This window comes from Rhodomicrobium sp. R_RK_3 (assembly GCF_002198715.1).
Classification (GTDB): Bacteria; Pseudomonadota; Alphaproteobacteria; order Rhizobiales; family Rhodomicrobiaceae; genus R-RK-3.
Window position 1 is genome coordinate 55791 of sequence record NZ_MWLK01000015.1, and the last position, 57522, is coordinate 113312.

47 protein-coding genes and 7 pseudogenes (1 of these 54 cut by a window edge) are annotated in these 57522 nt (G+C 62.7%); 25 read left to right on the forward strand and 29 right to left on the reverse strand.

The annotated features are described in order from the left end of the window. From trbF to traG, 9 genes are all read right to left on the reverse strand, one after another. Nucleotides 1–624 carry the 5' portion of a conjugal transfer protein TrbF gene (trbF, locus tag BLEFHOIH_RS07085; RefSeq protein ID WP_088343838.1) on the reverse strand. Its footprint begins 69 nt before the window's first position, so 624 of the gene's 693 nt are visible here — the first part of the coding sequence; its start codon is at nt 622–624; its stop codon lies off the left edge, out of view. Between the two features lie 9 nt (nt 625–633). Further along, complete coding sequence (gene trbL / locus BLEFHOIH_RS07090) at nt 634–1902, reverse strand: P-type conjugative transfer protein TrbL (protein WP_088343840.1); 1269 nt, start codon at nt 1900–1902, stop codon at nt 634–636. Nucleotides 1903–1914: 12 nt separating this feature from the next. Further along, nucleotides 1915–2640: a P-type conjugative transfer protein TrbJ gene (trbJ, locus tag BLEFHOIH_RS07095; protein ID WP_088343842.1), complete on the reverse strand. Its 726-nt coding sequence runs from the start codon at nt 2638–2640 to the stop codon at nt 1915–1917. 32 nt (nt 2641–2672) lie between these two features. Beyond that, the gene (gene trbE / locus BLEFHOIH_RS07100) at nt 2673–5237 is read right to left on the reverse strand and encodes a conjugal transfer protein TrbE (RefSeq protein ID WP_088343844.1); all 2565 of its coding nucleotides are present in this window, start codon (nt 5235–5237) and stop codon (nt 2673–2675) included. Beyond that, complete coding sequence (locus tag BLEFHOIH_RS07105; RefSeq protein WP_088343846.1) at nt 5231–5503, reverse strand: VirB3 family type IV secretion system protein; 273 nt, start codon at nt 5501–5503, stop codon at nt 5231–5233. Before BLEFHOIH_RS07105 ends, trbE begins: the two co-directional genes overlap by 7 nt. A 10-nt stretch (nt 5504–5513) precedes the next feature. Continuing rightward, nucleotides 5514–5867 (reverse strand): TrbC/VirB2 family protein, encoded by a 354-nt coding sequence (locus BLEFHOIH_RS07110; protein WP_088343848.1) that lies wholly within the window; start codon nt 5865–5867, stop codon nt 5514–5516. A 234-nt stretch (nt 5868–6101) separates the two neighbouring features. Continuing rightward, the gene (gene trbB, locus BLEFHOIH_RS07115; RefSeq protein WP_088344302.1) at nt 6102–7016 is read right to left on the reverse strand and encodes a P-type conjugative transfer ATPase TrbB; all 915 of its coding nucleotides are present in this window, start codon (nt 7014–7016) and stop codon (nt 6102–6104) included. A gap of 35 nt (nt 7017–7051) precedes the next feature. Next, nucleotides 7052–7564, reverse strand: a complete 513-nt coding sequence (locus BLEFHOIH_RS07120; protein WP_088343850.1) for a CopG family transcriptional regulator — start codon at nt 7562–7564, stop codon at nt 7052–7054. Beyond that, nucleotides 7561–9276, reverse strand: coding sequence for an IncP-type conjugal transfer protein TraG (gene traG / locus BLEFHOIH_RS07125; protein WP_348626036.1), 1716 nt, complete (start codon nt 9274–9276; stop codon nt 7561–7563). Before traG ends, BLEFHOIH_RS07120 begins: the two co-directional genes overlap by 4 nt. Nucleotides 9277–9284: 8 nt before the next feature. Between traG and BLEFHOIH_RS26150 the strand changes: the two genes are divergently transcribed. From BLEFHOIH_RS26150 to BLEFHOIH_RS07165, 9 genes and pseudogenes are all read left to right on the forward strand, one after another. After that, nucleotides 9285–9590, forward strand: coding sequence for a hypothetical protein (locus BLEFHOIH_RS26150; RefSeq protein WP_125461617.1), 306 nt, complete (start codon nt 9285–9287; stop codon nt 9588–9590). Between the two features lie 413 nt (nt 9591–10003). Then, on the forward strand, nt 10004–10855 hold the full coding sequence (locus BLEFHOIH_RS07130) for a metalloregulator ArsR/SmtB family transcription factor (RefSeq protein WP_088343854.1): 852 nt from the start codon (nt 10004–10006) through the stop codon (nt 10853–10855). Between the two features lie 38 nt (nt 10856–10893). After that, a complete protein-coding gene (locus BLEFHOIH_RS07135) occupies nt 10894–11937 on the forward strand; it encodes an ArsJ-associated glyceraldehyde-3-phosphate dehydrogenase (RefSeq protein ID WP_088343856.1) in 1044 nt (347 codons plus the stop codon). After that, nucleotides 11937–13229: an organoarsenical effux MFS transporter ArsJ gene (arsJ, locus tag BLEFHOIH_RS07140; RefSeq protein WP_088343858.1), complete on the forward strand. Its 1293-nt coding sequence runs from the start codon at nt 11937–11939 to the stop codon at nt 13227–13229. Before BLEFHOIH_RS07135 ends, arsJ begins: the two co-directional genes overlap by 1 nt. Next, nucleotides 13160–13542: pseudogene (locus tag BLEFHOIH_RS27495) on the forward strand (ATP-binding cassette domain-containing protein); the annotation flags it as partial. The gene arsJ and the pseudogene BLEFHOIH_RS27495, both read left to right, overlap by 70 nt. Nucleotides 13543–13547: 5 nt before the next feature. Next, nucleotides 13548–13879, forward strand: a pseudogene (locus BLEFHOIH_RS07150) (permease); the annotation flags it as partial. 17 nt (nt 13880–13896) lie between these two features. After that, a complete protein-coding gene (locus tag BLEFHOIH_RS07155; protein WP_088344304.1) occupies nt 13897–14133 on the forward strand; it encodes a thioredoxin family protein in 237 nt (78 codons plus the stop codon). Further along, nucleotides 14133–14542: pseudogene (locus BLEFHOIH_RS07160) on the forward strand (OsmC family protein). Before BLEFHOIH_RS07155 ends, BLEFHOIH_RS07160 begins: the two are co-directional and overlap by 1 nt. Nucleotides 14543–14647: 105 nt before the next feature. Further along, nucleotides 14648–17107, forward strand: coding sequence for a heavy metal translocating P-type ATPase (locus BLEFHOIH_RS07165; protein ID WP_088343860.1), 2460 nt, complete (start codon nt 14648–14650; stop codon nt 17105–17107). Nucleotides 17108–17229: 122 nt separating this feature from the next. Here the strand turns inward: BLEFHOIH_RS07165 and phoB are convergent, their stop codons facing one another. The 6 genes from phoB to BLEFHOIH_RS07195 form a co-directional block, all read right to left on the reverse strand. Beyond that, entirely contained in the window at nt 17230–17934 is a 705-nt protein-coding gene (gene phoB, locus BLEFHOIH_RS07170; protein ID WP_088343862.1) for a phosphate regulon transcriptional regulator PhoB, read from the reverse strand. 25 nt (nt 17935–17959) lie between these two features. After that, nucleotides 17960–18679 carry a phosphate signaling complex protein PhoU gene (gene phoU / locus BLEFHOIH_RS07175; RefSeq protein WP_088343864.1) on the reverse strand — a complete coding sequence of 240 codons (720 nt, stop codon included), beginning with the start codon at nt 18677–18679 and terminating at the stop codon, nt 17960–17962. A gap of 34 nt (nt 18680–18713) precedes the next feature. After that, nucleotides 18714–19496, reverse strand: coding sequence for a phosphate ABC transporter ATP-binding protein PstB (gene pstB, locus BLEFHOIH_RS07180; protein WP_245296919.1), 783 nt, complete (start codon nt 19494–19496; stop codon nt 18714–18716). A 98-nt stretch (nt 19497–19594) separates the two neighbouring features. Continuing rightward, nucleotides 19595–21244: a phosphate ABC transporter permease PstA gene (pstA, locus tag BLEFHOIH_RS07185; RefSeq protein ID WP_170937042.1), complete on the reverse strand. Its 1650-nt coding sequence runs from the start codon at nt 21242–21244 to the stop codon at nt 19595–19597. Between the two features lie 7 nt (nt 21245–21251). Further along, on the reverse strand, nt 21252–22631 hold the full coding sequence (gene pstC, locus BLEFHOIH_RS07190) for a phosphate ABC transporter permease subunit PstC (protein ID WP_088343870.1): 1380 nt from the start codon (nt 22629–22631) through the stop codon (nt 21252–21254). 83 nt (nt 22632–22714) lie between these two features. Continuing rightward, nucleotides 22715–23776 carry a substrate-binding domain-containing protein gene (locus tag BLEFHOIH_RS07195; RefSeq protein WP_088343872.1) on the reverse strand — a complete coding sequence of 354 codons (1062 nt, stop codon included), beginning with the start codon at nt 23774–23776 and terminating at the stop codon, nt 22715–22717. A gap of 120 nt (nt 23777–23896) precedes the next feature. On the opposite strand from BLEFHOIH_RS07195, the gene BLEFHOIH_RS07200 reads away from it, so the two are divergent. The 5 genes and pseudogenes from BLEFHOIH_RS07200 to BLEFHOIH_RS07220 all read left to right on the forward strand — a co-directional run bounded on the left by BLEFHOIH_RS07200 (nt 23897) and on the right by BLEFHOIH_RS07220 (nt 28615). Then, nucleotides 23897–24262: a metalloregulator ArsR/SmtB family transcription factor gene (locus BLEFHOIH_RS07200; RefSeq protein ID WP_348626031.1), complete on the forward strand. Its 366-nt coding sequence runs from the start codon at nt 23897–23899 to the stop codon at nt 24260–24262. Between the two features lie 115 nt (nt 24263–24377). Continuing rightward, a pseudogene (locus tag BLEFHOIH_RS07205) lies at nt 24378–24767 on the forward strand (arsenical-resistance protein); the annotation flags it as partial. Between the two features lie 180 nt (nt 24768–24947). Beyond that, nucleotides 24948–25850 carry a PhnD/SsuA/transferrin family substrate-binding protein gene (locus BLEFHOIH_RS07210; protein WP_088343874.1) on the forward strand — a complete coding sequence of 301 codons (903 nt, stop codon included), beginning with the start codon at nt 24948–24950 and terminating at the stop codon, nt 25848–25850. A gap of 4 nt (nt 25851–25854) precedes the next feature. Beyond that, nucleotides 25855–27309 carry a HAMP domain-containing sensor histidine kinase gene (locus BLEFHOIH_RS07215; RefSeq protein WP_170937043.1) on the forward strand — a complete coding sequence of 485 codons (1455 nt, stop codon included), beginning with the start codon at nt 25855–25857 and terminating at the stop codon, nt 27307–27309. Further along, complete coding sequence (locus tag BLEFHOIH_RS07220; protein WP_088343878.1) at nt 27299–28615, forward strand: sigma-54 dependent transcriptional regulator; 1317 nt, start codon at nt 27299–27301, stop codon at nt 28613–28615. Before BLEFHOIH_RS07215 ends, BLEFHOIH_RS07220 begins: the two co-directional genes overlap by 11 nt. Before the next feature lie 74 nt (nt 28616–28689). Here the strand turns inward: BLEFHOIH_RS07220 and BLEFHOIH_RS07225 are convergent, their stop codons facing one another. Continuing rightward, entirely contained in the window at nt 28690–29304 is a 615-nt protein-coding gene (locus BLEFHOIH_RS07225; protein WP_088343880.1) for a hypothetical protein, read from the reverse strand. Continuing rightward, entirely contained in the window at nt 29304–30404 is a 1101-nt protein-coding gene (locus BLEFHOIH_RS07230; protein ID WP_125461618.1) for a hypothetical protein, read from the reverse strand. The genes BLEFHOIH_RS07225 and BLEFHOIH_RS07230 overlap by 1 nt, the downstream gene beginning before the upstream one ends. 387 nt (nt 30405–30791) lie before the next feature. On the opposite strand from BLEFHOIH_RS07230, the gene BLEFHOIH_RS07235 reads away from it, so the two are divergent. Both BLEFHOIH_RS07235 and BLEFHOIH_RS07240 read left to right on the forward strand, forming a co-directional pair. Further along, on the forward strand, nt 30792–31316 hold the full coding sequence (locus tag BLEFHOIH_RS07235) for an arsenate reductase (azurin) small subunit (RefSeq protein ID WP_088343884.1): 525 nt from the start codon (nt 30792–30794) through the stop codon (nt 31314–31316). A 13-nt stretch (nt 31317–31329) separates the two neighbouring features. Then, nucleotides 31330–33789: an arsenate reductase (azurin) large subunit gene (locus BLEFHOIH_RS07240; RefSeq protein WP_088343886.1), complete on the forward strand. Its 2460-nt coding sequence runs from the start codon at nt 31330–31332 to the stop codon at nt 33787–33789. Between the two features lie 46 nt (nt 33790–33835). Here the strand turns inward: BLEFHOIH_RS07240 and arsH are convergent, their stop codons facing one another. Continuing rightward, on the reverse strand, nt 33836–34594 hold the full coding sequence (gene arsH, locus BLEFHOIH_RS07245; protein WP_245296903.1) for an arsenical resistance protein ArsH: 759 nt from the start codon (nt 34592–34594) through the stop codon (nt 33836–33838). Continuing rightward, entirely contained in the window at nt 34551–34973 is a 423-nt protein-coding gene (gene arsC, locus BLEFHOIH_RS07250; RefSeq protein ID WP_088344308.1) for an arsenate reductase (glutaredoxin), read from the reverse strand. The genes arsH and arsC overlap by 44 nt, the downstream gene beginning before the upstream one ends. A gap of 79 nt (nt 34974–35052) precedes the next feature. Here arsC and BLEFHOIH_RS07255 point away from each other — a divergent pair, with 79 nt between their 5' ends. Genes BLEFHOIH_RS07255 through BLEFHOIH_RS07265 form a run of 3 tightly spaced genes read left to right on the forward strand, consistent with a single transcriptional unit; the run spans nt 35053 to nt 38143 of the window. Then, nucleotides 35053–35478, forward strand: coding sequence for a PadR family transcriptional regulator (locus BLEFHOIH_RS07255; protein ID WP_088344310.1), 426 nt, complete (start codon nt 35053–35055; stop codon nt 35476–35478). Nucleotides 35479–35537: 59 nt separating this feature from the next. Then, a complete protein-coding gene (locus tag BLEFHOIH_RS07260) occupies nt 35538–36884 on the forward strand; it encodes an NAD(P)-binding protein (protein WP_088343890.1) in 1347 nt (448 codons plus the stop codon). Next, complete coding sequence (locus tag BLEFHOIH_RS07265) at nt 36881–38143, forward strand: MFS transporter (RefSeq protein ID WP_348626032.1); 1263 nt, start codon at nt 36881–36883, stop codon at nt 38141–38143. Before BLEFHOIH_RS07260 ends, BLEFHOIH_RS07265 begins: the two co-directional genes overlap by 4 nt. An 81-nt stretch (nt 38144–38224) precedes the next feature. On the opposite strand, the pseudogene BLEFHOIH_RS07270 reads toward BLEFHOIH_RS07265, so the two are convergent. The 6 genes and pseudogenes from BLEFHOIH_RS07270 to BLEFHOIH_RS07295 form a co-directional block, all read right to left on the reverse strand. Continuing rightward, nucleotides 38225–38542, reverse strand: a pseudogene (locus BLEFHOIH_RS07270) (YnfA family protein). Nucleotides 38543–38700: 158 nt separating this feature from the next. Beyond that, on the reverse strand, nt 38701–39939 hold the full coding sequence (locus BLEFHOIH_RS07275) for a DUF3363 domain-containing protein (protein ID WP_088343892.1): 1239 nt from the start codon (nt 39937–39939) through the stop codon (nt 38701–38703). Nucleotides 39940–40481: 542 nt separating this feature from the next. Next, nucleotides 40482–40808 (reverse strand): hypothetical protein, encoded by a 327-nt coding sequence (locus BLEFHOIH_RS07280; RefSeq protein ID WP_088360655.1) that lies wholly within the window; start codon nt 40806–40808, stop codon nt 40482–40484. A gap of 1599 nt (nt 40809–42407) precedes the next feature. Beyond that, nucleotides 42408–42950: pseudogene (locus BLEFHOIH_RS27195) on the reverse strand (methylase); the annotation flags it as partial. A gap of 196 nt (nt 42951–43146) precedes the next feature. Next, the gene (locus tag BLEFHOIH_RS07290) at nt 43147–43530 is read right to left on the reverse strand and encodes a hypothetical protein (RefSeq protein ID WP_088343898.1); all 384 of its coding nucleotides are present in this window, start codon (nt 43528–43530) and stop codon (nt 43147–43149) included. Nucleotides 43531–43606: 76 nt separating this feature from the next. Beyond that, nucleotides 43607–45685, reverse strand: coding sequence for a ParB/RepB/Spo0J family partition protein (locus tag BLEFHOIH_RS07295; protein ID WP_088343900.1), 2079 nt, complete (start codon nt 45683–45685; stop codon nt 43607–43609). A 242-nt stretch (nt 45686–45927) separates the two neighbouring features. Here BLEFHOIH_RS07295 and BLEFHOIH_RS07300 point away from each other — a divergent pair, with 242 nt between their 5' ends. Then, the gene (locus BLEFHOIH_RS07300; RefSeq protein WP_125461620.1) at nt 45928–46332 is read left to right on the forward strand and encodes a hypothetical protein; all 405 of its coding nucleotides are present in this window, start codon (nt 45928–45930) and stop codon (nt 46330–46332) included. 27 nt (nt 46333–46359) lie between these two features. Here BLEFHOIH_RS07300 and BLEFHOIH_RS07305 read toward each other — a convergent pair whose 3' ends face one another. From BLEFHOIH_RS07305 to BLEFHOIH_RS27200, 4 genes and pseudogenes are all read right to left on the reverse strand, one after another. Continuing rightward, nucleotides 46360–46833: a S26 family signal peptidase gene (locus tag BLEFHOIH_RS07305; RefSeq protein ID WP_088343904.1), complete on the reverse strand. Its 474-nt coding sequence runs from the start codon at nt 46831–46833 to the stop codon at nt 46360–46362. A 23-nt stretch (nt 46834–46856) separates the two neighbouring features. Next, a complete protein-coding gene (locus BLEFHOIH_RS07310; RefSeq protein ID WP_088343906.1) occupies nt 46857–47066 on the reverse strand; it encodes a helix-turn-helix domain-containing protein in 210 nt (69 codons plus the stop codon). An 80-nt stretch (nt 47067–47146) separates the two neighbouring features. Continuing rightward, nucleotides 47147–47986 (reverse strand): DUF2285 domain-containing protein, encoded by an 840-nt coding sequence (locus BLEFHOIH_RS07315; protein ID WP_088343908.1) that lies wholly within the window; start codon nt 47984–47986, stop codon nt 47147–47149. 233 nt (nt 47987–48219) lie between these two features. Further along, nucleotides 48220–48399 (reverse strand): annotated as a pseudogene (locus tag BLEFHOIH_RS27200) (VapC toxin family PIN domain ribonuclease); the annotation flags it as partial. Nucleotides 48400–48742: 343 nt separating this feature from the next. Between BLEFHOIH_RS27200 and BLEFHOIH_RS07325 the strand changes: the two are divergent. The 5 genes from BLEFHOIH_RS07325 to BLEFHOIH_RS07340 all read left to right on the forward strand — a co-directional run bounded on the left by BLEFHOIH_RS07325 (nt 48743) and on the right by BLEFHOIH_RS07340 (nt 57328). After that, nucleotides 48743–49756: an ATP-binding protein gene (locus BLEFHOIH_RS07325; protein WP_088343910.1), complete on the forward strand. Its 1014-nt coding sequence runs from the start codon at nt 48743–48745 to the stop codon at nt 49754–49756. A gap of 68 nt (nt 49757–49824) precedes the next feature. Continuing rightward, nucleotides 49825–52431 carry a S8 family peptidase gene (locus tag BLEFHOIH_RS07330; RefSeq protein WP_088343912.1) on the forward strand — a complete coding sequence of 869 codons (2607 nt, stop codon included), beginning with the start codon at nt 49825–49827 and terminating at the stop codon, nt 52429–52431. 660 nt (nt 52432–53091) lie between these two features. After that, on the forward strand, nt 53092–55467 hold the full coding sequence (locus BLEFHOIH_RS07335; protein WP_125461621.1) for a P-loop NTPase fold protein: 2376 nt from the start codon (nt 53092–53094) through the stop codon (nt 55465–55467). Nucleotides 55468–55780: 313 nt separating this feature from the next. Beyond that, complete coding sequence (locus BLEFHOIH_RS26155; protein WP_125461622.1) at nt 55781–56308, forward strand: hypothetical protein; 528 nt, start codon at nt 55781–55783, stop codon at nt 56306–56308. A gap of 276 nt (nt 56309–56584) precedes the next feature. Beyond that, nucleotides 56585–57328, forward strand: coding sequence for a hypothetical protein (locus tag BLEFHOIH_RS07340; protein WP_088343916.1), 744 nt, complete (start codon nt 56585–56587; stop codon nt 57326–57328). The last annotated feature ends 194 nt before the right edge of the window (nt 57329–57522 follow it).

The following is a 57522-nucleotide window of genomic DNA, read 5'->3' on the forward strand; positions in this document are numbered from 1 at the left end:
CAGCCTCGCCTCATCGCGGGGGGCCGCGATCATCATCGTGAACAGGCCGGTGAAGCGCTTGGTGGCGACAAGCGCGCCGCCTTCAAAGCTCTGCTCCTGCCAGCGCAGCTGGAAGGACGATGGCGAGGCCCTGACCGCGCTCGTCACATCGACAGCGATGGTTCCCCGCCCAAGACGGGCAAAGGGATCATTGCCGCGGGCATAGTCGTTCAGCGTCACCGCCGCTTCCGCCGTGACGTAGTCATAGGCGTTCAGCCAATTCTGCCGGACGATCACCGCATCGCTGGAGAGGCCGCGCACCTGTTCGACGAAGCGGGCAAGATGATAGGCGATCTGCGCATCCCTCGGCTCATAGGCGCGTGAGGCGGGATTGATCTGGCGGACGCTGCCGCTGGCTTCGATTTCAACCACATAGGGCACCACCAATCCGCTTTGGGCGTACCAGGCAAAAGCGCCTGCAAGGCCGATGGAGAGGCCTAAAGACCCAAAGGCCATCAGCCGCCAATTCCTGGCTTGCGCCCGCGCCGAACCAAGCCGTTCATCCCAGACCTGCGCCGCCTTTTGGTAGGGCGTGACGGGCGGCGGCGTACGGCCATAGCGCATGCTTCCCCGTTTGAAGACCATGAGCGGCTCCTATTTCTCTTGTAAGTTTGGACCTTGGCCCTGGGCCGGCCGATCGCCGGACGAGATGGATTGCGCGGCGATGAAGCCTGTGGCCCGCAGGCGGTTCGCCCGGGACATGCTCCGCGCCCAGCCGGGTGCGCCGCCTTGGCCGTCGCCGCCGGGGGCAGACCCGTTACCCCCATGTCTCGACGTCGCGCGCAGGCCATAGGCCGAGCCTTGCGCGTAGGCGTCGGCGATCGGGCTCGACATGGCGGATGCGGCACGCCGGATAGGCTCGCCGATCGCCGCCTGCGCCATCCCCCGTACCCCGCCTTGCTCGTAGGAGGTGGAGGCGGCGCCAGACATTGCGGCCGCCGCCCGAACGGCGCCGCCACCGATGGCGCCTGCTGTTCGTGCCGCACCCGAGGCCAAAGCCGCCGCACCGATGCCCGCTGCTGCGACACCCATCGTAGTCGCGACCGCCGATCCCGCACCCAATTGCGGTGCTCCCGAAATCAAGCCTGCTGCAAGGGCGGGAACGAAGATCGCCAGTCCGAAGACTGCGATCGCCCCCAGAATGGCGGAGGCGGCGTGATTGAGCGTCGCCTCGCCGGTCAACGGCTGAACGAGCGTGCCGAAGACGGAGGAGCCAATACCGATGACGATGGCGAGCACCATCAGCTTGATGCCGGACGAAAGCACATTGCCAAGCACGCGCTCGGCAAGGAACGAGGTTCGCCCGAACAGAGCGAATGGCACCAGCAGGAAACCAGCCAACGTCGTCAGCTTGAATTCGATGATGGCGATGAAGAGCTGTACGGCGAGGACGAAGAAGGCGAGGAGCACGATGCCCCAGGCGAGCATCAGGACGATAATGGTAACGAAGTTTTCGAAGAAGCTGGTCAGGCCGACCAGCTCCCCGGCCTTCTGCAAGAGAGGGTGCGCCGCCTTGAAACCGGTATCGGCGACAAAGCCGGGGCGCATTAAATCGTTAGCTGACATCGACGCGCCGGACGCCTTCAGGCCCAAGCCGCCGAAGGAGCGGAAGACGATGTCGGCGAGATCCTTCCAGTTGTTCAGCAGGAAGGCAAAAAAGCCGACATACAAAACCTTGCGGACGAGCTGGGCGGGGATGTTGTCGTCATTGCCCCAGGCCCAGAACAGCCCCGCAAGCGTAATGTCGATGGCAACCAGCACGCTCGTGAGATACGCCACATCGCCTGAGACCAGCCCGAAGCCGCTGTCGATATAGCGCGAGAAGGTCTCAGTGAAGCGGTCGATGATGGCGAGATCGTCCATGACGGCGTCTTCCTACGGGTGGGCCGCGTAAGCGCTGCCCGAGCCGAGAAAGCTTCTCAGCCGGACACGGGCTTCTTCTTCGGCGGCGAGGCGTCGCGCCCGGTCGGCGGTCTCGCCGCGGGATTGCGCTGCCAGCAACGCTTGCAGTTGCAGTTGTTGCTTGAGGGTGAGGCCTTGCAGCTCATTGCCCGCCTGCGCGGCTTCGAGCGCTCCGGGCGCGGCCCTCGAGCGGGCAAGCAGCGCGGTGAGCGTCTCGGTATCCGCCGCCAATCCATCCGCCGTGGCCGCCTCCAAGAGGCCCGATCGCTTGACGCTTTCGAGCGTTTCGCTCCAGCGCGCCTTGGTTTGCTGGATGGATGTTTCGGCCGACAGATCCGCGAACTCTGTTGGATAGAGCTTGGCAAACGAGGTTTCGGTATCCTGCAGTTTCAGAGCGATGGCGCTTCCGCTGTGGAGCGCGCCGGTGATCTGTGACAGCTGTTGCTGGAGCTGCGGCGCGATCGTTTGGCCGCTGGAGGCAAGGTTCTGATCCATGCGCTTCAGCATGTCGATCTGGTTCTGGATTGCCTTGACCTGGTTGTTGATCTGCTGCAGGGCGCGCAGCGTGGCGATGTAGTTCTGCTTGTAGTTCCAGGGGTCATAAACGATGTCGGCATTTGCGTTTTTGTGGAAGCAGCCAAGGAATGCGGAGGCCAGAACGAAGGCAAAGAACACCCGATGCACGAAATGGCGTGCCATGAGCTTTCTCCAGAATTGGTGAGAGTTGGGGTTTAGGCGCGGAACGGCGACAGGCGGGCGACCAACTCCGCTTCGAGGACAGGATCCGGGATGAGTTCTTCCTCGTCGTCCTCGTCCTCATGCGGATGAGGTGACATTGCCGCTGCCGCGGGCGCTCCGGCGCCGCCATCGCCGGTGTTCGATGTCTTCGCCACCTGATCCAAGAGCTCGGCGGCCCAGCCAAGCCCTTTGGCCCTCAGAAATTCTGCTGGGAAGCGATGCCTGGGATGATTGGCGGATGTCTCCTGCACCAGCTTCAGATCCGCCGGCGAGGATGCGCCGCATAGGCTCAGCGCGATGGAGCCAAGGCCGAGCTCGAACAGCCGGTTGCCGCGCGCCGATTGGAGGTAGTAATCGCGCTTGGGCGCGGCCTGGGCGATAATCTCGACCTGCCGGGAATTCAGACCGAAGCGTCTATAGATCGCCGCCGATTGGGGTTCTTGCGCCCGAGAATTGGGCAGGAAAATCCGGGTCATGCAGCTTTCGATGATGGCGGGCGCGATTTTGGAGTTTTCGATATCGGCGAGCGACTGCGTCGCAAACACCACCGCGACGTTCTTCTTGCGCAAGGTCTTGAGCCAGGCGCGAATCGTCTCGGCGAGCAGCGGGTGATCGAGGAACAGCCAGGCCTCATCGAGAATGAGGAGTGTCGGCGATCCGTCGAACCGCGCCTCCAGCCGGTGGAACAGATAGGACAGAACCGGAGCGACGAGCCCCTTATGCCGCATCAACTCTTCCAGCTCGATATGCAGCACGGCGGCGTCAGCGATCGTCTCCTGCGTGCCGTCGAGCAATCGTCCGAAGGCGCCATCCAACGTGTATGGGTTCAGCGCCTGCGTCAGCGCCGCCGATTGAACGAGCACAGCCAATCCGGTCAGCGTGCGCTCCTCTGGAGGCGCGGAGGCCAGACTTTCCAACGCCGTCCAAACCGCCTCGCGCACCTCCGGATCGACGCGCATTCCGTCCTGGGCAAGGAGGGCGCAGACCCATTCGAGCCCGAAAGCACGAATCTCCAGCTTGTCCACATGGCGCAAGGGTTGCAGCGTCAGGTTCCCGTCCAGGGACAGATCGATCGCTTCACCGCCCATGGCAAGACAGGCAGCTTTGGCGGATTTGCCCTTGTCGAAGACGATCACTTTTGCGCCGATGAAACGCCGGAACTGCAAGGCCAAAAGGGCGAGCAGTACCGACTTGCCGGCGCCGGTCGGACCGACCACCAAGCTGTGGCCGACATCGCCGACATGCAGATCGAGGCGGAACGGAGTGGAGCCTCGCGTTCTGGTCATCATCAAGGGCGGGGCGTTGAGATGCCCATTGCGATCCGGGCCGGCCCAGACGGCGGAGACCGGCATCATATGAGCCAGATTGAGCGTGTGCACCAAGGGCTGGCGGATATTGGCGTAAGGGTTTCCGGGCAAGCTGCCGAGCCAGGCCTCGACCGCGTTCAGGCTCTCGCGGATGGTCACGAACCCACGCGCATTGACGATGCGTTCGATAGCGATCAGCTTGTCCTCGACCTTGCGCTCCGAGGCGTCGCGCACCACGATGGTGGTCGTCACATAACCGAAGGTGACGTCATCCGAGCCCAGTTCTTGCAAAGCCTCGTCGGCGTCTGCGGCCTTGTTGCCGGCATCGGTATCGATGAGCGCGCTTTCGCGGGCAAACATGACCTCGCGCACGACGGCCATCACCGATTTGCGCTTGGCGAACCATTGCCGGCGGAGTTTGCCAAGCTCGCGTTCCGCCTCGCGCTTGTCGAGCGGGATGAAGCGTGTCACCCAGCGATAGGAAAAGCCGAGATCGTTCAGGGTATCGAGCATTCCGGGCGAGGTGCTGTTCGGGAAGCCGAGCACGGTCAGCACCCGCAAATGCTGGTCGCCGAGCCTAGGCGAGACGCCTCCCGTCAAGGGACTATCGCAAAGGATGGCATCGAGATAAGCAGGCACATCAGGCGCTGCCACCCTCATGCGTTTCGCAGAGACTGTGTTGTGCAGATAGGTGAGGAGCTCTGTGTCGCGTAGCGGCACCAGTTCGGGCAGGATGTTGGCAAGCAGCGCCAGTGCCCGGTCGGTTTCGGAGATGAAGCCGTCGAGATGGGCACGCGGATCGAGGAGGGGCGCCTGGCCACCGTCGCGTTCGTAGAGCAGGCCTTCGGTCTTCGCCGCGGCGTCGGCAGGCGGCAAGTACAGGAGACTGAGATAATACCTGCTCTCGAAATGGCTGAGTTCGGCCTCGAAGCCCGCTTTGCGTTCCTCATCCACCAGCCAGGAGACGGGATCGGCAAAGCAACCGCCGGGATAGGATTGGGCCGGAATGCGCTCGGCCTCGAAAAACATGGCCCAGCGCGATCCGAAGCGTTTGAGCACGTTGTTCAATCGCGCCGTGATTGAGACCAGTTCGGCGTCGGTGGCGCTATCGAGATCGGGGCCGCGATAGCTGGCGGCGCGCAGGAAGCTGCCATCCTTATTGAGGATGACACCGGGCGCCACCAAGCAGGCCCAGGGCAGATAATCGGCAAGGCTGACGGATTTCTTGCGGTATTCGGCGAGGTTCAGCATGAGAGATACCCCTTATGGCGGGAATGCCGGGACAGAACTGCGAAGAAGGCGGGGTCTTTGCGGGTGAGCCAGACGGCTAGCGCGTGGCCCAGGAGCCAGATGAGGAGACCGGCGAGCCAAAGCCTGAGGCCGAGGCCAATGGCGGCCGCCAGCGTGCCGTTCACAATGGCAAAGCCGCGCGGGGCGCCGCCAAGCAGCACGGGCTCGGTCAGTGCCCGATGCAGCGGCACTTCGAAGCCGGGAGAGATCGATGGGAGATGATCCATGGATGGCGCCTCAGTCGATGACCGCGCCGCCGGCGAAGGCGAAGAAGGACAGGAAGAAGGATGTCGCAGCAAACGCGATGGTCAGGCCAAAGACGACCTGCACGAGCCGCCGAAAGCCGCCCGACATGTCGCCGAAGGCGAGGCTGAGGCCGGTGCCGATGATGACGATCACCGCCACCATCTTGGCGACCGGCCCCTCGATCGAATCCAGGATTTTCTGGAGCGGCGCCTCCCACGGCATGCCGGATCCGGCACCGTAGGCGGGCGAGGCCGAGAGGAGTGCCAGGGCCATTGCGGCCAACGACAGGCGGGCCGGCAATGATGGCCGAAACCGTTCCAATGGAGCAAAAATTGCGGAGAGCATGACTTGATTTCCCTCAAGATGATGAGGCCCAAGCATGCGTGGGGCAGCGAAAAATCCCTATGAGGGAAGCCGAGAAATGCCGTGAATGCGTGGGCAAATGCCGGACAAACGGGGAGTGAACGGCCGCAGGCGCTCGGCGCCGGGCAGGCCGGGTTGATAATACTGGGCGGGATCTTGGTGGCGTTGAACGCTAAGGTCCCGCCGGATAGGAAATGACCTATTGGTCAACGCAGTTTAGGCGCTCAGGGCCTTCAGTCGATAACCGCCGGACGGATCGATTCCATCGACCGCAAGCAGTTCAGTGACCCGGCGCTCCTCGCCCCGCCCTTGCAGGTAGACGATCAAATCGACCGTCTCGGCGATCAGGGATTTTGGAACGATCGCCACCGCTTCCTGGATCAATTGCTCAAGCCGTGCCAAGGCAGCGGTCGCCGAATTGGCATGCACCGTAGCGATGCCGCCCGGATGCCCAGTGTTCCAGGCTTTCAGCATGTCGAGCGCTTCTCCGCCCCTCACCTCGCCAATGATAATGCGGTCGGGGCGCAAACGCAGCGTTGACCGCACGAGGTCGGAAAGGGAGACGACGCCAGATTTGGTCTTGAGGGCGATGCAATCCTCGGCCTCGCAGCGCAGTTCGCGTGTGTCTTCCAGAATAATCACGCGCTCGCCCATGGTGGCGATCTCGGCGAGCAGTGCATTGGCAAGCGTTGTCTTGCCCGATGAGGTGCCGCCGGCAATGAGGATATTCCGGCGGTCCGTCACGGCCTGCCGGAGCGCCTGGGCCTGATCCTCGGTCATCATGCTTTTGCTGACGTAGTCGCTGAGCCTGAAAATTATTCCGGCAGGCTTTCGGATCGAAAAGCATGGCGCGGTTGCGATGGGCGGCAAAAGCCCCTCAAAGCGCTCGCGGGTTTCCGGCAATTCCGCTGAGACGATTGGCGACCAGGCATGAGCTTCGCTCCGTGCATGGGCGGCGACAATGCGGATGATGCGTTCGGTGTCAGCCGCGCCCAGGACATGACCGGAAAAGCTGCGGCCCCGGCCGGCCCGATCGACCCACAATTTTCCGTCGGGATTGACCATGATTTCGATGGTGCTTGGATCTTGAAGCGCCTGTCCAATGGCTCGGCCAAAAGCCGTCGCCAACATCTGACGCCGGCGGCTATCGGCTTCTTCCTTGCCCGTCACTCGTCTCGCACCCCGCCGTCCCGATCGTCATCCGGCTCATCATTATCGACGATTTCGCCCGGCTCGCCGGCTTCGCCTAAGGCTTCGGCGAAGAGCTCGGGCTTTTCAGTGACGATGGTTTCGAGCACCTGGGAAATCAGCCGCTGATCAGAGGCAAGACGCCTGCCAACCTGGGCAACGAAGCGGTGAAAGCGGTCGCGGCCGAGGATTTTTGCTTCCTCCTGCTCGCTCTCGGGCACGGGCGGCGTCACAATGAGAAAATAGCGCACGAACAGCCCGAGCGTTTCGGTGACGATGGCGAGATCGCGTTGTAAGCCGCCGAGCGTCTTGGAATGGCTGTTCAGCCGCCTGACGATCACGGGCTCGAGGGCGTTTTCGGGCTTTGGCGAGAGGAACGCCTTGATCGCCTCATCGGCGATCCCCGAGCGCGAGGCTCCGTGTTGGCTGCACGCCTGCCGCAAAAGCCGTGACGCCTCCGGCGACAGATAGAACGAAAAACGCGCCTTCATGATTTGTCATCCATGGAGCGGGTTGGGTGAAGCGCTGGCCTTGCGTCCAGGTCGAAATCATCGTCGCGAGCGGCATCCAACAGACTGAGCTGTTTGCTCTGTACCGTGGGCGACTTCGCTGACCTTTTCGGCTTGCCGATTGAGACGATATTCGAGCCGGGCTCGGGATCGAGCCTCGCATCATAGGTCGCGCAACACCCCTCCCAATCATGGGGCGCCCGTGGAGGCGCATCGGCATAGGCGCCCTCAGTCAGCACCGGCGCGGCAAGGCATCGTTCTTGAAAATTCAGGTCCTCGAAATAACGAAGCTTGGTCGCCTTGATCGGCGGACAGCCGGAGGTCATGATCAGCGCTTGGTCTTTGGGAAGCTGCAGGATCTCACCCGGCGTCAGCAATGGTCGCGGTGTCTCCTGCTCCGAGACCGAGGAATGGGTGAACCAAAAGGCGGAACGGCTGCCGGTAAGCCCACGCACGGCCCGCAGCTCGGTTGCCGTGCCAAGCGCCTCTGAAAGCCTCTTGGCGGTGCGCTCGTCGTTGGGTGCGAACACGATGCGAATATGACAGTTGTCGAGAATGGCGTTGTTAATGCCATAGGCTTTGTCGATCTGATTGAGCGACTGCGCAATTAGACAGGCGCGGATATTGTAGCCCGCTAGAAATGCCAGCGCGCCTTCGAAAAAATCGAGACGGCCCAGGGCTGGAAACTCGTCGAGCATGAGCAGCATGGGACGCCGTTTCGCGATCTCTGCGGGGTCGAGGCTTTCGGTCAGGCGCCTGACAATCTGGTTCAGAATCAGACGGACCAGCGGCCGGGTGCGCGACAGGTCGGATGGCGGGATGACGAGGTAAAGCGATAGCGGCTGTTTCGCTGTGACCAGATCCATGATCCGCCAATCGGACCGGCTGGTGACTTCGGCGACCAGCGGATCGCGATACAGCGTCAGCAGGCTGACCGCCGTCGAGACGACGCCCGAGCGTTCATTCTCGGCCTTGTTCAGCAGATCGCGGGCGGCGGCTGCCACTATGGGATGGACTTTCGGCGTCGTGCCGTCGCCGAGATGGTTGGTCGCCAGCATGACTTTCAGCAGCGCTTCTATGGGGCGAGCAGGATCCGCGATCAGCCTTGCCACCTGCGCGAGCGTCTTTTCCCTCTCGGCGTAGAGCACATGAAGGATCAAGCCCGTAAGAAAGGCGTGCGCAGTTTTCTCCCAATGGGAGCGCTGATCGAGGGCGCCTTCGGGATCGACGAGGATGTCCGCGATGTTTTGCACATCCCGCACCTCGTTGGCGCCGCGCCTGACCTCCAAAAGCGGATTGTAATGGGCGGATCTGACATCCGCCGGATTGAAAGACAGGCAATGGGAAAACCGGGACCGCCAGCCTGCCGTCACCTGCCAATTCTCGCCCTTGATATCGTGGATGATCGCAGGGCCAGTCCAGGAGAGCAGCGTCGGCACCACAACGCCTACGCCTTTTCCCGAGCGCGTCGGCGCCACCATCAGCACATGCTCAGGCCCGTCATGGCGGAGATAGCAGCCGTTGGTTTGCGCCAGCACCATGCCCCGGTTTGCGAAAAAATCAGCTTCGGAAATCGCTGTTGTATCCGCCCATCGAGCCGAGCCGAATGTCGAGCGAGCTTTTTTAGAAGGGCGAGCAAAAAGCATGTGGAGGTCGAGCTCTCGATGAGCCGCTATCTTCGCAGCCTCTGCAATTAGAGCCTATGGGCAAACCCGAGAAAAAGCGGGAAGTGATTGTCAGCATTCGAAAAACAACGGCGGCTGCGCCGTACGCGCAGGAAATCCCGACCCGACCCGAAACGCCTATCTCTGGGAAGCGCGGCGGGACATGGACCACATCGAAAAAATCGCGGTACGCCATGGATCTAACAGACCATGCGGTCGCCGACATCCTCTGGGAGCAGCAGAAGAAACTGCGCGAGCTCAAGCTCCTATTTCAGACGGGTCAATTTCGCGCGCGACGGCGCCCGCGAGAGAAGCGCAGAAGAGTTCTATATCGGCGTTCCTGATTTTCGCGGCAAAACGGCGAAGCGCACGCTGTCCCATGACTGGCGCGCGCCGATCTCGTCCATGTTCTACGACTATAGATCGGCGCGGCGCGGTATCAGGCTCCGGCGGGCGAGGTGCGGCGCCGGCTCGACCTGAAACGCCAGTAATCCAAGCGCGACTCATCGATCATCGACGCCTCGTGATTCTGGCAGCGCGTGAACCTGACCAGTCTTGGGCGAAGGCGTGAAGTCTTGTCCAAGAGCGGGATGCCGGAAATCGGCCTGTTCGGTTCGATTGAAGCGCGATGCGGAAACGGAACGCGGGAGCCTGGTGGCGTTGCGGGCAATCGGCGTTGCGCAGCCGCAGCATATGCTCCGGGGCGATCGCGCAAACCTGTCACACGCCTGTCATACGCTTCGACTATTCCATAACCATGGAAGGAAACCACGCGGCGGCAGGCTTCGGCATGCTGGCACAAGAGACACGTCTTAATCTCGTCAGGCTGCTCTCCAGCCATGGCGCGTCGGGAATGGCCGCAGGCGGGATCGCGCGGGCGCTGGACATCGCGCCCTCCACGCTCTCATTCCATCTCACGGCCCTGGAAAACGCCGGTCTGGTCCAGTCGACCCGGCAAGGCCGCCAGATCGTCTATGCCGTCCGCTTCGCCGCGCTGCGCGAGCTGATTTGCTATCTGACCGAGACCTGTTGCGCCGGGCGGCCGGAGCTTTGCGGTGATATCGCAAGACTTCTTCCCAACTATATCGATGAGGAGACGACCATGGTTGCAGCGTTTAACGTCCTGTTCATCTGCACCCGCAATTCGGCCCGCTCGATCATGGCGGAGGCCATTCTCGAAAGGGTCGGGCGCGGAAAATTCAAGGCGTATTCGGCGGGATCGACCCCGGCCGCCGCGCCGATGCCCGAGGTTCTCGACCGGCTGGTGATGATGGGCCACGACGTTTCGGGGCTGCGTCCGAAGTCCTGGCACGAGTTCACCGGTCCAAATGCCCCGCGCATGGATTTCGTGCTGACCCTGTGCGATCCCGGCGACGAGGAAGTCTGTCCCGATCTCGGCGACAAGCCTGTCACGGCGACCTGGCCGTTTCCCGATCCCGCCAAGTTCACCGGCTCCACCGCCGAGCGGCTGGTCCTCCTCAATGAGCTGTACGGCATGATCCGCCGCCGCCTCGAAGCCTTCACGGGTTTGCCTTTCGCCACCCTGGATCGCATCGCAATGAAGGCTCGCCTCGATGAGATGGGCGAGAGCTCGCCCGTCTCCCGCTGATCGGGGATGGTCATCTAACCAAGGATACACCCGGCAAAATGCGCATTGGCATCAATGGAATGGGCCGCATGGGGCGGCTGTCGCTGAGGGCCGCGCTCGGCGGGGTCGAGCGCACGCCCGGCGATCCGCGCGCGGCCAACCGCCTCGATATCGTGCATGTCAACGAAGTAAAGGGCGGCGCGGCGGCCACCGCCCACCTCCTCGAATTCGACAGCATGCATGGCCGCTGGCGGACCGGCTTCGAGGTTCCCGGCGATGACGCCATCATCGTCGGCGGAAAGCGGATAAGCTTCTCGGAGGGCAAGACCCCGGCCGATGTGCCATGGGGGGACCTAGGCTGCGACATCGTGCTGGAATGCACGGGTAAATTCCTCACGCCCGCCGCCCTGGAGGTCTATTTCGCGCGCGGCGTGAGGCGCGTCATCGTCGCCGCGCCGGTTAAGGATGCGGCGGCGCTTAACATCGTCGTCGGCGTCAACGACCATCTCTACGATCCGGACCGGCACCGGCTGCTGACGGCGGCCTCCTGCACGACCAACTGCCTCGCGCCGGTGGTGAAGGTGATCCACGAATCCATCGGCATCCGACACGGCCAGATCACCACCATCCACGACCCCACCAATACCAATGTGGTGGTCGACGCCCCGCATAAGGACCTGCGCCGCGCCCGCTCGGCCATGCTGTCGCTGCAACCGACCACGACCGGCAGCGCCACCGCCATCGCTCTGATCTACCCGGAGCTAAAGGGCAAGCTGAACGGCCACGCGGTGCGCGCGCCGGTGCTGAACGCCAGTCTGACCGACTGCGTGTTCGAGCTGAACCGGCAGACGACGGAGGCGGAGGTCAATGCGCTGTTCGCGGCGGCGGCCAAGGGCGCCCTGGGCGGCATTCTCGGCTATGAGACCCGGCCGCTCGTCTCGGCCGATTACTGCAACGACAGCCGCAGCTCCATCGTCGATGCGCCTAGCACCATGGTGACGGACGGCACGCTGCTGAAGGTCTACGCATGGTACGACAACGAGATCGGCTATGTCTGCCGTATGGTCGATCTGGCCAATATCGTCATCGGGAAGGGCGCGTGATGTCCGCCGCCTTGCGCAACTATCTCATCGTCACCGCCTCCTATTGGGGCTTCACGCTGATTGATGGCGCGTTGCGTATGCTTGTGCTGTTCCACTTCTTCAGGCTCGGCTATTCGCCGTTCACGCTGGCCTTCCTGTTCCTGCTTTACGAGCTGGCTGGCATTCTGGCCAACCTGGTCGGCGGCTGGCTGGCGGTGCGCTTCGGCATTCCGCGCATGCTGGCCATCGGCCAGGCGCTGCAGATCGCTGGCCTTCTCATGCTGTCCGCGCTTGATCCCGGCTGGACGGCGGCCACGTCGGTCGCCTGGGTGGTGGGCGCGCAAGGCATTGCCGGACTTGCCAAGGACATTACCAAGACGGCCTCGAAATCGGCGATCAAGGCCACCTCGCAGGCCGGCGCGGGGCAGCTCTTTGCCTGGGTGGCGTGGTTCACCGGCTCCAAGAACGCGATGAAGGGCGTCGGCTTCTTCCTGGGCGGTTTCCTCCTGGAGGCGATGGGCTTCCGCGGCGCGCTGTGGCTGATGGCCGGGCTGCTCGCGCTGGTGTTCGTCGCCGGGCTGGCCTTGCTGCCGAGCGACCTAGGCAAGGCCAAAGCCTCGAAATCGGTGCGCGAACTGTTCGCCAAGTCGAGTGGCGTCAACCTGCTGGCCGCCGCGCGGATCTTCCTGTTCGGTGCCCGCGATGTCTGGTTCGTGGTCGGTCTCCCGGTCTATCTCTACGCGGCCGGCTGGACCTTCGTGCAGGCCGGAGCATTTCTTGCCGCCTGGACCATCGCCTATGGCGGCGTGCAGGCCATCGCTCCCCGCCTCGTCGCCCGTAGCGAGGATGGCCTCAGCCGCGAGGTGCCTGCGGCGCGCTTCTGGTCGCTGATACTGGTCGGCATTCCGCTGTCGCTGGCGCTCGTTTTGTCGCTCGGGCAGTTTCCCCGGCCCGATCTCATACTGGTTGCTGGCCTGGCGCTGTTCGGCGTGCCGTTCGCGGTGAATTCCTCGCTGCACTCCTATCTCATCCTGGCCTATGCCGGCTCGGAGAAGGCCGCCGAGGATGTGGGATTCTATTACGCTGCCAACGCCTCCGGCCGGCTGATGGGTATCCTCTTGTCGGGCGTGCTCTACCAGCTTGGCGGCATGACCGCCTGCCTGCTCGGCTCGGCGGCCATGCTCGGCGTCTGCTGGCTGATCACGCTGCTGCTGCCGACCGGGCGCGACGAGGCAGTGGGCGCTACAAGACGGGAGACGCCGCCCTCAACGGCGTCTCCCTCGAAATCTCGGCCGGTGAGATCATCGGCCTAATCGGCCCCTCAGGAGCCGGCAAATCCACCCTGATCCGATACGTCAACCGGCTGGTCGAGCCGACCTCGGGCCACGTCGATCTCGGCAACCAGGAGATCACGGCGCTCGGCTCCGGGGGGCTGCGCCGCGCGCGCCGCAGGATCGGCATGATCTTCCAGGAGTTCGCATTGATCGAGCGGCTCATGGTCATGGAGAACGAGTTGTCGAGACGCCTCGGCTATACGGGCCTCTGGCAGAGCTGGCTCCGCCGGTTTCCAAGGCCGACATCGACAGGGCCATCGGCCTTCTGGAGCGGGTCGGGATCGGCGATCACGCGGCGGCGCCTTCATTCACGGCTACGCGCCCGCGGACCTGCTCGCCTCGATCATGGGCAAGGATGCCTGGTGGTGTCGGTTCCAGCCGCCGTCATCTTCGGCATCCCGATGTATTCGAACGCGGCAGGGATCATTCCCGTCGTCGAAGCATTACTTGGCAAGGGTGCGGCGCTTGGCACCGTGCTGGCCTTCATGATGAGCGTGATCGCCCTGTCGCTGCCGGAAATGATCATCCTGCGCAAGGTTCTGAGCTTAAAGCTGATCGCCGTCTTCGCAGGCGTCGTCGCCACCGGAATTCTGGCCGTCGGCTTGCTCTTCAACGCGCTCTTCACATGACTCCAAGGATCACGATCATGAAAAACATCAAAGTGCTCGGCCCCGGCCGCAAGCGCTGCCAGGCGACCGAGGATATGGTCAAAGCCGAAGCCGCGCGGCTTGGCGTCGACGTCGCGGTCGAAAAGGTCATGGACTACGCCGCCATTGCCGGATACGGCATCGTGTCGACGCCGGGCATCGTCATCGACGGCAAAGTGGTCCATGCTGGCTGTCTTCCAAAAGCGGAGGATCTGGCGAAATGGCTGGCGGCGTAATGCTTGAATACCGGGTCGAGGCCCGGCGGATCGATGCGCATGGCAGCGCCGCGACGACAAAGGCGGCGGAGATCATGCTCGATACTGATCTTGCCGGCCGGGCCGACGCCTTCAATCCGGCCGAGTTGCTGCTGGCGGCGGTCGCCGCCTGCATGATCAAGGGCATCGAGCGGGTGACGCCGATGAGATGATCCGGTTCGATCTGCGCGGGGTCGAGGTCAAGCTGCACGGCGTCCGGCAGGATAGCCCGCCCAAAATGGTCGCGATCGACTACGAGCTGATCGTCGATACCGACGAGACCGATCAGCGGCTCGACCTCCTGCACACGAACGTTCGCAAGTACGGGACCATCTCGAACACGGTCGCCGAGGCCACCAAACTCGAGGGCACGATCCGGAGAAAGGGGTGAGCCGCCCCGCACCTCCTCCCGCATCGGCCCAGGGCACTGTTCGGTGGGGTATCTTGCCGTCGCCTTCCCGCCATTCGCGCCAGCAGATGAAAGACCGGGTGCCTTTTGGATACGACAGTCGCGAACACCCTTCGATTGGACCTGCCGCTTCTCCTCCCGGATGCGCCAGGTGAGGCCGACGCCTGTGTGGGGCGCCTGATTGACGATCTGAAGGGCCGTGACGGGATCCTCCAGGTCCATGTGTTATCGGCGTCAGATAATCAGCCGGCCGAGCTGTGCATCCACTATGCCCCCAATGTGCTCAGTCTCGTCAGAATCAGGCAGATCGCCGAGGCGGCCGGTGCCCGCGTGACCGAGCGCTTCGGGCATGTGCTGTGGGAAGCGGATGGGCTGCAAAATGAGCGGCGCGCCCGCACGGTCACCGAATATTTGCAGCGCATGCCGGGTGTCATGGAAGCCGTTGCGGCCGTGGCTGGACCGGTGCGTATCGAGTTCGACCGCAGTTTGACCACGGAGCAGGCCCTCCGTGATGAGCTTGCAACGTTGGGCGTTGTCGTGCGCGCTCCCCGACAAGCAGAGCCTCCGGCACATGGCGAGGAAGCCGGCGCGCATGAGCACGAGCACGGCGGCTTGTTTGGCGAAAACAGCGAACTGATCTTCGCCGTCCTCTGCGGCGTCCTGCTTGCCGCAGGCTTCTTCAGCACGTTTGTGCCCAGCGCACCGGCGTGGGTTTCGCTCGGCTTCTATATGGGCGCCTATGGCTTTGGCGGCTTCTACGCGCTGCGGGAGGCGGTAGACAGCCTTCGCCTCGGCAGGCTCGAGATCGATGTGCTGATGCTGGTCGCCGCCGGCGGCGCGGCGGTGCTCGGCGGCTGGGCCGAAGGCGCGCTCCTGCTGTTCCTGTTCAGCATCGGCCATGCGCTGGAGCATTATGCCATGGGCCGCGCCCGGCGAGCCATCGCGGCGCTCGCCGATCTGGCGCCGCCGACCGCCGAAGTGCGGCGCGGCGGCGTCGTCACGCAGGTGCCTGTCGCGGAGCTGGTGATGGGCGAGACCATCATTGTCCGGCCGAATACGCGCATTCCGGCGGACGGCTTCGTCGTCCTCGGCACCAGCAGCGTCGACCAGGCCCCGGTCACGGGTGAGAGCGTGCCCGTGGACAAGCAGGCCGTGGACGACGCGGAGCGCGCCACGCTGCGACCGCAAGGGCTGGCGGCGGAACACCGTGTCTTTGCCGGCACCATCAACGGCAGCGGCGTTCTGGAGATCCAGGTCACCAAACTGGCCGCGGACAGCACGCTTGCCCGCCTGGTGCGGATGGTGGGCGAGGCCGAGGCGCAGAAATCGCCGACGCAGCGCTTCACCGACCGCTTCGAGCGCGTCTTCGTGCCCATCGTGCTGGCGGCCGTTGCCCTGCTGCTTTTCGCCTGGGTGGTGATCGACGAGCCGTTCGGCGACAGCTTCTATCGCGCCATGGCGGTCCTCGTCGCCGCCAGCCCCTGCGCGCTCGCCATCTCGACGCCGAGCGCGGTGCTCTCGGGTGTCGCGCGGGCCGCCCGTGGCGGCGTGCTGGTGAAGGGCGGCGGTCCGCTTGAAAGCCTGGGCAGGCTCGGCGCCATCGCCTTCGACAAGACCGGCACGCTGACCGAAGGCAAGCCGCGCGTGACAAACGTAGTCCCCGCCTCCGGCGTGGCGGAGCATGACTTGCTGGCGGTCGCGTTGGCCGTCGAGGAACTCAGCGACCACCCGCTCGCCGCCGCGGTCGTTCGCGATGGCCGGGCGCGGCTCGGCGCTGGTGCGGCCGTTCTGAAAGCGGAGGATCTGCGCAGCATCACCGGGCGCGGCCTGGCTGCGCGGATCGGCGGTGAGCCGGTTTATGTCGGCAAGCCCGCCTTGTTCGCCGAAATCGAGGGGCCGCCCCTCCCGGCCGCGATGCTGGCGGTGATCGAGGAGCTGGAAAACCAGGGCCGCACCCTGATGGTTGTCCGCCGCGGTGAGCGTTATCTCGGCGTGCTTGGCCTGATGGACACGCCTCGCGCCTCCGCCGCCGGTGTCATCACCAAGCTGAGAACGCTCGGCATCGCCCGCATGGTGATGATTTCCGGCGACAACCGGCGCGTCGCCGAGGCGGTAGCCAGCCAGGTCGGGCTGGACGAGGCCTGGGGGGATCTGATGCCTGAGGATAAGGTCGACGCGATCAAGCGCCTTCGCGCCGAGCAGGAGGTTGCCATGGTCGGGGATGGCGTGAACGACGCGCCTGCCATGGCCAATGCGACCGTGGGCATCGCAATGGGCGCCGCGGGATCGGATGTGGCGCTGGAGACTGCCGATGTGGCGCTGATGGGGGACGCGTTGGAGCGGCTCCCATTCGTGATCGGCCTCAGCCGCGCCACGAAGCGGATCATCCGGCAGAACCTCTGGATCAGCCTCGGCATGGTGGCAGTGCTGGTGCCGTCGACGCTGCTCGGCCTGCAACTTGGCGCAGCGGTGGTCTTCCATGAGGGTTCGACGCTGCTTGTCGTCGCCAATGCGTTGCGTCTGCTCGCCTATCGTGATCTGGCGTGAGCCTGGACCATCCAACCCGGGGCGATAAGTGAAGTTTGATCGGTTGCTGATCGGGTCAAAACGAGTTTAGTCTCCCTGAGGCGCGGGATTTCGGTATTGACGGGCATCGAACGCGATCGGAATCAAGCTGCTCCCCGATCTGCCCGCTCGCCGAGGGAATAGCCTGTGCCTCGAACGGTACGGACCAGATCCTTCTCGCGGCCGCGGTTGATGGCTTTGCGCAGCCGGCCAATATGCACATCGACCGTGCGCTCGTCGACGTAAGCTTCCCGCCCCCAAACGCCGTCGAGGAGTTGGGCGCGCGAAAACACCCTGCCCGGACTCTGCATTAAGAATTCAAGCAGCCTGTATTCGGTGGGCCCTAGCCGCACCTCGCGGCCGTTGCGGGTGACCCGGTGTTCTTCGCGGTCGAGCCGCATGTCGCCGACGACAAGGATGTCGACGATGCACTCCGGGCTCGAGCGGCGCATGATTGCCTTAATGCGCGCCATGAGCTCGGGTACGGAAAACGGCTTCACCACATAATCGTCGGCGCCGGTGGTCAGGCCGCGGATGCGGTCGGCCTCCTCGCCACGGGCCGTCAGGATGATGATCGGAATGCCGCGAGTGCTTCGATTGCCGCGCCATCGGCGTGCGAGTTCCAATCCCGACTGACCGGGCAGCATCCAATCCAGAACGATCAGGTCCGGCGGATCCTCCGAAACCGCGAGCTCTGCTTCATTGCCATCCGGTGCAACGGTCACCTGATATCCTTCCGCCTCGAAATTGTAGCGCAGCAAGAGCGCCAGCGACTCGACGTCTTCAACGATCAGGATTTTCGCGGCCATGGCTTGGGATGGACCGTGCATGGCTTCAAGCTGTGGACGATTCAGGCATGACAAAGCTGGTCGTATCCCCTTTTGGCCGCCGCTCGGTGACGGGCGTGCCCTTGACTAGAAAATGGATCATCTCGGCGATGTTCGTCGCGTGGTCGCCGATACGCTCCAAATTCTTGGCCCCGAACAAAAGATGGGTGCACAGGCCGATATTGCGCGGGTCTTCCATCATATAGGTCAGCAATTCGCGGAACACCGAATTGTAGATCGCATCCAGCTCCTCGTCCCGCCGCCACACCTGCAGCGCTTTTTCGGAGTCGCGCTGCGAATAGGCGTTGAGCACGTCGGTGAGCTGCTCGAGCGACTTGTTGCCGATATGGCGGATGCCGATCATCAAATTCTTGGGCCGGTTCTCCGCCGCGATCGCCATGGCGCGTTTGGCGATGTTCTTGCCCAGATCGCCGACGCGCTCCAGGTCGCCCGCGACGCGCACCGCCGTCATGATCTGGCGCAGATCGACGGCCATCGGCTGGCGCCGGGCGATCATCGAGATCGCCAGTTCCTCGACCTCGCGCTCCAGCCGGTCGATCTGCTCGTCCTGGCGGATAGTCGCCTCGGCAAGTCCGGGATCGCGGTTCTCCAGCGAGTCGATGGCGCGGCCGAGCAATTGTTCAGCAAGCCCGCCCATCTGGGCGATCTTGGTGTCGAGGGCCTTCAGCTCATCCTCGAAGGCGCTGACGATATGTTCCGTGGGCATGTGTGCTGCCTCCTGGGCGTGCGGGCTTGCCGGCTTAACCGAAGCGGCCGGTAATATAGTCCTGAGTGCGCGACTGGCGCGGATTGGTAAAAATCTCAGACGTCTCACCTTCTTCAACCAATGTGCCGAGGTGGAAAAATGCCGTGCGCTGCGAAACGCGGGCTGCTTGCTGCATCGAATGGGTGACGATGACGATGCAAAAGTTCTGGCGCAGTTCGTCGATCAGCTCCTCGATGCGCGCGGTGGCGATCGGGTCGAGCGCCGAGCAGGGCTCGTCCATCAGGATGACTTCCGGGTTGACCGCGATGGCGCGCGCGATGCACAGGCGCTGCTGCTGGCCGCCGGACAGGCCCGTGCCGGCTTCGAGGATGCGGTCCTTCACCTCCTTGTAGAGCCCGGCCTTTTCCAGGCTGGTGATGACGATCTCGTCCATGTCCGATTTGGTGCGGGCGAGGCCATGGATGCGCGGGCCGTAAGCGACATTGTCGTAGATAGATTTGGGAAACGGGTTCGGCTTCTGAAACACCATGCCGACGCGGGCGCGCAGCTGCACCGGATCGATCTCAGGATCGTAGATATTGACGCCGTCGATCTCGACGCTGCCGGTGACGCGGGCGGCATCGATGAAGTCGTTCATCCGGTTCAGGCAGCGCAGGAAGGTGGACTTGCCGCAGCCGGACGGGCCGATGAAGGCCGTTACCGATTTGTCGAGAATGTCGATATTGACGTCGATCAGCGCCTGTTTTTCGCCGTAGAAGACGGAAACGCTGCGGCCCACGACCCTGATGCGTCCGGATGTGTCCCCCCGGGCAAGCAGGCCTTTCGGCGCTGGGGCCAAATTGCCGAAACCGGCCTGATTCAGGTTGGGTCGTTCGTTCACAAGTGCCTCCAATCTCGGGCGAATGCGGGTTTCGGCTACCATTTCCTCTCAAAGCGCTGGCGCAGGAAGATGGCGATGCCGTTCATGACGACCAGGAAGGCCAGAAGCACCAGGATGGCCGCCGAGGTCCGGGCGACGAAGCCGCGCTCCGGGCTATCGGCCCAAGCGTAGATCTGGGTCGGCAGGGCGGTCGCGGGCTCCAGCAGGCCGATATTCTCGATGCTCGGGATGAAGGCGTTCATGCCGATCAGCAGGAGCGGCGCGGTCTCGCCGAGCGCATGGGCAAGGCCGATGATGACGCCGGTCATGATGCCGGGCATGGCCAGCGGCAGCACATGGTGCATCACCACCTGATGCTTGGAGGCGCCGATGCCGAGGGCGGCCTCGCGCACGGAGGGCGGCACAGCCTTCAGCGCGGCGCGCGTGGTGATGATGATGGTCGGCAAGGTGATCAGCGCCAGCACCATGCCGCCGACCAGCGGGGCGGAGCGCGGCAGGCCGAAGCTGTTGAGGAACACCGCAAGTCCGAGCAGGCCGAAGACGACCGAGGGAACGGCGGCGAGATTGTTGATGTTGACCTCGATCAGATCGGTCCAGCGGTTCCGTCGCGCGAATTCCTCCAGATAGACCGCCGCCGCGATGCCGAGCGGAAAGCTGATCAGGAAGCAGACGACGAGGGCGTAGAACGAGCCCACGATCGCGCCCGCCAGACCTGCAAGTTCGGGGAAGCGACTGGTCGGATTGAGCAGCAATTCTGAAGCAAAGGGGTAGCTGAGCGCGCCCTGCGCCTTGAGCCGGTCGAGCCACTCGAACTGCTTTTCGCTGGCGAAGCGCTGATTGAAGACCTTCGGCGTCTCTCCCGATGCCAGGGCCGCATAATTGGGCGACAGCGGCAGTTTGAAGTTTTCGAGACGCTGCCCGATGCTGTCGGGATGAGCAATGACATAGGCCTTCAGCACATCGGCCACGTCGTCGCGAAGCATCGGCCAGGCCGCGCCGACGGCGTTCGGGTTGCCGAGCGTTGCAAGCAAACCATCCGCGATGATGTCGCGGAACCGACCCGCGCCGATATCAGCGCTGCTGACCTTTTGCGGGTCGATCGAGAGGCTGACCTTCATCGCCGCGTCGGCGCCACGGCCTTCGATCAGGCCGCGCCCGGCCAGCGCCTCGAAGCGCGATGTTTCGGAGCTGCTGAGAGCGTCGACATAGCGGGGGATGACGCCCTTTTCGAGCTGATCGAACGGGTCGGACAGGCTCACTTTCAGCTTGATCGTCTGCCCGATCTGCTCGGGGTGGGCGAGCACATAGTCCCGCAGCGCGTATCTGGCTTCGCTGCTGAAGATATCGGAAAGCTGGCGCTTCTCGGCCGGCGTCTTCGCCTCCGGCACATAGCGCTCGATGGCGGTGTTGAAGATGCGGCGGTAGTTGGCGTCGGCAAGGTTCTTCGGGTCGATATCGGCGGGGTCGAGCCGTATTTCGAGCGTCGCCTTCGACTGGTAGAAGGCCTTGTAGCCCTCCACGACGAGCGAGCTGACCAACGTTCCGAGCAGCCCGATGGCGAGCGCGATCGCGGTCAGCCCGTAGAATTGCAGGCGGCGGTTGGCCGCATAGCGCTTCTTAAGCCGCCGGGCATTGGCCTCCGACGCCCAGTCTACGCCAAGCCTTGATCCAACGTTCGTATCCAAGGTCGCGTCAGTCATAGCGTTCCCGGTATTTCTGCACGATCCGAAGTGCGATGACATTGAGACAGAGGGTGACCGTGAACAGCACAAGGCCGAGCGCGAAGGCAGCCAGCGTCTTGGGGCTGTCGAATTCAGTGTCGCCGATCAGCAAGGTGACGATCTGCACCGTGACTGTCGTGACGGGTTCCAGAGGATTCAGCGTCAGCGTTGCGATGATGCCCGCCGCCATCACCACGATCATGGTCTCGCCGATCGCGCGGCTGACCGCCAAGAGCACGCCGCCCATGATGCCCGGCAAGGCCGCCGGCAGCAGAATTTGCATAATGGTCTCGGCCTGGGTGGCGCCGAGGGCATAGGAGCCGTCCCTGAGCGAGCGCGGCACGGCGGTGATGGCGTCGTCCGAGAGCGAGGAGATGAATGGGATGATCATGATGCCCATCACGGCGCCCGCGACGAAGGCGCTGTTCGGTGCGGCATCGATGCCGATCGAATTCATGAAATTCTTGAAGGCCGGCGCGACGATCAGGATCGCGAAGAAGCCGTAGACGACCGTCGGGATACCGGCGAGGATTTCCACCACCGGCTTGATCACGGCGCGAAATTTCGGGTGGGCGTATTCGGTGAGATAGATGGCGGTGAACAGGCCGATCGGGATCGCGACGAGCATGGCGAACAGCGCGATTTCGAGCGTGCCGAGGAACACCGGTATGGCGCCGAATGCGCCCGATCCCAGGCTCTGGTCCGCGCGCATGGCGATTTGTGGCTCCCAGCGCAGGCCAAACAAGAAGTCGAGCGGCGAGACCAAGCTGAAGAAGCGCAGCGCCTCGATCAGCAGCGAGAGGACGATGCCGACCGTTGTCAGAATCGCGGCGATGGAGCAGGCGATCATGAAGCCGGTCATCACGCCTTCGACGCGCTGGCGGGCTCGAAAGGCCGGCGCGATCCTGGCGCGGTTGATGACAAGGCCCGCAAGGCATAGCGAGATGGCGGCGGTGAGCATGCTCCAGGATGCGATCAGACGCCAATTCTGGTAACGCACACCCGCATCGAGAATGGCCTGATCGGGCTGGCCGAAAATATTGCCGCGTGAGACCTGCTTGATTTCACTGATCAGCAGGCTGACCTGGGCGCTGGACAGGTTGGCGGTTTTTTCGTCCGGCAAGCTCGCCAGCAGCAGGGCGTCGATCACCGGGCCCTGGAACAGCAGCCAGATCAGCACAAGGATGAGGGAAGGAATGCCGACCCAGGCGGCGACATAGGCGCCATAATAGCCGGGGCGGGAATGCAGGCTGCGAGCCTCGCCGCCGGCAAGTTTCAGCGAGCGCCGCTGGCCGATGACGTAGCCTGAGAGGGTGAGGGCCAATATGGCCGCAAGCACGTAGATGAACATGATGACCGACCCTGGCTTGGGAACGCTTCAGATACGAATGACCCAGCCGCGGCGCACGCTGCGCCGTGGCTGGGGGAAGCGTTCTAGCTCGTCGGTGCCGACATGTTCTTGGCGGCCTTGACGGCGTCTTGGGTCTCCTTGACCTTGGCGTCGGACAGTGGGGTCAGGCCGCGATCGGGCAGATAGCCGCCCTTGGCAAGCGCGCCGCTGCTGGTGTATTCGGCCAGGAACTCCTTGATGCCGGGAATGACATCGCGGTGGGCATTCTTGACGTAGATGTAAAGCGGCCGGGCGATGCCGTAGGAGCCGTCGGCGATGGTGTCAAAGGCAGGCGCGACGCCGCCGACCTTGGCGCCTTTCAGCTTGTCCTGGTTCTCATAGAGGAAGGAGTAGCCGAAAATGCCGAGGGACTTCGGATCGGCTTCGAGGCGCTGCACGATCAGATTGTCATTCTCGCCGGCTTCAACGAAGGCGCCGTCCTGGCGCATGGGGGAGCACTTGTCCTTGACCAGCGTGCCATAGGCTTTCGCGTCGAGCGCTTTCTTCTGCTCCTTATAATAGGCAAGCGACTCGCAGCCGGCGTGCAGAGCGAGTTCAACGAAGGCATCGCGCGTGCCGGAGGTCGGCGGCGGGCCGTAGACGAGGATCGGCTCTGCCGGGAGGGACTTATCGACGTCGCTCCAGTTCTTGAAGGGATTGGCGACGAGCTTGCCATCGACCGGGACTTCCTTGCCCAGGGCCAGATAGATTTGCTCCTTGGTGATGTTGAAGTCGGGGCCTTTCTTGGAGATCGCCAGCGACAAGCCGTCAAAGCCGAGCAGGATCTCGGTGACGTCCTTGACGCCGTTCTTCTGGCAATCCTCATATTCGGACTTTTTCATCGCCCGCGAGGCGCCGGTGATGTCGGCCTTGTCTTCGCCAACGCCTTCGCAGAAGATCTTCATGCCGCCGCCGGTGCCGGTCGACTCAACCACAGGCGCCTTGAACTTGGTGGCCTTGGTGAATTCTTCGGCAACAGCCTGGGTGTACGGGAATACGGTCGATGAGCCGACGATCTTGATCTGATCGCGTGCCAGGGCCGCGCTGGAGGCGAAGGCGCCTGACAGCACGGCGGCCGCCGCAAGAGCCGAGAATTTGGTTTTCAAGCGAGAACTCCCTTAATGAGTCTGTCATAAAGGCTTCAAACGGATCGAGCACGGTGACCTGGCAGGCCGCCATCTCGCCGCGATTAAACATGTGCAATGTAACAATTCAATGACAGTTGAATGATTCAATCGTTGGATGATAAGAAGGCTGTAACGGTACTGACGGCACTGGCGCAGGAGCACCGGCTGAGGATTTTTCGGTTGCTGGTGTGGCGCGGGCCATCCGGACTGCCGGCGGGGGAGATCGCGAGCGAGGTGGGCATTAGCCCGACCAGCACGTCCTTCCACCTCAAGGAACTGGAGCGGGCCGGGCTTTTGCAGGCAACGCGCGAGGGGCGCTTCATCCGCTATGCGGTGAATATCGAGGCAATGCGGCAGCTCCTGGAGTTTCTGACCGAGGATTGCTGCCAGGGAAATCCGGAGATCTGCGGCGGCATATTCGCCGGCGCCAAGTCTCTCTGCGGAACCGGTGGGAAGAAGACTTGACTGCCGGGGCCGGGATCGCAAGGGCCGTTGTCGTGGCGCTTTAACCAGGGATCGTCGCGCTCCCTCCGCACATGCAATCAGCGAGCGTAAACGCGCCGCGTAAACCAAGGTGATCATGTCCAAATTCGAACGGTATCTGACAGTCTGGGTCGGGTTGTGCATTGTGCTCGGGATCGCGCTGGGGCATCTCTTTCCAGGCGTTTTTCAGGCCATCGGCTCGGCCGAAATCGCTAAGGTGAACCTGCCGGTCGCCGTGCTGATCTGGCTCATGATCATTCCGATGCTGCTGAAGATCGACTTCGCCGCGCTGTCGCAGGTGAAGCAGCATTGGCGCGGCATCGGCGTGACACTCTTCATCAACTGGGCGGTCAAGCCGTTCTCGATGGCCTTGCTCGGCTGGCTGTTCATCGGCTGGCTGTTCGCGCCCTATCTGCCCGCCGACCAGATCAACAGCTACATCGCCGGCCTGATCCTGCTGGCGGCGGCGCCCTGCACCGCCATGGTCGGTGGTGAAGATCGTCAATGCCAGCCGCGGCTGGTACGAGGAAGGCGCCGCCGTGCGCGGACGGATGACTCCAGCCAAAGTCCACAGGTGAGCGAATAATTGAGGGAATGACCGGCCTTGCGGTATAGTCTTCGACTAAGAAACGATAAGACACGGGAAACGCCAAATTAGGAGCGCGCAATGCCCTACGGGTTTGCGCCTTTCAGCCCACCGCCGCTTCTGAGCCGCCGGGCCATCCTCGGGATTTTCGGCAGCGGTTTTGCCACGTTCGCCGCACCGCAAAACGCCCGCGCGCAGGATGCGTCCCGCGACATCACGCTCGGCCTGACGCCGGTGTTCCTGAACAACGATCTGGAACTGCTCGCGGCGCTGAAAACTTATCTAGAGCTGTCGGTCGGCCAGCCGGTCAAGCTGGTGCTCCGCCGGACCTATGAGGAGATCACCTCGCTATTGGTCTCCGGCCAGCTCGATGCCGCCTGGATCTGCGGCTACCCGTTCGTCGCATTCCGTAATCAGCTCGAACTCGTCGCCGTGCCGGTGTGGCGCGGCAAACCGCTCTATCAGAGCTACATCATCGCCGGAACGGGCAATGCGGCGGCCTCTATCGCTGAGCTGCGCGGCGGCGCGCACGCCTTTTCCGATCCGAACAGCAATTCAGGCTATCTGGTAACGGCCGCGCTGCTCGCGGAACAGGGCGCGCGGCCTGAAGGCTTTTTCGGCCGCGTCTTCTTCACCTACGGCCACCGCAATGTGGTGCGGGCGGTCGCGTCGGGCCTTGCTGACAGCGGCAGCGTCGACGGCTATGTCTGGGAGGTGATGACGGCGGTCGAACCCGCGATGACGGCGAACACCCGCGTTGTGCGCAAATCCGAATGGCTCGGCTTCCCGCCAATCGCTACCACGCGCACCGCAATGGCGCGCGGCGAGGTCCAAGCCTTGCGGCGCGGCTTCGTGCGTATGGCAGAGAGTGCCGAGGGCCAGCGCGTGCTGAAGCTTCTGCATCTCGATGGCTTTGCCGAGGAGCCGCCCGCGCTGTTCGACGCGATCTCGGCCAAGGCCGATCTCGTCAAGCGGCTCGGGTGAACCCATGACCCGCTTCACGCTCCGGGCGTCCGAATGGCCCATTGCGATCAAGGTGCCGCTCTTGGTCATGCTGCTGATGCTGGCGATCAGCTTCGTCATCACCAACACGGTGCTGACGCGGCTCGCGCAAACGCAGGAGCGCCATCTGCAAACGCTGAGCCGGGCCTATCTCGACGGCCTCGGCGGCACGTTGCTGCCGCATATCCTGCGCGAGGACGTCTGGGAGGTTTTTGACACGCTCGACCGCGCGCGCTCCGTCTATGCCGGCCTCAACGCCGTGACGACCATCGTGCTCAATCCGGCGAAGCGGGTGATCGCCGCCAGCGACCCCAAGGCGTTCCCGACGGGACAGGCCGTGACGCCGGATCTGCTGGCGGGCCTCGGCGTGGACGGCCGGCTGCTCATCGACGAGGACAAGGGCACGGCGCGGATGCTGGACGCAGTGCGCTTGCAAGGGCAGGCGGTCGGCAGCGTCTATACCGAGCTGGACGTGTCCGCGCTGATGGCGGAGCGGCGCTCGGTGCTCTGGCAGCTCATCGCCACGAACGCGCTGCTGACGCTGTTCCTGATGGCGGCCGGCACCTGGGCGGTGCGGCGCATGCTGCGGCCCGTGCGCACGCTCGGCTCGGTGCTCGATCGCGGCAGCGACGGGCCGGTGGAAATCATCCCCGACGCCCAGCTCGGCTCGGCAACCAGCGAGTTCGGCCGCCTGTTCCGACGCTACAACGCCATGGCCCGCGCCGCCAATGAGCGGCTGCATCTGGCCGAGAGTCTTGCCGAGAAGGAGAGGCTGGCGAGCCTGGGACGGCTCGCATCCGGCATGGCGCATGAGATCAACAATCCGCTTGGCGGCCTCTTCAACGCCCTCGATGCCGTCAAGCGCTATGGCGACCGCGAGAGCGTGCGCGAATCCTCGGTGCGGCTGCTGGAGCGCGGCCTGAACGGCATCCGCGACGTGGTGCGCGCAACGCTGATGACCTATCGCCAGCCGGACGAGCCCCGCTCGCTCAAGCGCGACGACATCGAGGATTTGCAATATCTCGTCCAGCCCGCACTGCGCCAGAAGGATCTCACCATCGACTGGCGCAATGATCTCGGCAGCGATCTGCCGCTGCCCGCCGCCGCCGTGCGCGATACGGTGCTGAACCTGCTGCTGAATGCCTGCGCCGTGTCGCCGGAGGGCGGGCTTGTCTCGCTCACGGCCGACGCGGACGCGCATAGCTTCGAAATCAGCGTCGGCGATTGCGGGCCTGGGATGCCCGACGCCTACCGAGCGTTCCTCGAAAACGGCAGCGCGGCGAGCGGGCCGATGAAATCCGGCGCCGGCCTCGGCCTGTGGATGGTGCGGCGGCTGCTCGACGCATCCGGCGGTTCGGCAAACATCGAGGCAGGACCGGCGGGCACGACCATCCGCCTCACCCTGCCCTTCGAAAGGGAGGCATCGCGCCATGTTGCTTGAGGGCCGGACCATCGCGGTGATCGAGGACGACCCGATCATGGGCGAGTCGCTGCTGCAAAGCCTGGCGCTCGAAGGCGCCAAGGTCGACCTCTACCCATCCGGGCGGGCGGCGCTGAAATCCGTCGCGCCGCGCAGCGTCGATCTCGTCGTCTGCGACATCCGCCTGCCCGACACGGACGGCCAGAGCCTGTTCCGCCATTTCGGCGTCAATGCCGACGCGCCGCCTTTCCTGTTCATGACGGCCTTCGGCGATGTCGATGCCGCCGTCGCGCTGATGCGGGAAGGCGCCGCCGACTATCTGACCAAGCCGTTCGACATGGACGTCTTCCTGCACCGGGTGAAAGGCTCGCTGCGCCCCTCGCCGAGCCGCGCCGGCATCACGCTCGGCGTCTCGCCCGCCATGCGCGACATCGAGCATCTGCTGCACGTCATCTCAAAAATCGACAGCCCGGTGCTGATCACCGGCGAGACCGGCACGGGCAAGGATGTCTGCGCCCGGCTGCTGCATCAGCTTGCGGGCAAGCGCGGCCCGTTCATGGCGGTGAACTGCGCCGCCATCCCCAGCGACCTGCTGGAGAGCGAATTGTTCGGCCACGAGGCGGGCGCCTTCACCGGCGCCGGCAAGCGGCATCTGGGCTTTGCCGAGCGCGCGGCGGGCGGCACGCTGTTCCTCGACGAGATCGGCGAACTCGCGCCGCCCTTGCAGGCCAAGCTGTTGCAGGTGCTGGAGGACCGGCAGTTCCACCGCGTCGGCGGCGAGACGCCGGTTGCGTTCAAGGGCCGGCTGGTCTCGGCGACCAACGCCGAATTGCAGGGCCTGCTGGCGGCCCGGCAGTTCCGGCTGGATCTGTATTACCGCATCAATGTGGTGGAGGTGAAAATCCCGCCCTTGCGCGAGCGCCCGCAGGACATCCCCTGGCTGATCGGCCAGATCTTTGGCGACCTCGCCGCCGGCCAGGGCAAAGCGATGCGCGGCGTCAGCACGGCGGCGGAGCAGGCGGCGCTCGCCCATCTCTGGCCCGGCAATGTGCGCGAGCTGAGGAACCGTCTGGAGCGCGCCATCGCGCTGAACCTGAGCGGCTGGATCACGCCGCAGGACCTGTTCCCGGAAAAGCTGCCGAGCGCCGCGCCGCCCGGGCAAAGCTCGTGGTCGCTGGCGGATGCGCGCGAGGCGGCGGAGCGGCATCAGATCACCCTGGCGCTCGGCGACAATGACGGCCAGATCGGCAAGACAGCCGAAGCGCTGGGCATCTCCCGCACGACGCTGTGGGAGAAGATGAAGCGGTATGGGTTGGCGGAGGGGTGAGGTGGGGGCACGATCTCCCCTAGACGGCGATCTGCGCGTGGCTTGGACAGCGCTCGAAGGTGTAACTGACGGGCTTACTTGACTGAAGCGCGTCTGAGCTCGAGATCGCCGGTTGTCTTCCGCGATGTGAAGTACCGCCCGGTCAAACGATCCTTATCGTCGTCAAAGTCGAGCTCAAGAAAGGCATGACCGTCGTGAGGTGCGCTGCGGTGCTGGTGTGCGGCATCTGGATCGTTGCAATAGGTGTAGCAAAGGCGGAAACGCCGCGCGTCGTGATGAGGCTCGAGGAACACCTTGGTCGAATATGAGCGGGATTCGTTCGTGCGCAGCCGCACTGATGTGGCGAACAGCCCTTGATGGATTGCGACGGCAATCGGAATGGGAGCAATGGGCTGATCGGTCTTCGGATCGATCCAAGTCGACCGCAGAGTGCCCTCCCACTGCCCGTTGAGGTCCGGAAATGCCTTGCGCTGCAATGTAGGAAAGTGGCGCCACAGCCAGCGCCACGATAGCTCCGCGAACCAGGTCAGCATGAGGCCGACAAGTGTTGCTGTGAACGAAATCAACTGCACGACAGTCAGTGAACGACCAGCCAGAAGCGCCAATGCGCCGTCGACGGACCATGCGAGAGCCGCGCCGATCCCGAGCACGATCAGAATCTGCCAGCGAAGCGGAAGAAGGGTCCACATCAGCTCAAATTCCCGAGGTACAACACGGCGGCGTCCGCGAATTCTTGCGCCGTAGCTAGTGTCCAGGGCTGATGCGGGCCAAATAGCAGTTTGATTTCGTTGATTTCTGTGAGTTCTAGTGCGGTGTATGGATTTTGCAGGATGTGCTGCATGGACTGAGCAATGCGCCGCATCCGTCCATATAGATCGGCATCGACGAGAAACTGGCCATCATCGACGAGATAGACAAGGCATTCAATTAAGAACGAAGGCGCGTTCGCGGGGAGCACGCCGTGCTTCACCATCTCTTCACCCATATGCTTGAAGCAGCGCACGACTCGCTTGAAGCGGTGAGCAGTTCGTTCACGCTTCCGCACGCCGTTGGCATGGTGCTGCTCAGGGAAATTGATGATGAACTGTCCCCCGGTCGAAAGAAGGATGATGCCCGGAAGGACGCGATACTGGCCCGCTACGTTTATTATTCCATGATAGTTCATGCAAGGCACGACATCGACGTCCGCGCGGCTGCCGGTGATGCCCTCAATCTTGATCGCCTTTTTACCCGGCCCGACTCCCTTTTTGATTTTGTCCGATAGGGCCGTGAGAAGCTCCGCCCTCAGCCATTGGAGACGCTGTGAGTTGGTCACCCCAGTCGGATAGTAGCCGAATGCCTGGTAGGCCTCGGCTGGCACAACTCCGAGTGCATACTCGATATAGATCCCTGGATCGACGACACGCAGGTCAACATCGGCAAGGGTGCGACCATTCGTGTTGTTAAAATAGGAGCCCTGCGGCTCAACGCGCACCCCTCGAGCGACTAACCCTTCGCTGCGCTGAATGGCATCTATGACGTACCGGCGAGCTCGCTCTAGCATTTGCTCTTCGGTAGGTGACGCGGGTTTCTGTCGGTGCTCGAGCCAAGCGTTCCACTCTGCTCGCGATCGCACGCTGCCGGCCTGAGGGAATAGTGCGCTTAGAAGCGGCGACATGGCCGCTCCAACTTTGGCCTGGACGGCTTCCGGTCCCACAAGCAATTCGCCTAGCGAGGGTTTTGGTTCGGGTCCCGACCCGAACCATATGTCCATAAGGGGATTTTTTTGATTATCGAAAAGGCCGGCCATCGTGCGCCCCCGGAAACAATCAGAATGCGTCGGCAGATCGGCCGACCCGAACGCAACGATCCCTGTGCCCGTCGGGAATGTGAAGCCGTTTGCGATGATTCGCAAGTTTGTCACTGTGGCAATTGCGCGAGTCCCCGCAAACTCAGCTGCGTGTCAATCTGCAGACGCCGCGAGTGATCCCGGCTCGCCGCTGCGCGGCGTCCGGGACGACAGTGAGGCGATGTTCGGAGAACTGAACACCGAGTTTGAATACGTGTTCGGAAACGCAAACGCCGCTCACGATCCCTGATTCCACAAGTAGCTGAAAAATATACATCATTTTCCTCCCCACCCCCTGGCACGCCGCTTGCTCTTCTCTCCCCAACAGACACCAAGGGGAGGAAGCCTATGAAACGTTGCCCAAATCTCGTGGACACTGGCCGGCGCCAGTTTCTTAGAGGCACGGGGCTGGCCGCCGCCGGCCTCGCCACCGCCGCCGCCATCCCGCACGAAGCCAAGGCCGCATCGACGCTCGCCCGCGTCTCCTATCCGGCCAACCGGCTCGGCAATGTCAGCGAGCTGAAGCTCAACGAGCCCGTCGATGTCAGCTATCCGGATGCCGATGCGCCGGGTGTGCTGATCAAGCTCGGCCAGCGGGTCGAGGGCGGGGCGGGGCCGGATGGCGACATCGTCGGCTTCTCGACGGTGTGCCCGCATAAGGGTTTTCCGATGAATTACAATGCCGGCGACCGGACGCTGAACTGCCCCGGCCATTATTCCCGCTTCGACGTCGAAAAGGGCGGCCAGCAGGTCTGGGGGCAGGCGACGCAGAACCTGCCGCAATATGTGCTGCGCGTCGACGCCAAGGGCGACATCTACGCCGAAGGGCTGGATGAGCTGCTTTACGGCCGCCTGAACAACGTGCTGGCATAGGGAGGGACGCATCATGGCCTTCAAGCGCAATATCGACCGCCTGCCGATCATCCCGGCCGACGCCAAGAAGCAAACCGCCGTCTGCCATTACTGCATCGTCGGCTGCGGCTATCACGCCTATAGCTGGCCGGTGAACAAGCAGGGCGGCACTGCCCCCGGCGAGAACATTTTTAACACCGACCTCTCCAAGCAGCAGGCGCCCGAGAGCGACGCGTGGTACGCGCCGTCGATGTACAACATCGTCAAGCAGGACGGTCAGGACGTGCATATCGTCATCAAGCCGGACAAGGCCTGCGAGGTGAATTCGGGCCTCGGCTCGATCCGCGGCGCGCGCATGGCCGAGCTGAGCTTCTCGCAAGCACGCCAGACGCAGCAGCAGCGGCTGACCGACCCGATGGTCTGGCGCTACGGCTCGATGGTGCCGACAAGCTGGGACGACGCGCTGGATCTGGTCGCCCAGGTCACGGCGACCATCGTCAAGGCCAAGGGCGAGGATGCGCTGTTCGTCTCCGCCTTCGATCATGGCGGCGCGGGCGGCGGCTACGAAAACACCTGGGGCACCGGAAAGCTCTATTTCGGCGCCATGAAGATCAAGAACATCCGCATCCACAATCGCCCGGCCTACAATTCCGAGGTGCATTCGACGCGCGACATGGGCGTCGGCGAGCTGAACAACTGCTATGAGGACGCCGAGCTGGCCGACACAATCGTCGCCATCGGCTGCAATTCGCTGGAGACGCAGACCAACTATTACCTGAACCATTGGGTGCCCAATCTGCGCGGCACGTCGCTGGACAAGAAGCAGGCGCAACTGCCCGGCGAGCCGCACGCAAAGGGCCGCATCATCTTCATCGACCCGCGCCGCACTGTAACGATCAACGCTGCCGAAGCCGAGGCCGGCAAGGAGAACGTGCTGCATCTGGCCGTCAACTCCGGCACGGATCTGGCGCTGCTCAACGCCATTTTCACTTACGTCGTCGAAAAGGGCTGGGTGGATAAGGATTTCATCGCCGCCTCGACCAAGGATTTCGACAAGGCGGTGAAGGCCAACAAGACCTCGATCGAGGACGCCGCCAAGCTGACGGGCGTTCCGGCCGAGGACATCATCAAGGCCGCCACCTGGATCGCCGCGCCGAAGGAGGGCAAGCGCCGCCGCGCCATGTTCGCCTATGAGAAGGGCATCATCTGGGGCAACGACAATTACCGCACCATCGCATCCATCGTGAACCTGGCGCTTGCGACCGGCAATGTCGGCCGTGAAGGCGGCGGCGCGGTGCGCATGGGCGGGCATCAGGAAGGCTATTCGCGCCCGGCTGACGGCCATGTCGGGAAGCCTGCGGCCTATGTCGATAAGCTGCTGATCGAGGGCAAGGGCGGCGTCCACCACATCTGGGGCTGCGACCACTACAAGACCACGCTCAACGCCATGGAGTTCAAACGCGTCTACAAGAAGCGCACCGACATCGTGAAGGACGCCATGAACAGCGTGCCCTACGGCGACCGCCCGGCGATGGTGAAAGCCATCGTCGATGCGATCAATGCGGGCGGACTGTTCGCGGTCGACATGGACATCGTTCCGACCCAGATCGGCCAGGCCTGCCACGTCTGGCTCCCCGCCGCGACCTCGGGCGAGATGAACCTGACTTCGATGAACGGCGAGCGGCGCATGCGCATAACCGAGCGCTATATGGACCCGCCCGGCCAGTCGATGCCGGATTGCCTGATCGCCGCCCGCATCGCCAACCACATGGAGCGCGTGCTGCGCGCCATGGGCGACGCCAAATATGCCGACCAGTTCAAGGGCTTTGACTGGAAGACCGAGGAAGACGCCTTCATGGACGGCTATCACGCCAACGAGAAGGGCGGCAAGTTCGTCACCTATGAGCGGCTGAAGGCGATGGGCACCAACGGCTTCCAGGAGCCGGCCACCGACTTCAAGGACGGGAAGATCATCGGCACCAAGCGCCTGTTCGCGGACGGCAAGTTCGGCACCAAGGACGGCAAGGCGATCTTCTTCGAGGCGCAATGGCGCGGGCTGCAGGCGCCCGGCAAGGACGAGCAGAAGCGGAAGTTCAAATATCTGATCAATAACGGCCGGGCGAACCAAGTCTGGCAGTCCGCCTATCTCGATGTCGAAAGCGATCTGGTGATGGACCGCTGGCCTTATCCCTTCATCGAGATGAACCCGGAGGACATGGCCGCGATCAGCGTCAAGCAGGGCGATCTGGTCGAGGTCTGGAACGACGCCGGCTCGACCCAGGCGATGGCCTACCCGACGCCGACGGCGAGGAAGGGCGAGACCTTCATGCTGTTCGGCTACCCGACCGGCGTCGAAGGCAATGTCGTGAACGCTGGAACGAACGAGCTTGTCATCCCGAATTACAAGCAGACCTGGGGCAACATCCGCAAAATCTCGGATGCCCCGGCAGGCGTGAAGCATCTCAGTTTCAAGTCGCAGGAATACAAGGCGTAGGGCCGATGGCGCTCGCCGGGCGGGATCTCTCCCCCGCCCGGCGGCGTCAAATACTGCGCAGGCTGACTCGGAGCGAAAGCTCCTCGGCGCTTTCCTTGCGCTCGCTGTAGCGGTCTGTCAGATAGGTTGAGCGGTCACGCAGGAGCAGCGTGAATTTCGTCAGCTCCTCCATCACATCGACGATGCGGTCGTAATAGGCCGACGGCTTCATCCGTCCGTCCTCCTCGAATTCTAAATGGGCCTTCGCCACCGACGATTGGTTCGGAATGGTGAACATCCGCATCCAACGGCCCAGAACCCGGAGCTGATTCACAGCGTTGAAGCTTTGCGAGCCGCCTGAGACCTGCATCACGGCCAGCGTCTTGCCCTGCGTCGGGCGGACCGCGCCAAGCGTCAAAGGTACCCAGTCGATCTGCGCCTTCATGATCCCCGTCATCGAGCCGTGCCGTTCCGGTGAGCACCAGACCATCCCCTCCGACCACACCACGAGCTCGCGCAATTCGCGCACTTTCGGGTGATCGGCTTCGGCATCGTCAGGCAGCGGCAGGCCGCTCGGATTGAAGATGCGTGTCTCAGCGCCCAGGCGGCGGAGAATGCGCGCTGCTTCCTCCGTCGCAAGGCGGCTATAGGAGCGCTTCCGCACTGAGCCGTAGAGCAAAAGAATGCGGGGCGGGTGCGCGCCGAGCGCAGGCTGGAACAGCGCCGTACTGTCGATCGGCTGAAGCGCGTCTTCGTCAATATTGGGAAGAGAGTCTATTGGGTCAGACAAGGCGGTTTCCCTCCGCATCGATGATGAGGCCGCCATCTTCCTTGTAGAGCGGGCCGGGCGGCAGGCGTTCGAGCAAATCGAGCACGGTTTCGCTCGGGCGGCAAAGCTTGACCCCGCGCCGGCTGCAGACGATCGGCCGGTTGACCAGCACCGGATGTGCAATCATGGCGCCGAACAAGGCGTCGTCGCAGACGTCCGGGTCGAGAAGGCCAAGCTCCGCTGCCGGGGATTTGGTCTCGCGCAATGCGGTACGCGCCGTGAGATCGGCAGCGGCGAATAGGCCGAGCAGCTGTGCGCGCGTCCAGCCCGTCGTCAAATAGTCGATAACCGTCGGGCGATAGCCTGCGGCCTCGATGATCGCCAGCACGTTGCGCGAGGTACCACATTCTGGATTATGATGGATAACGATGTTCATGGTGCCGATGATCCGCTCCAAGTTTCAGACCACACATTGACGCTTGACGCATCGATGGTCAATGCATAATGTTGCGGGCATGGCAAAACCCAAACCGCAGCTCCGTTCCGCCGACAAGGCCTCGCCCGATTATCTCAGCCGGGCCTATTGGAACGGCACCATCAAAATGAGCCTGTCGAAATTCTTCATCCTGTGCGTGCTGCACCAGCGGCCAATGCACGGCTATGACCTGACGCGCGAGGTCGAGCGCACCACCAATGGCTGCTGCTCGCCGACCGAGGGCACGATCTACCCGGTGCTGCGCGAATTCGAGGCCGGCGGCTATGTCACCTCCGAGGCGCAAATCGTCTCGGGCCGCGAGCGCAAGGTCTACACGCTGACCGACAAGGGGCGCGAGGCGTTCAAGGTGGCTGTCGAGGCCTGGATGGAAGTGACCCGCTGCCTGGTCGCGTCAGAGCGCGTGGTGCAGACGAGTTCGCCTTCGGATGGGACGTGCTGTGCCTGATTTTTTTGCCCGCATACATTGACCATCGACGCATCGATCATCCAAATGAGGAGACGCACATGAAAGAGGACTTGCCCGTCGCCGTGATCGGGGCCGGCCCGGTGGGGCTTGCCGCTGCTGCCCAGTTGGTCGCCCGCGCATTGACGCCCCTCATCTTCGAGCGCGGCCCACGCCCCGCCGCCACCATTCGCGACTGGGCGCATGTGCGGCTGTTCTCGCCCTGGCGCTATAATGTCGATGAGGCCGCCCGCGCGCTTCTGACCGGCACCGGCTGGACCGCGCCCGATCCGGACCGCTTGCCGACCGGCGGCGAGTTGGCCGGCCTCTATCTCGATCCGCTGGCCGCCCACCCCGCGATCGCGCCCCACCTCCATTTCGACGCGCGGGTGACGGCAATAGGCCGCCTCGGCATCGACAAACTGCAGGACGCCGGCCGTGCCGATACGCCCTTCGTCATCAGCTGGACGGACGCCGAGGGCATGAGCCACCGCAGCCTCGCCCGCGCCGTGATCGACGCCTCCGGCACCTGGCATTCGCCCAATCCGATCGGCGTCGACGGCCTCCCTGTCCCCGGCGAGGCGGCCGCAACCAGCGCCATCGCCTATGGCATCCCCGATGTATCCGGCGCGGCGCGCGAGGCCTATGCGGGCAAGCGCATCCTGGTCATCGGCGGCGGCCATTCCGCCATCAATGTCGTATTGGACGTGCTGCGGCTGCAGCGGGACGCGCCCACCACCCGCATGATCTGGGCGCTGCGCCGCGACCGGATCGACCGGCTGCTCGGCGGCGGCCTCAACGATGCATTGCCCGAACGCGGAGCGCTTGGCATCGCCGCAAGGGCCGCGATCGATAGCGGCCGCCTCGAATTGCTCGCGCCCTTCGCGGTCGAACGCCTGGAGCAGTGTTCGGATGCGATCCGCGTCAGCGCGACCGTACGCGGCGAGCCGGTCAGCATCGACGTCGACCGCATCATCGTCGCGACCGGCTTCCGGCCCGATACTGGCCTGTTTAGCGAATTGCGCGTTGCGCTCGACCCGGCCGTCGAGGCACCGCTGAGGCTCGCGCCGCTGATCGATCCGAACCTGCATTCCTGCGGGACCGTACCGCCGCACGGCGCCGCCGACCTCGCCCACCCGGAGCCCGGCTTCACCATCGCCGGGTCGAAATCCTACGGCCGCGCGCCGACCTTCCTGATGATGACGGGCTACGAGCAAGTCCGCTCCATCGTCGCGGAGATCGCGGGCGACCATGAAGCCGCGCGCGAGGTTCGGCTGGTCTTGCCGGAAACCGGCGTCTGCACCACGGATACGCTGGACGCCGAGGCCCAGGGCTGCTGCGGCGGCGCGGCGGCGGCCAGTCAACAGCCCGAGCCACAATCAGCGGGCTGCTGCGGAGGCGCGGCGTGAGCGCTGCGACCGACATCCTGCCTGGGCCGGGGCGTCCGGCCGATTCCTATCGCGGCCTGATCACCGCCCTCGGCATCGGCCAAATCTGCTCCTGGGGATCGCTCTATTACAGCTTCCCCCAGCTTGCGGAGGCGATGGGCCGGGATCTCGGCTGGTCGAAGCCGGAGCTTTACGGCGCGGCGACGCTCGGCCTTGCGCTGAGCGGCCTCGCCGCCTATCCGGTCGGCGCGGCCATCGACCGGGGCCATGGGCGCGTGGTGATGGGCAGCGCCTCGATCCTCGCGGGGCTCCTCATGCTGGCCTGGTCGCAGGTCGAGAGCCTGGCGCTGTTCTATGTCCTCTTCGCCGGCATCGGCTGCCTCCAGGCTGCGACGCTCTACGAACCCGCCTTCGCCGTGATCGCGCGGCGGGCCGGTCCCGGCATGGCGCGCCGCGGCATCACCGCGCTCACCCTGTGGGGCGGCTTTGCCAGCACCGTCTTCATCCCGCTTATCCAGGTGCTGATCGGCCAGTTCGGATGGCGCGGCGCGCTGGTCGGTCTCGGGCTGATCAACATCGTCGTGTGCGGCGGCCTCTATCTTACCGCCATCCGTCCCGCAATGGATGCCATCCCGCCGCATGGTCCGCTCCCGGACGAAGGCAGCACCGCCGGCCACGGCGCGGTCGTCCGCGCCATGCGAACACCAGTGTTTTGGGCGCTCGCCCTGACCTTGACCGCTTACGCGGCCAGCTTCTCCGCCTTCACCTTTCACTTCTACCCGCTGCTCATCGAGCGCGGCCTGGACGCCACGGCGACGGTCGCGGTCCTCACCTGCATCGGGCCGGCGCAGGTCGCGGGGCGGGTCCTGATTTGGGTGTTCGCGCCGCACGCCTCGATCCGCCGGATTGGCTCGATGGTGGTGGCGCTGTTCCCGCTCGCCGTCATCGCCGTCGCGTTCCTGCCGCCGAGTTTTCTGCCTATGGCGGCCGTCGCGGTGATCTACGGCGCGGGCAATGGCATCATGACCATCGTGCGCGGCATGGCCGTGCCGGAAATGCTGAGCCGGCACTCATACGGCGCCATCAACGGCGCGCTGACCGGCCCCTCGCTGCTGGCCAAGGCGCTCGCCCCGGCCGGCGCCGCCGCGCTCTGGGCGGTGACGCAGAACTACAACGGTGTCATCCTCGCCATATTCGCCGGCGCGCTGCTCACCGCCATCGGCTTCTGGTCCGCTGCGCTGCTCTCAAAGCGGTCGAGCTATGGCTCAGAGTTGCATTAGACGCCCCAGTTCGCCGACCAAGCATTCGCCCAAATCCCTTGCGATAAGCTCGGCGTGGGAATCCGCGCTCCTCGTTCGGAATTAGCTGTGCGGCGCCAGCAGTATGACCGCCGCACCGAGAAGGCAGATTGTGGCTGCGCCGATGTTCCCAAGGGGCCGGACGCATTCCCTCTACCACCCGCAATCACAGCAGCGACGCAACGATGTAAACGCCGCCATATGCGGCGTATACGCGACCGGCAGCGTCACTTTCTCCCAGCGTCAGCAGGAAGGCGAAGGCGGCGAGGGATATAAAACCGGATAAGCCACCAGACCGACTTGCCGAGCCTGGCCTGCCCAAAACGCTTAACAACCAGCAATTTCTGCGACGGCGGCGGCACAGGACAGGATCGTGTTCATACGCTGTACGCCACGCTGCCCGCCGCGGCCTCAACTCTCTCAAACATTTCGCTGCCTAGCTGCGGAGGACTCCACGCTAGGATTTCGCCGTCGGAAAACCCGGCTTGCTGGGCATCGCAACGGGCAACGCTCGGTAGCAAGTCAATTTATGGCTGTAGCTACCGAACACGTCCATGCAACATTTTCACGATCGCGATCTCGGGCGATCGGCCGGGGACTAGAGATAATTTTGCTCCACGGTCCGGCAGTTCCTGGCTCGGAGTCATGTTGAACTCCGCGTAGACGATGCGGTCATTTTGGCTGCGGAGCACGAGATAGTGACGCTCCGAGCCGTCGTCGACAAGTCCGCGTCCAATCAAGATACCGTTCATTTGCCGCCCGCATCCCGCCGCAGACCAAAGCGAAATCTGCGATGGTTGGACGGTAAGCCCAGCCTCCTTCAAGGTTCGCTGTGCTGCTGCATAGCGCTCTTCGCGAACCCCCAACATTTGCAGCTTCCTGACAAGCTGCGGATCGACCTCGAACACGCCAGGCCGGCGTTCGGCAGCCAACCCCAGCCGTTCGAGCACTTTGAGGCGCGCGATCTTGAGGCTGCGCATCTCATGTCCCCGGCCGTTGGCCTCGAAGACCCAGATGTTCTCTTTCGCTTCGCGCGAAATCGATCTGTCGATCGGCGTCAAACGCCGCACTGTCATTTCAAGCTTCAATTTCGATAGGCGCTCGATCTGGGTTTCGGGGCCGAGTTCGAGCGTAGCCAGCCGCCGTGCCTGAGCGCGAATACCCTCACTGATGTAGGATTTGGCGATCACCAGATCCCGGCCATCGTCATCGCGACCACGAATGACGACGTGCGTGTGAGGATGCCCGGTGTTGTGATGGTCGACGGCGACCCAATCGAGCTTGGTGCTCAGATCTTTCTCCATCTGTGCCATCAGATCGCGAATGAAGGGCTTGAGATCGGCGAATTTGGATCCGTCTTCCGCGGCAACGATTAGCCGGAACTGATGGCGCTCGCCGCCTGACCGTTCCAGAAACGCCTTGCCGTCGGCATCATCATGATCGCGGCTGTAAAGCGTGCCTGCCGCGCCATCGCGCGTTACACCGTCCCGCTGGATGTAGCGCAGATGCGCTTTCGCGGCGGTCATCGCATCTGTCCCGTGCCGGGCAATACGCGCTTTGATGACGACGCGCCTGGAGCCGGGGACAAAGCTTCGGCGCGACACCAGGATCGGCGCGCTGCCGCCCCGGCCATAGCGCGGTCCGGCAGTTTTCCGGGGCCGCGGCTGCAGCCCTCCCACTTTTCCGGCCTGATTGAGAACCATTCGCGTGAAGCGCAAATTTCCAGAACGCCCGTGATTCCCGGGCGGTTTGAGGTGCGGCTCAAATGGTTCGGTCATTTATTCCGCCGCTTCCGTTTCCTGCTGAGGGCGACAGTCTAAGGTAGCGAGCAGGGCTGCCCCATAAGGAAACCCGTGAATTGCCGGTCACGATGGCGAATATCCGATTTCATCGGGCGAGAAAGAAAGCTTTCAACTCCATAGCACCGCGTTAGGGATGGACGCCCGAAGGGCAGAGACGGCCGCCGTCTCGGCTTGCGACAGCCCGGCCCGCGGCTGCGCGGGCAACGCCCAAACCAGTTTGGGCAAGGACCTTCCAATTTCGGAAAAAGGTGCTGATTAAACGAGCGACGCTGTTTAAGTTGCTCAGCTGTAAGGACTTTTGGTTTGAGGGGAGTCGAGCAGGGGGAACATGGAGTCAGATAAGCTTTTGAAAGGCATCATCTAAGGACGGAATGATGCCGTCTTTTATCTTGCCCTCCTCAATTTTCCTATTTGCACTCATCAAAGACGATATCCGTTCATCTTAAATGAGGTTGCTGCGTAGCAGCGCTGACGTAGGTCCCACCCTTGGCGTCGACCGCCGCAACCATGCTTCAGGGTTAAAGCAAACCCGCGAGCCGGAAGACCTGCACCACACATCGCCCATCCCCCGACCGCGAAAGCCGATAGGCGACATCAGCGCCCGGTTCGATCGCCGCCAGAAAGTCGTTCGCGGCTTCCTGAGTTGGAAAGATGGTGTGTTGTGGCTTTGCCGGCGCGCTCTCCGCCTTGGAGAGCGCTTCTACGGCATCGTGCAGATAGATCACGAGCTGATTGAAACTCTCGCATTCGATAAGGTCGGTTTGAGCGACGATACCGGCAGTCGCTATCGCGGCTTCGATGGCGATACGGGCTTCCTGCAAATCAGCTGAGAAGTCGTTAAACATGACGCCCTCGTGCACATACTATCTCAATATGCCTCAATGTACACATAGAGCGTGATGTGCACAAGCCAGTACGTTCTCACTCATGGACCCTAAGTCGACCACAATCACCGTGCGTGTGTCGCACGAGCTGGCTGAAACTTTGAAAGCGCTTGCGGAGCACGAGGAACGAACGCTTTCGCAGTACTGCATGCTGATTCTTCGGAGGCACGCTCGCGATAAAGCGAAGATGGGATCTGTTAAGTGATCTTGACGCGTGAAGCGGTCGTTGGCGGCCATCGTCGCGACCATATAGCTTAAGTCAAAGAGTGGACTATGGGCGTTTATCGTACCGACCCAGAAAGAGGTCGGCAGCCCGTCCTCCAAAGCGGCCTATCGGCAGTGCTACGTCCAGCGCCCAATCTGTGAAGACTTCCGGACGCCGGCTCATGAGCTTGTGGCAGCGCATTCCGAGGGCCGGCGTCCGAAACTCGTCACAATCGCAGTCGTTTAAACCAGCGCGCTGCGATCCCGCAAGCTGCCGAGGTCGCGGTCTGGACTGCTCTCGCGGCCGGAGCCGACCGACTATGGGCTAAGCTAGGCTCCCGTCAGCTCCATCCCCTCGATCGTTGTTCTCGCATGGTCGTCGACAGCCAGCGGCACGGCTAAAAGCGCCGCTTGGAGCACTGCCCGCACCCTCGGCCAACCCTTGCTGGGGCCAGCGAGGGCCGCAATCAGGGGCGAAAGCGATGGCGCTGCTGATCCGAACAACGCGGGCATTGCCGCGACCGCGCACCACTGCCGTGTCACCAGATATTCCAGATAGTGGACGACAAGCGGCGCCAGATGCGCCTGCTTGAGATAGTGGACCCACAGCGCCTGCGCGGCGAGCAACGCGTCCGGTGCGAGCTTTTCCAGCAAGGTCGCTGCAAGGGCCGATGCCGCTTGATGCGACCAGTCGCCCGAGGGACATTTGAGCACGGTCGCCCATGGCTCGACCGTTGCGGTGATGAAGAGGCCCTCGAGATGGTCGACCAATTGCACGACCCGGCCACCTTGCGAATGCGCGCCGCCATCGGCCCGCCATCGCGCCAGCGGCAGGCGATCCAGTTCGTTCGCTGCGGCCAGGCCGAACACTGCGGCGATCATATTGCCGATGAGCAGTTCATCGGCACCCGGCGACCAATTCCTCGACTTGCCATCATCCTCGCGCATGACGTCGCGATCATCCGCCGCGATCTGCTCGGCGAGCATTGCCAGAGCATCGAGCTGCCTCAAGCCATCAGCAACGACATCACCGAAATCGAGCGTGCGCTGCGCGAGCGCGAAGAGCACGGGGCCGCTTACCGCGCGGAAAGACAATATCGGGCTCGCGCGCAATTTCGGCGCTTCCCTTAGCGAGCCATCGAGGGTTGCGCCGCAGGCCAACTCCAGCCGGATGAGGTCGAGCCGGAGCGTGTCGAGCGGCGGCTCGACGGATGCGGCCGTTACGAGCGGGTCGAGATTGCTGCAGAGCCCGACAAGTCCGGACAGCTCCTCCTCCGTCCTTTCGCCGGCGCTCCAGCCAGCTATCGCAGAAAGGACGCCGCCTGTTCGGCGTTGCAGTGACAGCAAGGGCTCTCGGTCAATCAGCACCACGCTGGGCCGGATATCCCCGCCCAGATAATCGTGAATGTGCTCGGCATTGTGCCTTGTCACGCCGAGATGTGGATAGGCTTGGGCGAGGAGCCCGGCCCGAAGCTCGGCGAGCTCGTTCAGATGAAGATGCGCGCCAGCCATTTCGGCAAAGATGGCAAGCAGCCCGGTGCCCGCTGACGGCTCCAGCACAACATCGGACGGTGACAGGCGCGCGGCGGCGCTTGCGATAAACCCAAGTTCGATGGGTGTCGAGAATTGCTGCAGCGTCTGGCTTTCCTCCGACCGCCGCGTCTGGGTGGGCAGAAGACGCGACAGCCGCGCCAGCATGGTAAGCATCGTTTGTGCCGAGCCCGCAGCCTTTGCCAGCATCGCGGGGCCGTGACGGCGCAGAAATAAGAGCTGAGCTGCTTCCTGCGCCTCGTATGCGTCCTTCCACAGCCACGCGCCGGCTGCATCGCTCGCGCTGAATGCGGCCTCCATCGCTGATCGAAGCGCCTTCGCGTCGATGGCCCGGCCGGCGCTGAGCTGGGTTTCCAGAGCTTGCGCTGCCACGAACAGAAGCGGCGCTCTGGGTTCGGTTTTGCCATTCGGACGCGGCAATTCAGACTGGCGCGCAGCCGCAAGGGCTGCCGGTGTCAAGGGCAGTGTCATGATGTGTGGCTCCAGAGGATTTTTAGGACGTTCGGGGCGGCGGGATCCCGTGCCCCATGGCGAGACGATCAAGTCAGGAAGAGCGGCGGCATGCTCGGGGCGGCATCGCAACACATAGGACGTCGCGCATACGCGCCGCGAGGCCGGGGATGTCGTCGAGCCGCCGAAGCGGCTCAAAATGATTGCGGCCGCCTGCATAATCGCGGCGGCCCTGGCAGGTGCGGATCATGATCCCGGTGTCATGGCCGGTGGCAGGCTGGCAGATCTGGACGTAAACAGCTTCATGATGCAGCGTGATCTCGCCGGACACCGCCATGCCACCGAGGTTTGATCGCAAATCGTAGCTGCCGGAGGAAAAGCCGAGCTCGGCGGCGAGAAGTTTCAGACGCTTGCGCGCCTCGCGATGAAAACGGTGCTTCTGTTCGGCGTCATAGGCACATGGCCGGTACCAATTCATGAATGGACTCCTGAAAATGAAAACGGCCCGCGCGAGGGCGGGCCGGTTGAGAAGAGGTGATGGATTGCTGGCGCGCTTATTCCGCCGCGACCGCGTAAGGCTTGACCCCTGCGCTCTCGCCAAAATCGTCTTCGTCGAGAAAGGCGGGCAACTCCGGAGTTTCGTTCTGCGGTAGGGGTGTTCGCTGCACGTCCTCCTCGGTGCTCCAAGTGCGAAGCGTTTCCGGCAGCCATCCGGACCCTTGCAAAAGCCGCTCCGCTTCGCGCGCCATGTCGGATTTTTTCAGATGCGCGATCAGATCGGCGGCGGCGGGGCCCTTTGCATCGCGGACGCAATCCAAGATCTGCGCCTTGGTCACCCGGCCGAAATAGCTCTCCACCGTGGCCTGCCAGCCGGCACCGGTCATATCGAGTTTGAGCGCTTGGGCCAGCCGATCGGCCGGGCGCCCGGTGCTTCCGCGGCTTGCGTGAACATCGTGAACCGCATTGACGGTCAGCGCCGCTGAGAACGCGAACAGCTCCGATCGCTCGGTTGCCTCGAACCCAACGAGCGCGTCCCACAAATCGACGGGATCGGCTGGAAGTCTGCTTTGCCAATGCTGACGGCGCCCCTCAAAGCGCTCTTGTACCGGCATGGCGGTGATCGTGGCGGCATGGCGATCGAGGCCGGCTTCCCTGACGTCGATTTCGAGACAGCTTTCAGCGTAGATGCGGACATAAAACAACTTCAGACAAAATGTGTGCAGGACCGACAGCAGGGCGACCTCCGGATCGCCGGACAAAGCTTCACGCAAGGCAAGGGTCCGGCAGGCGGTGAGCTCTTCCATGAGGCGGTCGGACAGGGCAGCCGAGCCAACCTCGTCCTCGCCCGTTACAGCGGTTTGAACACCGCCGTTTGCCGGAAGGGCCGGCGCGTCGGTGTTGCCGCTTTCGCCGTCATCGTTGCGCGTTGCCTGGTCGGCGCTCGAACGTTCGCGGCGTTGCGGGTCGTCTTCCTGCCTGACGAAGCCCCTCTCGATTCGCAGCTGTCCATCGTGGGACAGGCTGACGATGACGCCGGCATAAGCCATGTCGGCAGGCTCGTAGACGAGCGGACGATCCTCGAACCTGGCGAGGGCCGCTTCAAGCTCGTCGAGCCGCTTGGCCTCGCTCGCTGGAAGCTCGTCCGCACCGTCATGCCTTTCCTGAATCTGCTCATATTCGGCTTGCAGGGCTTGATGCTGATTTTGGTCCTCGTCACTGAGCGTCTGCTCCTCGCCCGCAATCTGCCGGTAGCGATAGCGATCCGAATAGGGGAAATCGATCGTGGCTTGCGTCCATTTCCAGCCCTCGCATTTGATGTCGTCGGCTCTCGCTTGCAGCATTTCGAGGGTTAGCCGGTCGAGCAAAGCGGCATCGGCGAACCAGCCGTCTTCGTCCGTGCTGAACAGATCCCGCAAGATAACGCCGCCGGCTTTTTCATAGGCTTCCGGGCCGACGAAACGCGCCCGGCGATCATGGCCTCGCACGGCGCCTTCGGTCAGCATGCGGCGGATCGCGTAGGGTTCGCGGTTGTAGGCGTTTGAAAGGCGCGCCCACACCTCCTCCTGACGCCGGTGATCGTCGCTGACGCAGAACGCCATCAATTGATCGAGAGTCAACTCGTCGGCGGCATAGGCCTCGAGCAGTTTCGGGCTGGCGGCGGCAAGTTTCAGACGCTGGCGGACGACCGCGGCGGTGACACCGAAGGTCGCCGCAATTGCCTCCAACCCCTGTCCCGCCTCAGCGAGCGTCTGGAAAGCGCGGAACTGATCGAGCGGATGCAGCCCCTCACGCATGACGTTCTCAGCAAGGCTGTCCTCCTCGGCGAGCCCGTCCGTCTTGACGATGCAGGGGATGGGAGCGGTCTTCGACAGCTTCTTCTGTTTGACGAGGAGTTGCAGCGCCTTGAAGCGGCGCCCGCCGGCAGGGACTTCGAACATGCCGGTCTCCTTGCCACCTGCGTCCGCGAGCGGGCGGACGCTCAGGGATTGCAGCAAGCCGCGGCGCTCGATATCGGCGGCGAGCATTTCAATCGATTGTCCGGCCTTCTCGCGGCGGACATTAGCCTGAGACAGAACGAGCTTGTTCAGGGGAATGTCCCGTGATGCATGAAGCGTCAGTTTGGCCTGAGCCATGGTTGAGGTCTCCTGACGAGCCAGGGAGGAGCCACTCTCCTCTCACCTTCAGCTCGTCACCCGAAACCCCAATCATCCTCTCACTCTTTAATTCCCGGCACGGGCTCGCCGGTTAAACGCGCGGCTTCTCCCAAAGGATTATGGTTGCAAGGCAACAGTCGCTTGGTCACGATCGCAACCAGAACCGCCATTCAGAGCGGCCGTCACGNGCAACTATAAAGCCTCGAATGGGAGGACCGTGCATGTCACGCAGTTCGCCGAAAAGAGCCACTCAATTCAGTCTCTGCGTTGATGAAGGGGAAGATGCTTATTGCGCCGGTCATGGCGATCCAGCTGGCGACATGACGCTTCTGATCGACGCCGAAATGGTCGAAAGCGCAGTCCTCGCAAAGGCGAGGCTAGAGGTGGTTCTGCGCCCCGACGGCACGCTGACATGGGACCCGATGGGATTGTCGGAGGCTGTCATCGCCAACGCCCGGACGAAAGGCTTCCTGGCTGACACCGATCTTGCCAGCCTGTGCCGCGTCTGCCTCGATGAGAAGATGCTCGGGCTTGAAGACGAACCGCGAGCAGCTCTGGGGGTGTTCAGGGAGCGACTCGCCACCTGTCTTGGCCTCGTCGACGCCACGATGAAGACCCTAAGATAAGCTTTCTGCGGCAGAAAGGCGGCCCGGTCACCAAATCCGCGCCGCCTTACCGATGATTTGCTTGCGCTTGAGCGGTCCGAAATAGCGTCCGTCAAAACTGTCGGACGAATCGCCAAGCAGAAAAACGTCGTCGTGCTGAAGGGACAAACACCCGCTCCAAACCGGTAGGCCGCGTCCACGCGCGTCAGCAATCATTGCCATGGCGACGATGCGACCGTTGATGCTGATCGCAAGACCGTCGCGGCAAACGCTGTCGCCTCTCAAACCGGAAACGCGCTTCAAAACAGGAATTCCGGAGCCAAGATATCCTCGCCGGTCCGCCAGCCAAGCGGCGCCAGGCGGTAAGGCGGCAAGCACGAGGTCGCCGCGTGCGTAGCGGGGTTCGAAAGTGATGGCATAAAGCCCCCGCGGAACACTCGGCGACGCATTGAGATAGACTCTCGGCGAGACCGCTTCTGGGCACACCCATAAGGCCAATCCCACCGCAATGGCAGCTGTCATTATTCGTTTATGGAGAGCCCATTTCAATCGCGTTCGCCAGACGTCGACTTTCTGCGCCTTGCATCAGACCAGGCGGTCACGTCGTCGCGGTGATAGAGAATGCGGCCGCCGTGCTTACGAAAGCGTGGGCCGTAGCCGAGCCAGCGCATGTTATCGAGGGTCCGGCGTTTGAGACGCAAGAAAAACGCAGTTTCTTTCGGGGTAAGATACGGAGAGTCGGCTTCTTTCGTCATGACAAACACACCTCTTGATCTTGGGATGTGTTTCAGTGTCGCGCGCTGAGACTGTGGCGGGGAGTGGCGCAGTTCGCTATTTAGACAACGCCACCCTGGAGGCCGTAAACAAACGGGTGGCCCGACCCCGGTACGCGATTGCGGGAAGACGTGTCGCGCGATGAGGCGCTCGGGCGCAGCAAGGCGCGATAGCCGCCGCCGACCAGCTTTTCGCCCCGCTTGACCGCTCGCCTTATGCGGTCTTTGAGTGCTGTACGGCCAATCTGCCACTCCTGGTCCACGCGCGCATCGCCGAGCAACAGGCAGGCAATGTCCCGGTAGCGGAGACCAGCATGCGTCCTATCGAACGCAATCAAGGCATCGCGGAGCGAAAGACGTTGCGCTGTCCAGGCCGTCGGATCTTGCATTTGGCGAAAACCTCGCGAAATGCGCTCGATGCTTCCCCACTCCTGCCCGCGATAGATTGTGAAGGCGATATCATTGCCAAGCTTGAGCGGCGTCTCGTTTAGCACCGGCAGCCTCACCACCGTCCCGCCCATGCGCAAATGCAGCGATACTTTATCCTCAATATCGATCAAGAAACGCGGCTGGGCATGCATGAGGGCTTGGGAGGTCCGGCCGTTGCCGGGTACCGTGAGCACCGAGGGGGACGTGTCAGTGTCATCCGACAGCCAGAACAAATGCTCGACCGGTGCCATCATATCGGGCGCACAGAGACCAATAAGGCCCCAGCGCGCGGCCGCCTCGCAGATCCTTGCCTGCCGGTAGACAGCGATGCCATGCCAATCCCGATCTCGGATGATGGCGTCCGAGCCGAAGCACGCAACGTCTCGGCGATAATCGATATTGCGGCGCAGAAACTCCCAGGCGATGTCGCATTTGGGCAAGGTCTGGATTGCATCATAAGCCGTAATCGGCATCAAATGGCCGTCTAATTGTGAATCGGCGTCACTAGGTGACCCCTCTGGCCTTTTGACGAAACAATAACTTAGCGCGCCGATCGGCGCGGAACCCCGACGCCGGTTTACAATGCCGCGCAGGATCCCAGACCGGTGCCGACACAGTCCGAGATCAATCTTTGATAACGTCTTTTATCACAGGTTGATCTGGAGGGGCTTACGATCCCGCTGCCCTGTCAGCGGTGTGCTGTTGCTCATCGCTGCATCTCCCAAGGATTAAGGATATTCAGCCCGGCGGCCTCGAAAGGGGCTGTGTTGCGGGTGGGGACCGTGAAGCCGCTCACGGCGGCCGTGGCAGCAATGTAGCCGTCCGCCTTGCCAATGGCTTTGCCTGCGGCCTTCGCTCGCGCCATCAACCCCGCATAGGCTTGTGAGCACCTTGTAATAGAGGCCATTGACCGCCGAATTTGACCCGTTGCTTCCCTGAGCACGTGCAACATCATCGCATCGCCGGCAAGTGCCTAGCAGAGAAAGCAGAAGTTGCCGATCGTTGATTCTTAGCGCAATATTCGGTGGATTTTGGGGTCTGCATCCCATCCGACAACAGACGTGCTGCAATTGAATATGGCATCCGGGAGGCGCCCTAGACAGACCTTCAGTCAGACGATAGTTGTTTTAAGCAGATAGTTGCCGTGCTCAGAGGCGCAAATCGGGCTCGTTCAGGTCCGGTTAACCGGCTATTATGCTATTGTTCGATTCGAAGTACCCGGCTTAGACATGGCGACCGCACAACAGATCATCGCGCTGCTCAGCAGCCACGTGAAGGGCGATCAGGAGCAGGTGCTCTCCATCGCACTGCAGGTGGCGGCTGTCGAGGCGCGCTCGGGTCGCAAGGAGACGGCCGAACAGCTGCGCAAGCTGGTGCAGATCGCACGCAACGCCCGCAGCCGGCAGGTTCCGTCGTCCGACATTTCGGCGATCCCCATTGCTCGTACCAAAGGCGAGTTGCAGACGCTACTGTCGGTGCATTATCCGAAAACGCGCCTCGACGATATGGCGCTGGCCGGCGACACGCTGGATCGCCTCAACGACGTCCTTGAGCAACAGGCTCAGCGCGAGCGGCTCAGGTCGTTCGGCAAGGTGCCGACGAGCCGGCTGCTTCTGGCGGGTCCACCGGGGTCCGGCAAGACGATGACGGCATCTGTGCTCGCCGCGGAACTGCATGTTCCGTTGTTTGCCGTGCGGCTCGACGCGTTGATCACACGCTATCTCGGTGAGACGGCGGGCAAGCTCCGGCTGATCTTCGACCATGTGGCGACGACGCGCGGCGTGTTTCTGTTCGACGAATTCGATGCGATTGGCAGCTATCGCGGCGCGGACAACGACGTCGGCGAGATGCGGCGTGTATTGAACAGCTTCCTGCAGTTCATGGAAGAGGCCAACAACACCGATAGCTTGATCGTGGCGGCGACGAACCATGCGGAGCTGCTAGATCCGGCGCTGGCGCGACGGTTCGACGACGTGATCGTCTACGGGATGCCGGACGAGAAGGCTGCGCGCAAGATCATCGAGCGTCACCTGGGCTTGTTCCGGCCTCGCCAGCTGCAATGGACGAAGCTTTTGTCAGCCGCCGCTGGTCTCAACCATGGCGAGATCGCGCGCGGCGTCGACGACGTGATCAAACGCGCCATATTGAAGGAAGCGACGAAGGTCACCTCCGGCGACTTGCAGGCGGCGCTAGCTGCCCGAGGAAACGCCAAGGCTGCCCTGTCTGGGAAGCGCGAGGCTTAGCAACGCCGGCTCTATCGAGTGCCTGCGTCGTTAAACTTACCCGATTGTCCCGACAGAGATGATTCATCATGGCTAACGAGCCGAAGGGTCCGTTGCGGACCTACACCAAACCTCACTTGAATATCGAGCGGTTTCAGGAGCGTGCCGACTACCGGCCCCCACGGCGTGCGGTCACGTCGAGGGACGGGGGCCTCGACCGCTTTTCGCACGGCACGAAGCTCAGCGGAGAGCTCGCGCAGGCGTTTGCTGCGGCGCACCGGCTGCTGGGCGAGCGCGATCCCGACATCGCGGCCGGGGATGCCGGCGTTTATGTGGAGATCGCATCTCCGGCCGAGACGCTGCTGCCGGACATCGGCTGGCAGCAGAAGGGCATTCGTATCGGGGCGGTCCGGACGGAGGACAACGGCGAGCAGGTCGGCGGCCTGTTCGTACCGCAGCGATCGGAAGCATTTCTGACCAAGGCACTCGACGATTACACGAGTGGAGGCGGCAGTGCCGCGGCGAAGGATCGCTTAGAGAAAATCGAGCGGATCGGCCCCTCGAGCGTGGCGACGCTCTGGTTCGACCGCCGTCCGCTTCCACCGGAGGAAAAGGCGATCTGGTGGGAGTGTTGGTGCTGGAAGGATCGCGCAGATCACGTGCCGAGGCCGGCGCAACGTCTCGGGCTTCGCGTGAGTGAGCGCCGGCTGATTTTTCCCGACTGTGAGGTTGTGCCGGTCTACGGCACGCGCTCCGAGATCGAGAGGCTGCTGGTTCATACCGACGCGATCGAGCGGCTACGGCATGCGTCGGATTCGCCACACGTGTTTTTGAGCGAGCTTCGCGATTATCAGGTTCCGCTGATCCGCGATTTGGCGTCACGGATCTCGCATGCGCCGGCGACGGCGCCGGCGGCCTGCGTGCTCGATAGCGGGACCAACCGCGCGCATCCGCTCTTGTCGGCCTCGCTCGATCCTTCTGACCAGCATGCGGTCGACGAGAAATGGGGCGTCGACGATCACTATGACGGCGGTCATGGGACGCAGATGTCGGGATTGGCACTGCTCGGGGATCTCACTCATCCGGTCGGTGATCAGCGCAGCATCGAGCTGAAGCACCGACTGGAGACGGTGACAATCCTGCCGCCCGAAGGGTTCGACGAGACCGAGCCTGCGAGCTACGGCTACGTCACGCAGCAGGCGATCAACCTGCCTGAAATCGCGGCGCCGGAGCGCACGCGCATATTCTGCATGGCCGTGACGAACAAGGACGTGCCGGGAGACCGACCGACGAGTTGGAGTGCGGCGGTTGATCAGGCGGCCGCCGGCAAGATGCCGGGCGAACGAGACGCCGAGAACACGCCGCGCCGTTTGATCCTGATTTCCGGTGGCAATATCGGCGACGATGCGGACTACGCGACGATGACTGCCGCCGAAACGCCGGCCATGGAAGATCCGGTGCAGGCCTGGAATGCGCTCGGCATCAGCGGATTTACGGATCGCGACACAGTCATCGACGCGCTGTTCAAATCGCACGTACCGATCGCCAAGGTGGGGGACCGGAGCCCTTATAGCCGGACGTCGGTGCTGTGGCCGGACACGATGCCGTTGAAGCCCGAGGTGGTGTTCGAGGCCGGAAACCGTGCGGCGAGCCCGTCTGGCACGAACATCCTATCGGGCGTGGAATCGCTGTCGGTTCTGACGACGAGCAGTGATTTTGTCAGCGATCCGCTCACCGCCTTTTTTGCGACGAGCGCCTCGACCGGCGAGGCAGCTCGCTTTACGGCGGCGCTGCAAGCGGAGCATCCAGCGTATTGGCCGGAGACGATCCGTGCGCTCACGGTGCACAGCGCGCAATGGACGCCTCGGATGCTGGAGAGGATCGCCGGGGCACGCAAGAAGAAGTCGGCGCATTTGGGGTTAGCGCGGCAATTCGGTTTCGGTGTTCCGAACCTGCAACGGGCAATGGCTTCGGCGTCAGCCGATCTTGCACTGGTGGCTCAGGCGGTGATCCAGCCCTTCAAGCGTAAGATGAAGCAAGGCAAGAAGGGGCGCATTGTCGGCGACGGCGATCCGCGCTTCAGCGACATTCACCTCTACACCTTGCCGTGGCCAAAGGAGACGCTGCGGCAGCTGGGGGAAAAGCGTGTCGCACTCAAAATCACGCTGTCTTATTTCATCGAGCCGAGTCCGGGGCAGTTGAAGCCGGTGACGCCGGCCCGCTACCGGTCGCATGGGCTGCGGTTCGACATGCAGCGGCGCAATGAGAGCGACGAGGCGTTCAAGTCACGGATCAACGATCTCGCTGCTGCTTCGGACGTCGATGACGATACCGACACTCATGCGGGTGTCGTGATGGTGGACGAAGAGGTTCCGGGACTCGCGGAGATCGAGGTCGGGCCGGAATCGGATACCGGTTGGATGTTCGGATCGAGAAGCCGCGCCGCAGACAAGCCTGGATCGCTGCATTGCGACATCTGGCAAGGCAATGCGATCGATCTCGCGGACCGGCATATGGTAGCGATCTATCCGGTGGCTGGATGGTGGAAGTACCGTGTACCGCAACACCGCTATAATGAGAAGACGCGCTACGCGCTGGTCATGACGCTGGACTGCGTCGAGCAGGATGTCGATCTTTATGCAGAGATCGAAGCTGGGATCGCTGCTGCCGTGGCCGCACCTGCCATCAGCGCATGAACTGATCGTGTTACATTGTTACCCGGCGTGTTCGAAAAACGAAAGTGGGGCGCCGACGACGCTTTACATCGGACTCCGCGCATTGTTGGCACTTTCGTTTGCCGCGCCCACTGCACGCTTGCCCATGTCTGCAAATGGGATGACGCAACTTTGTGTGGTGCACCGCTTGCTGCGCCGCATGAGTCTGCACCTGGGCCACTGCCAAAGTTCAATGGTGCTCGGTGCGTTTCTACGGTTGGAGGTATTACCTTCGTCCCCCTAGGGACGCAGCGCAGCCCATGGCCGCCTCCCGTCGGCGATCCGGTGATGTAATTACCGGCACCCTTCCCGTGACGGCGTCCTCCGAGCGCCGGGGAGTTTCGGCGTCATAGTTCCCGGTGCGGCATTATTACGGTGCGGTGACGCTGCGGTGGAAGCCGCCACTGCGGATTGCCATTATCGATAGGACAGAATCTTTAGAGAAGTATAGTCAGCGACAGCTTGAGCCCCGTCGCAGAGGTGCTGCGGGCATCCTCGATCTTTGGTAGTGCGCCAAGTGCAGACCAGGCTGAACGTTCTGTAACCCCTATTGGTCCTTGATCGGCTGTGTCATCGCTCGCCTTTAAGTCGGAATCCAGCTTCAACCGGAACATAGGGTTCTCCTGCGAGAATCGTTGATATTTGTATTTCGAACAGTTCAAAGACATTGTGGGCGGTATGCTTGGGCAAACGGCAGCATCGATGTATTGGGATTGGCAAAAATTTTTCCGGTCAACCTCCACCGAAGACGAACAGGTGGCGGAGAATACGAACGCCGATATCCCTATAAAAAAAGGGGCTGACGATCTGCTTCGGCGCACGACCTTCGCTGGGCGCATCGCCGACGTGTTGTGCGCTGCTGGAGGTCACGAGGGGCGGGTGTTCGCGATCCGCGGCGACTGGGGGAACGGCAAGTCGTCCCTCAAAAATCTGATCATTGAAAAGTTCCGCTCGCGTGAGCCCAAGCCGGATTGGCTCGAATTCAACCCGTGGCAATGGGGCGATAGCGACGCGATTACGCGGGCGCTGTTCTTCGAAATGGCGAGCAAGCTCGGCGGGAAGCACTCCCCCAAAGCCGCGGCGCGGGCACGGTCATTTCGCAAATACGGCGCAGTTTTATCAGGATCGGCCGGACACCTGCAGCAGGCCGGCGAGGGAAAGGGCGTCGCCGAGTGGATAACCAGCGTGGGCCTTATGGCGGCGGGCTTCGGAATTGGTGTGCAAGGCGTCGGCTCGTCTCTTCTGCCGCTGTCGATGACGACGATCGCCGCCGCGCTCCTGGTCATTGCGGGCGCGGTCAGGTTTGTGGCGATGATCGTCAGCGCGTTCGGGCGCGACCGGTCGGCAGAGCCTCTGCCCGAGGTGCGCAAGGATCTGGAGACGCGCCTGCGCAAACTCAAACAGCCGCTGATCATCTTTGTGGACGATATAGACCGTCTCGAACCGGAGCAGATTCGCCTGATCTTTCGGCAGATCAAAGTGAACGCCAATCTGCCGAATATCGTATTCGTCCTGCTGTTTCAGCCGAGCATCGTTGTGAAAGCCCTTGAGCCGGTGGCTGGAGCGGAAGGCAGCGATTATCTGGAGAAGATCATCCAGGCCAATTTTGACCTGCCGGCGGTGCCCGCTCGAAGGATCGCGGAGATATTTTCCGAGCAGCTTCAATCCGTCGTCGGGCAACTCGCATTGGCCGAGAACGGTTTCGAGCAGCGACGGTGGGGAAACGTCTTCCTGGGCAGTATGCAACCCTTCATCGCCAATCTGCGCGATATGCGCCGACTGCTCTCGTCGATTGCGATCCACGTGCCGCTTCACCAGGGCAGTAAAGCGTTCGAAGCCAATATGATCGACCTGCTGGCGCTTGAGACGCTGCGGGTGTTCGAGCCGGAGATTCACAAAGCCATCTCCCGCAGCAAAGCCCTGCTGCTAAGCGCCAATGGCTATCACGGTGACGCGAAGGGGGCTGCGCAGAAGACGATCCAGGGACTGGTGGAAGCCGCCGCGCCGGATCATCGCCCAGCATGCAAGGCGATGTTGCGCGAGCTGTTTCCAACTGCGGAGTGGGCGTTCGGGGGAAGCCATTACGGAAGCGACTGGTTCGGAACTTGGAACGAGGCCAAGCGCGTCTGCGCGGACCGATATTTTGACCGGTACTTTGAGCTTCAGGTGTCCGATGGAACCGTCTCGGATTCGGATTTCGCGGATTTCATCGAAAGTAGCGCGGACGCTCGATCGTTGGCGGATGCGGTTGCCCGGCTGGAAGCGGCGGGTGTTCTGGCGGATCTCGCCGCGCGGCTGGATGAGTCGGTGAAGCGCCTTCCGATCGGCCATCTGCCGACCTTGTTGCCGGCGATGTTCGAGATCGGCGAGAAGCTCAACAGCCGATCCGCCGGTCCCATGAACACAAGCTACGTTGCCGCGTGGCGCGCGGCGTGTTGGTTCTTGCGCGAGGAGCCGGATGCCGGCCGGCGCTCAGACGTCTTTCTTGAGGCGCTGCGTGGTTCGGAGCTCCTGTCTGTGCCCGCCATGCTTATTTCCCTGGACATGGACGCGCGGGAGAAAGACGAGCCGACGAAGGAGTTTCTGTTTACGGATGATAGCCTTGCGGCCGCCAAGACACTTTGGGTAGATAAGATCAAGGCGCTCGCCACGCGTGGAGCATTGGAAACGTCCGCCGAAATGCTCTCCTTCTTGTATCGGTGGCGGGATTTTAGCGGCGGCTTCGATGAGCCGCGCGCTTGGCTGGACCGTATCGCAGCGGACGAGCGGCAACTGCCCGAGCTTGTCATGCGGTTCATCAGCGTGGGCACGTCCCAGGCTCTTGGTGATTATTTCAGCATCAAAACGGAAAAGTTTCAAAGGCAGACGATCGAGGACTTTTTCGATCTCGACGAACTAGCCGGGAGATTGTCCCGTCTGGATCGAGCGCAATTGTCGGCTGCGCAGGCGGAGGCTGTGAAAAAACTTGAGGCAAGTTTGGCGAATTGGCGCGCGTCACCTCCGGTGACGGCGAGCTAAACGTCTGCCACCGGCTCACCCACACGCCGGATGCGGAAGAGCAAACCTCCTAAGCGCGCAAGCCAGAGTGGGGCATCTCCTAGCAGCCTGTCGGACTGAGGTCTACCACATGGACTGAGACCTGTCGTGTTGGCTGCACGGCGCACGCAAGGGGAGCTGCCCTGAAGGTCAAGCGGCTTTCAGGGCAAACATCCGCTTCATATTCCAGACCATGGTTACGAGCGCTCATTGCCGCTGACTTTGTCGAGCCCGCGCAGCAGGAACTGGCGGAATCCGAGCACCGCCTTGATGATGCCGAACCCCGGCTCGGGGTGTGTTTGCGCAAGGCGTAGAGCTTTTTGCCGTCAGGCGTTTGCAGGCGGTGGGCCATGGCCTCGACGGGCGTTGGATTTTCGGGCGCGGGCGGTGTATCGCCGAAGCGCTCGCTCAAGGACTGATGATGGGCATTCCGGCCCAAAGCGAGCAGCTGCTCGATCCCGGCAGCCACACAGGCCGTCACATTGGCCGCGCTGAAATAGCCGTTGTCGCCGAGCATGACATCGGCTTAGCCCAGATTTTCGGGCAAGGCATTGATTTTGGCCAGCATCGGCTCGAGCTGCTGCTTGTCGTTGGGCGCCTGGACGACGTTGGTGGCAACCAACAGCAGACTGCCCTCGGCGACCACAGCCTGAGCGTTGTAGCACTGCTCGAAAGCGCCGCCGGAAACCGGCATGATACGGGATTCTTCATCCGTCAGATTGATCTGATCTGTAGGACGCGGCCCCTCGACTGGCGGTTCCGGCGGCTTGCCGCCGGGCTTCTTGCCCGTGGCCTTCTCTTTAGCAGATACCCGCCAGTATAGCCAATCGACGCGTGTTTAAGTACCACGGCGACAGGCGAACGTCTGCTACAAGGAGGTTGTGTCCACGCGTCAACAAGTAAATCTCCTCCCGTCATGAAACATTTGACCTGTCATCTCCTGCGCTTCATATCTTGTTTATGAGAGGTAGCGCAATTGCAGCGACATCATCGGTCGCGCAGGAACTCCAGATTGCCTTGGACCGGCTTTATATACGGGGATCTAGCTTCTTGTTAGCACCGGCCGCGGATGAGGGCGTGCCCAACTGGTGGTAAGCAAATGTCGAAGTCTCTGATCCCCAACAATCTGGTCCTCCTCCATCAAGGGGAGGAGTTCCTGCGTGCAAAGAGCATCGGGGTAATCCAGGCCGACGCAAAGTTGCTCCTCCATCTCAGCACCGTGGAGCATGCGATGGATGTGCTGGACGTGTTCCGGCAAATCAAAACAGATGATGAAGACCTGAAGGTGATTCAGGTGCTGGGAATGAGGCAGTTTAACGCCTTTGCCTCTGCCACGAAATTGCTTCTCAGCGGGTATGTCCAGACGAGCGCCCTTATCCTTCGGGACGTGTTAGAGACGGTCTTTCTGGTGGATTATTTCCGGACTGAGAGAGCCGCCATTGCAAAATGGAGGATGGCGGACAAGGCGACGCGCTTGAAGGAATTCAAACCCATAAAGATCAGGGAAGCGCTGGATCAGCGTGATGGCTTCACCGGCAAGAAGCGTGCGGAAATCTATGAACTGTTTTCGGAGTTGGCCAGTCACGCGAGCATGCAGGGAATCGCAATGCTGAGGCCCAAGGGCAAGGATGCCCATATTGGACCATTCTTCGATGTGACGGCGCTTGACGCTGGTATCTCCGAGATGGGGCGCTTGGCCGTACAGGCCGGTGAGAATATGGGAACATTTTTTCCGGTGGGCTGGCCTGAGGGTAATGTCTCCCTGCGAGCATTTACCGTCATCAAGTTACGTTGGTTTGCCGAATTTTACCCAAGGATTGTTGAGAAATCGCAAGAAGCCTAATCCGCCGTCAGCACCCCATCCCTCGCTGTCGCGGCCGGTCTTGCTCCCGCTCTTCGGGGTTGGGAACATCGCTCCGTGACGGTGTGAAGAGGGCCTTCGGCTCTTTGGCGTCACCAGGTTCCCGGGGTAGCGCAACGCGTTTCGACGATGCCGTAGATACCGGATCAGCGGCCTTTCCGGTAATGCGGCGATAG

Coding starts and splice junctions, on each gene's coding strand:
- trbL (WP_088343840.1), bottom strand. CDS start 1,902: ATGGACGATCTCGCCATCATCGACCGCTTCACTGAGACCTTCTCGCGC.
- trbJ (WP_088343842.1), bottom strand. CDS start 2,640: ATGGCACGCCATTTCGTGCATCGGGTGTTCTTTGCCTTCGTTCTGGCC.
- trbE (WP_088343844.1), bottom strand. CDS start 5,237: ATGCTGAACCTCGCCGAATACCGCAAGAAATCCGTCAGCCTTGCCGAT.
- BLEFHOIH_RS07105 (WP_088343846.1), bottom strand. CDS start 5,503: ATGGATCATCTCCCATCGATCTCTCCCGGCTTCGAAGTGCCGCTGCAT.
- BLEFHOIH_RS07110 (WP_088343848.1), bottom strand. CDS start 5,867: ATGCTCTCCGCAATTTTTGCTCCATTGGAACGGTTTCGGCCATCATTG.
- trbB (WP_088344302.1), bottom strand. CDS start 7,016: ATGTTGGCGACGGCTTTTGGCCGAGCCATTGGACAGGCGCTTCAAGAT.
- BLEFHOIH_RS07120 (WP_088343850.1), bottom strand. CDS start 7,564: ATGAAGGCGCGTTTTTCGTTCTATCTGTCGCCGGAGGCGTCACGGCTT.
- BLEFHOIH_RS26150 (WP_125461617.1), top strand. CDS start 9,285: ATGGGCAAACCCGAGAAAAAGCGGGAAGTGATTGTCAGCATTCGAAAA.
- BLEFHOIH_RS07130 (WP_088343854.1), top strand. CDS start 10,004: ATGGAAGGAAACCACGCGGCGGCAGGCTTCGGCATGCTGGCACAAGAG.
- BLEFHOIH_RS07135 (WP_088343856.1), top strand. CDS start 10,894: ATGCGCATTGGCATCAATGGAATGGGCCGCATGGGGCGGCTGTCGCTG.
- arsJ (WP_088343858.1), top strand. CDS start 11,937: ATGTCCGCCGCCTTGCGCAACTATCTCATCGTCACCGCCTCCTATTGG.
- BLEFHOIH_RS07155 (WP_088344304.1), top strand. CDS start 13,897: ATGAAAAACATCAAAGTGCTCGGCCCCGGCCGCAAGCGCTGCCAGGCG.
- phoB (WP_088343862.1), bottom strand. CDS start 17,934: ATGGCCGCGAAAATCCTGATCGTTGAAGACGTCGAGTCGCTGGCGCTC.
- phoU (WP_088343864.1), bottom strand. CDS start 18,679: ATGCCCACGGAACATATCGTCAGCGCCTTCGAGGATGAGCTGAAGGCC.
- pstC (WP_088343870.1), bottom strand. CDS start 22,631: ATGTTCATCTACGTGCTTGCGGCCATATTGGCCCTCACCCTCTCAGGC.
- BLEFHOIH_RS07200 (WP_348626031.1), top strand. CDS start 23,897: ATGATTCAATCGTTGGATGATAAGAAGGCTGTAACGGTACTGACGGCA.
- BLEFHOIH_RS07210 (WP_088343874.1), top strand. CDS start 24,948: ATGCCCTACGGGTTTGCGCCTTTCAGCCCACCGCCGCTTCTGAGCCGC.
- BLEFHOIH_RS07215 (WP_170937043.1), top strand. CDS start 25,855: ATGACCCGCTTCACGCTCCGGGCGTCCGAATGGCCCATTGCGATCAAG.
- BLEFHOIH_RS07220 (WP_088343878.1), top strand. CDS start 27,299: ATGTTGCTTGAGGGCCGGACCATCGCGGTGATCGAGGACGACCCGATC.
- BLEFHOIH_RS07225 (WP_088343880.1), bottom strand. CDS start 29,304: ATGTGGACCCTTCTTCCGCTTCGCTGGCAGATTCTGATCGTGCTCGGG.
- BLEFHOIH_RS07230 (WP_125461618.1), bottom strand. CDS start 30,404: ATGGCCGGCCTTTTCGATAATCAAAAAAATCCCCTTATGGACATATGG.
- BLEFHOIH_RS07235 (WP_088343884.1), top strand. CDS start 30,792: ATGAAACGTTGCCCAAATCTCGTGGACACTGGCCGGCGCCAGTTTCTT.
- BLEFHOIH_RS07240 (WP_088343886.1), top strand. CDS start 31,330: ATGGCCTTCAAGCGCAATATCGACCGCCTGCCGATCATCCCGGCCGAC.
- arsH (WP_245296903.1), bottom strand. CDS start 34,594: ATGGCGGCCTCATCATCGATGCGGAGGGAAACCGCCTTGTCTGACCCA.
- arsC (WP_088344308.1), bottom strand. CDS start 34,973: ATGAACATCGTTATCCATCATAATCCAGAATGTGGTACCTCGCGCAAC.
- BLEFHOIH_RS07255 (WP_088344310.1), top strand. CDS start 35,053: ATGGCAAAACCCAAACCGCAGCTCCGTTCCGCCGACAAGGCCTCGCCC.
- BLEFHOIH_RS07260 (WP_088343890.1), top strand. CDS start 35,538: ATGAAAGAGGACTTGCCCGTCGCCGTGATCGGGGCCGGCCCGGTGGGG.
- BLEFHOIH_RS07275 (WP_088343892.1), bottom strand. CDS start 39,939: ATGACCGAACCATTTGAGCCGCACCTCAAACCGCCCGGGAATCACGGG.
- BLEFHOIH_RS07280 (WP_088360655.1), bottom strand. CDS start 40,808: ATGTTTAACGACTTCTCAGCTGATTTGCAGGAAGCCCGTATCGCCATC.
- BLEFHOIH_RS07290 (WP_088343898.1), bottom strand. CDS start 43,530: ATGAATTGGTACCGGCCATGTGCCTATGACGCCGAACAGAAGCACCGT.
- BLEFHOIH_RS07295 (WP_088343900.1), bottom strand. CDS start 45,685: ATGGCTCAGGCCAAACTGACGCTTCATGCATCACGGGACATTCCCCTG.
- BLEFHOIH_RS07300 (WP_125461620.1), top strand. CDS start 45,928: ATGTCACGCAGTTCGCCGAAAAGAGCCACTCAATTCAGTCTCTGCGTT.
- BLEFHOIH_RS07305 (WP_088343904.1), bottom strand. CDS start 46,833: ATGACAGCTGCCATTGCGGTGGGATTGGCCTTATGGGTGTGCCCAGAA.
- BLEFHOIH_RS07310 (WP_088343906.1), bottom strand. CDS start 47,066: ATGACGAAAGAAGCCGACTCTCCGTATCTTACCCCGAAAGAAACTGCG.
- BLEFHOIH_RS07315 (WP_088343908.1), bottom strand. CDS start 47,986: ATGCCGATTACGGCTTATGATGCAATCCAGACCTTGCCCAAATGCGAC.
- BLEFHOIH_RS07325 (WP_088343910.1), top strand. CDS start 48,743: ATGGCGACCGCACAACAGATCATCGCGCTGCTCAGCAGCCACGTGAAG.
- BLEFHOIH_RS07330 (WP_088343912.1), top strand. CDS start 49,825: ATGGCTAACGAGCCGAAGGGTCCGTTGCGGACCTACACCAAACCTCAC.
- BLEFHOIH_RS07340 (WP_088343916.1), top strand. CDS start 56,585: ATGTCGAAGTCTCTGATCCCCAACAATCTGGTCCTCCTCCATCAAGGG.